This window comes from Flavobacterium sp. (genome assembly GCF_027531705.1).
Taxonomy (GTDB): domain Bacteria; phylum Bacteroidota; class Bacteroidia; order Flavobacteriales; family Flavobacteriaceae; genus Flavobacterium.
Genome location: NZ_JAPZSP010000034.1, coordinates 1 through 57,671 on the forward strand (window position 1 = coordinate 1; position 57,671 = coordinate 57,671).

Genomic DNA, 57,671 nt, shown 5'->3' on the forward strand with positions numbered 1-57,671 from the left:
TGGGAATTAATAACTCAGCATTTAACTATCCAACGGCATATAATATTGGAGGAGGAAATGATGTTTCCTTTGTTGGAAGCGGTCAAGATTTATATCTAGCAAATGCCAATAATACCAAATCAATAATATTTTCTACTGGTAGATCAACTACTCCTTTTTTTAATGAAAGGATGAGAATTACAAATGCTGGATTTGTCGGTATTGGCACAACAACACCTCTGACTAAACTTGATTTAATAGGTGTAAAGTCAACAGGAGCTGGAGCAGGAACAGGAGGAAATAATGATGCGCCTTCACAAGCAATAATTCCTGCTGGTAATAATGGTGCTTCAAGGTTAAATGATTGGCCAGCAGGTTGGAGTGGTGGAATCAGTACTTTTGATATAGTTGGAGCTTCAACTTTTATGAGTGGTTATGTAACAAGATCTGATTCAAGACTTAAAAATGATATTAAAAGTGTTGACAAATCAATAGTTTCTAATTTCATGAAAATAAGACCAGTAACTTACTTTATGAAAGAGCAAACTAAAGAAATGGAAGGTTTGCAATATGGTTTTATAGCACAAGAAATTAGAGATTTATTTCCAAGTATGGTGACCAAAACGGATGATCCAAATGGGGTAATTGGTATGAATTACCAAGCCTTGATTTCTCCAACAATTTATGTGGTTCAACAGCAGCAAGCAAAAATTGATGAACTTCAAAAGAAAGTTGATGAACTTTTGAAAATGGAAGAAGAATTAAGACAAATTAAGCAGTTGCTAAACAAATAAAATTTTAAACACAAAGATTTAAAATAAAATCGATAGTCTTAAAATGCTATAATAGAATAAAAAAAAGACCTGTAAAATTTCAATTTTTAAAGGTCTTTTTTATTTAAAACAATCCGTTTAATTCGGCATCTATTCTATTTATGATATTTCCTAAATGTTCTGGGTTGTTCACAAAATCGATATTATCAACATCAATAATCAATAATTTTCCTTTGTCGTATGTTTGAATCCAAGCTTCGTAACGCTCGTTTAGTCGGCTTAAATAATCTATTGATATCGAGTTTTCATACTCACGACCACGACTGTGAATTTGTTTTACCAAGTTAGGAATAGAACTACGAAGGTAAATCAGCATATCTGGTGGTGCAACCAAACTTTCCATCAACTCAAAAAGCGATTTGTAGTTTTCAAAATCACGATTGGTCATTAATCCCATAGCGTGCAAGTTGGGTGCAAAAATGTGTGCGTCTTCATAAATCGTTCTATCTTGAATGATTTTTTTTCCGCTTTCACGAATTTGCAACACCTGACGAAAACGACTGTTCAAGAAATAAATTTGAAGATTAAAACTCCAACGTTCCATTTGATGGTAAAAGTCGTCAAGATATGGGTTGTCAACTACGTCTTCAAAATGAGGTTCCCATTTGAAATGTTTTGCTAAAAATCGAGTTAAGGTTGTTTTTCCAGCGCCAATGTTTCCTGCTACAGCTATATGCATTATGGTAATGTAATTTTATAATTGGTAATTCCTTTGTTGGTAAAAATAGTTAAAATTTGTTCGTTGTAATAAAACTTTTTGAATGATTTCTCAACAATTTCTATTTTATAAAGTTGATTGGTATTTCTGTTTTTGAAAAACACTGAATTTTCTTTGGAGTAAAGTAAGTTGGTACTGTCCAAAAATTGAATGTGATCAAATGAATCTATTTTTTCCTTAAATGAAATTTCGCCAAAAATGGAGCATGAAAACCAGTTGTTTTGACTGTTAATCCATTGAAAAGTATTAAAGTCGGTTTGATAGTAAGTAAAGTTTTGTTGCAATGGAATTCCAAGATATTTTATTTTTTGAGTGCCAAAATCATACAACCCAATTTGTTGTTCATTGGCATTAAAAAGCCACATTTTATTTTGACCAGAAAGTCCCAAGGCTGTTGCCAATATCGATTTTCCATCTGCAATTTCAGGATTTGAAAAATCAACTTTTTGAATTTCGTTCAGCTGATTATCAAGAAGTATAGCAGTGTTGAAATTTTCATAAAAAACAACAACCTTCAACGGATTGATAATATCTACTTTTTTAATTTTTCCTAGCGAAACATTTTGATATTGGATAGTTAATGTTGGTGTTTTCTTATAAAGTACATTTTCATTTTCATAAAAGTAATTTCCATAACTATCAATGCCAATAAAATTTTGAGTCACAAATTCTATTGAGTCAATTTTAGTGGCAACTATTTTTTGATTTTGTCCAAAAAAAAGTGTGTTCCAACACAATAACAATAAGAAAAATAAGTTTTTCATGTGAGCTAATGTACAAAAATTTAGTTTAAAAAACGTTGATTAATTTTAAGGCAACGTTTATTAATTTAATACTATCAACTTATTTTTTGTTAGTATATTTGATGAACAATATTTTTTACTAAAACTCTTTTCACTATGAAAAATTATTTTGCTTCACTATTATTAATTTCATCTTTGGTTGGGTTTTCCCAAATCAAATCAGGTGTTTACAAATCAAGTTCCAAAAACGGAGACATTTTATTAAAAATCAACGAAGATAAAACCTATGAAATGTCTTTTTTTTATGGAGAGTATACTGTTTCAAAAGACACAATTCTGTTTAATAGCAATAAAATTAATTCAAGTGTATTTAGTGTAAAAAGTATTCCAAATGCAGCAAAATCTTCTACTTTGAAACTGAAATTTAGCGATTCACAAATTGCTTATTATTCAACTTCTATTTTTCTTGGTACTCAAGAAACAGAAACAAGTGAAATTCAATATAAAAGGTTGAGCGAATTTGTAGTGATGAATCCAACAACTTATGAATATCCAAAAGATTTTTCGGTTGAACTTGCTAAAGGAAAATACCTTTATCTAGTTGATTCCAAAAATGATGAGGCTTCTGTTAGCAAATTTGAAATTTCTCAAAACACAAATGAAGTTTCTGTAGAGTATGATGCTTACTCATACGCAAACTTGAAGTTGAAAGGTTTTATTGATGGCACAACAGGTCAACTAGCTATTTCAGATGGAAAAACGCCATTATTATTTTCTTTTGAAAAATACGATGAACCGAAAAAAGTGACCGATGAGATAAATCCAGTTCAAGTAACTGACGAAAAAAAATGGAAAAAAATTCATGGTTTTATTGATGAAGCAGAAGCAACTTATGTAGATAGCGCTTATCCTGAAAGTAATAAACCGCCTTATGTTTTTAAACATACTATCGATAAAAATTATAAGGATGCTCTGAAAACTATCGAGAAAACACCAACAAAATTGTTAGTAGTTGCTTTTGATTTGAAGAATAAAAATGCCAAAACCGAGTTTGATACTTTTGTAAAAACCAATGAAGAATCGTTAAGTAGTTATATGTATGATAATTATCTTCCTGAATATGATAAGTTCAACTATTATTTAGCAACAGAAAAAGACAAGTCGATTTTAGATAAATACAAAATCAAGTCAGATAAAGAGTTGTTATTTTTTAATAGTCAGGGCGATTTGTTATACCATACAGCGGCAACTTTGACAGATAAACAGTATGATTATTTTAGTCCATACAGTGCAATAAACACTGAACTTGAAAAAGTAAATCAATACGCGCAATTGGACAAGGCATTATCAAATAAAAACGCAAGTGCAAAAGAAATTACTGAAACTCTAAAGAAAACTTTAAAGCTGGAAGGAACCTATAATTACGCAACAGATGCAGTTGTTGCACCACCAGCACCAGCTGAAATGTATAAAGTTAGGGAAGTTCCTGCTAATGAAACAGAAAAAGAAGCTGTAAAAGTAGTTGAAGAGGCAGCACAAGCAGCAGCTGTGGCCGATACTGTAGAAGCAGTTTATGATAATTACGATTATAGTTTGATAAAAGACAAAGAAAATCTTTATTCATTAAAAGCAACAAATCAACAAGTTCAAGAAAAATGGTTAAAAGCAATCGATTATTTTTCAGCAAAAAATATATATGATAAGGATTTTGTAACAGTTGCAAAAGCTGAATTGAATAACATAGGTTTCTCAAACAAATTATTCAATAATCAAGATAAATTGCTAAAAAATTCAGATTTTAAACTGCTTGATTATATCTATAAAAATTACCAAAATATAATTATTCAAGACAGTATTACACAACTAAATTATGATTACACTTATTATGAAAGCCCGATAGGAACGGTTTTGTATGATGTGTTTTATAAAAATACTAATTTGTATGATAATCCAGAAAAAAAACAAATTAATAAAGTCATGGATTATTACGAACAATATTTGAAAGTATCTAATAAAGACTTCTCAGTTTTACAAAATTATTTGAATGTATTAAAGGAGAATTCGGATCAAGAAAGCATTAATAAAAAGTATGTTGATTATTACACTTCTTATTTTGATGATATAATTAAAAAAGACTCAAATATAATTGAAAATTTAGATGAAGCTTTCACCAACAGACCAACGTCAAGTTATGATAATTGGGAAAGTTTCAAAAGTTCATTTTCTAATCTTGCTAACGATGTTGCATGGCATGTTGTAGAAAAAAGTGCTGATAAAACAACTATTCAAAAAGCGATAGTTTGGAGTGAAACATCACTAAAAGTTTCTAAAAATGTTCATTATTATTTAGATACACTTGCACAATTGTATTATAAAAACGGAGAAAAAGCAAAAGCCATTGCTGCCGAAGAAAAAGCTTTAGAGTTAGGAAAAGATTCAGAATACGGTGAAGAATATAAAATTACTCTTGAGAAAATGAAAAACGGAAGTTATTGATTTTGGTAAGCATAAAAAAGCCTGTTAACTATTGCTAACAGGCTTTTTTTTATTTAAAATTATTTTATTAAATAGAGAAAGCAGCTTTAACTTTATCTACAAAATCTAATTTTTCCCATGTAAATAGTTCAACTGTAACTGTTTTTTCATTTCCACCTGGAGCAGAAAAAGTTTTGGTAACAGTTTCAGGAGTTCTTCCCATGTGCCCGTAAGCAGCTGTTTCACTATAAATTGGATTTCTCAATTTTAAACGTTGTTCAATAAAGTAAGGTCTCATATCAAAAATTGACTCGACAACTTTACTAATTTCTCCATCAGTCATATTCACTTTTGAAGTTCCATAAGTGTTAACGTTGATTGAAGTTGGTTTCGCAACACCAATTGCATAAGAAACTTGAACTAAAACTTCATCACATAATCCAGCAGCAACCAAGTTTTTAGCAATATGGCGCGTTGCATATGCAGCACTTCTATCTACTTTACTTGGGTCTTTTCCAGAAAATGCACCACCACCGTGAGCTCCTTTTCCACCGTAAGTGTCAACAATAATTTTTCTTCCAGTTAATCCAGTATCTCCATGAGGACCGCCAATTACAAATTTCCCTGTTGGGTTGATATGATAAGTGATTTGGTCATTAAAAAAGTGAGCATATTGAGGATATTTAGCTTTAATTCTTGGAATCAAAATGGAAACTAAATCGCTTTTAATTTTAGCTAACATTTCTGCTTCAGCTGCAAAATCATCATGTTGTGTTGAAATTACAATAGCATCAATACGTTGTGGTTTGTTATCATCAGAATATTCTAAAGTTACTTGCGACTTAGCATCTGGACGAAGGTATTTTATTTCGTTATTTTCTCTTCTTAAGTTTGCTAATTCAATCAACAAAGCATGAGATAAATCCAATGCTAATGGCATGTAGTTATCCGTTTCGTTTGTTGCATAACCAAACATCATTCCTTGGTCACCAGCACCTTGCTCTTCTTTACTAGCTCTATCAACACCTTGATTGATATCGGCAGATTGTTCGTGAATAGCAGAAAGAACACCGCATGAGTTAGCTTCAAACATATATTCACTTTTGGTATAACCAATTTTTTTGATTACATCTCTTGCAATTTGTTGAACATCAAGATAGGTGTCCGACTTAACTTCTCCAGCCAAAATTACTTGACCGGTTGTAACTAAAGTTTCACAAGCTACTTTAGATTCAGCATCAAAAGCCAAAAAATTATCAATTAGCGCATCCGAAATTTGATCAGCAACTTTGTCAGGATGTCCTTCACTTACTGACTCCGACGTAAATAAATAAGCCATAATATAATTTTATTAAAATTAATTTTAGGAGGAAAATATAATCGTAAAGGAAGTACTAAAGGAGAGTTTCTGCTTTAGCATTTTTTTACGAGGTTGCAATCAGTTCAAATTTTTCCTCTTTTTTCTGGTGCAAATGTATGAAATCAGTTTTAAATTAAAAAAAATAATTTTATATGAATAATTTTGTATGTTTGAAAACAAAAACAAAAAAAATAATTCATGAAAAAAAAATTACTTTCTCTATTATTACTTTTATTTATTAGTAATGTAAACGCACAAAATATTTATAGTTTTGGTTTTGATGGCACAACTTCTGAAATGATTAATACAGGTTGGTCAGTTATTAATCAAAGTAGTCCTATATATCCAACGGCGAATAAATGGAATATTCCAACTGCGGTTCCAACAAATTATTTCCCTACTGGGGGACAAGCTGGAGGAACTTTTTCTTTTGCAACTGTAAATTATCAAAGCACAGGGACATCTGCTACAGCTGGTTCAGGTTCAATAAGCAATTGGTTAATTTCTCCAGTAATCACATTAGAAAATGGCAATGTAATTTCATTTTATACTCGTACAGGTAAAGCAACACCAACAAAAGCAGATAGAATGCAATTGCGAATGAGTACAAATGGTATGTTTAGTACAGATCCTGCGCTTGGTTCAACAGATGTTGGTGATTATACTAATTTGTTAGTTGATGTTAATCCTTCATTAACATTAACTGGATATCCACAAAATTGGACACAATATAGTTATACAGTTGTTGGTTTGTCTGAGCCAACAACATGTAGAATTGCATTTAGATATTTTGTGACCAGTGGCGGACCAACAGGTTCAAGATCTGATCAAATTGGAATTGACACTTTTTCAATCGACACTACTTTAGCAACGGATAGTTTTTTTGCATCTAATTACAGTGTTGGACCAAATCCTGTTAATGATGTTATTAATATTAATTCTAAAACTAATGCTGTTATCAATTCAATTGAGATTACAGATGTAAATGGTAGAGTTGTTAAAAATATAAGTGATTCTGTTTCTCAAGTTAATGTATCTGGCTTAAGTTCAGGTGTTTATCTTCTAAAAATTAAAAATAAAAATGGTGTTGGTACATCAAAATTTGTTAAAGAATAATTAGGTATATAAATTTTATTATATATTTGCTGTATTAACTAAAAAAAAATTATGAAAAAACTATTACTTACTTTTATTGCATTTGCAGGAATAAATGCAAGTGCTCAAACTATTTTATTTGAAGACTCTTTTGAGTTTTATGATGACTTTGCTATTGAAAATGTCGGAGATTGGACATTAACAGATGTTGATGGAGCTACAACTTATGGGTTTCAAGGATTAACATTTCTTAATTCTGGTGTTGCAAAATCATTTCAGGTATTCAATGCAACTCAAACAACAGATGCTAACGGTGTAGTAACACCTCTAACAGCGTCTGCTGCTCAAGATTGGGGTGCTAGAACTGGTGACAAGCACATGGTTTGTTTCGCATCAGTGCCTACTGCGACTGTTACAGCAAATAACGATTGGTTGATATCACCGCAAATTACATTAGGAACATCAAATGTTTTAAAATTCTGGGCAAAAGCATGTAACGCTGAGTTTGGTGCGGAAAGATTTAATGTTTGGATTTCTACTACAGACACAAATCCTGCAAGTTTTACCAAAATCTCTTCAGGGGCATTCACTACAACTACAAGTATAAATTGGGTAGAGCGTACTTATAATTTAGCCGCTACATATAATAATTTACCTGTATACATTGGTATAAAATGTCAATCACCTGATATGTTCGGATTTGCAGTTGACGATTTTTCTGTTACTGGTACTGTTCTTGGTACCGATTCATTCTTCGCTTCTAACTATGCAGTAGGACCAAATCCAGCTACAGACGTTGTAAATATTAGTGCTAAAAACAACAATACAATCAACATAGTAGAAATTACAGATGTTAACGGTAGAGTTGTTAAAAATGTAACTGTTAATGCTACAACTTCTCAAATAAATGTAGCTGACTTAAATTCAGGAGTTTATTTCTTGAAAGCTTCTTCTGAAAATGGAGTTGGGACTTCTAAAATTGTGAAAAAATAATTTTTTTATACTAACTTAAACCCACTAATTTAGTGGGTTTTTTTATGTTTATTATTTTACGTAAATATTATTTTTTTAATTCAAATTTTGTTTCCACATTAGCCAAATCAAAATACAATAAAAAAGAATGAATTTTACAATGAACAATATGTCAATGATGATGTGGAGATTTTCCGCAGAGGACTCTATTGTTTAATTTTAAATTTTAAAATATATAACAATAACCTCTGCAATAGCAGGGGTTTTTTTATACCCATAACTCAAATGACAACTACAAAACACAACAAGAAAACAATGCAACTAGAAACCTTATTAGCGAACATTACACAAAATTCTAATCTCAAGGATTCGTATAGAGCAACACATTTGCCTAAATACAACACCGCAACTTTCGACTTAAAACGACAATCGTCAGAAGGACAAGTTTATGATTATTCAAGATCAGACAATCCAACAAGTAATGCGCTTGAAACTGTTTTTGCAAAAGCTGAAAGTGGTTTTGGATGTGTTTACACAAATACTGGAATATCTGCAATAGCATTATTGTTCGAAACAGTTCTGAAAAATGGCGAATAAGTTTTGATAGAAAAAGATTGTTATGGCGGTACCTATCGATTGCTGAATATTTTATTCGAAAAAAATAAAATCACGACACATTACGCCGATTTTACTAAGATAAATGAAGTTGAAAATATCTTACAATCCAACAAAATTGCATTAGTAGTTTGTGAGTCGCCAACCAATCCAAGTTTGAAAATTGTAGATATTGAAGCGATTTCCCAAGTAGCAAAAAAATACAGTGCATTGCTTGCAGTTGATAATAGTATGGCAACTTTTGCATCGCAAAAACCATTAGAATTAGGTGCTGATTTCTCAGTATTTTCAACAACCAAATTCATTTCTGGTCACGGAAGTGTAACTGCTTGAGCACTGGTTTCTAAAGATGAATTATGGGACGAAAAGTTTAAATATAGTGCGAATGCTCAAGGAAGAGCTCAAAGTCCGTTTGACGTTTTTTTAGCATCGTTAGGCTTGCCAACATTGACTTACAGAATGAAATCACAAGAAGCAAGTGTTTTAAAAATTGCTCAATTTCTAGAAAATCAACCAGAAGTTTTAGACGTTAAATTTCCTAGTTTGCCTTCGCATCCACAATATGAATTGGCTAAAAAGCAATTAAAAATCATTCCTTCGGTTTTAACTATCAAATTAAAATCGGCGGAAAAAGCTGAAGTTTTCATAAAAAAAACTACTTTATTTGGAGAAAAAGTATCGTTTGGATCAGCCGACTCCAGGCTTGAAATTCCGGACAGAATGAGTCACGCAACCAATACCGAAGAAGATTTGGCAGCCAAAGGATTGAGTTTTGCAACAGTCAGAATTGCTGTTGGTTTAGAAGATACGGATGATTTAATTTTAGATATTGTTCAAGCATTAAATTGTTAAAGATGAGTGATTATTTTCAACACATTCCGTTTGGCGATTCGTTGCCGTTGCAAAATCCACATGCGGTTTCGGTGAGTATGCCTTTTTTGCAAAATGTTATCGATTATGAAGAAGGAAATGAAGCGGCAATTGAAGTAATGAAATCGTGTTATCCAAGATTTTTCAATATAAATTTGTTGAAAAACTGGTGAATTACATCCGAAATAAGCATTACATTCTAGCCGATAAAATCATCTTGCCAATAACATCAATTCAGGCAAAATTAATTTTAGAATATCTCGTTGAAACCCAATTTACATTTATTGAAGAAGATGAAAATGTGTTTTTGATTTTAGAAAAAAATGCCGAATTTGTAAAAAAAAATGTTCCGATTATATCCGAAATATAGGATTACTGATAAGTTCTAGAAAAGCCGAAAGTTCATAATATAATTTAGATCAGATACCAACTATTTTTCAAGAAGATAAGATTATATTTTCTCCTGAAAAAATTATAAAATCGGTTTTATCTACAGCTTATTCTAATGTTTCTGAAGATGCAATTTTGCTAACAAATTCTGGAATGAACGAACTTTTTACAGCTTACGAAACCATTTTAAGTGCTCGAAAAAGCGAAGGAAGAACTATCGCAATTCAATTGGGTTGGCTTTATGTTGATACAATTGAAATCATTGAAAAACGTGCAAATTCGCATCTCCAAATCAATATTCATAACAAGTTGCAACTTGAAAACTGGCTGGAAAGCAATCATAAAATAATAACAGAAATAACTACAAATCCATTAATTCAATGTATCGATTTACCTTGGTTAAGTATTCTTTGTAAAAAGTTTGAAATTGTTCTAATTGTTGATGTCACTATCGCAACAACTTTTAATGTTGAAGTTTTGCCCTATTGTGATATTGCAGTAGAAAGTTTAACCAAATTTGCTAGTGGCAATGCCGATTTACTAATGGGAACATTTGTTTTAAACGAAAAAAGTAAAATAGTTCAGGCAAATAAAAAAGAGTTTCATAAATTTATAATTCCAGCATTTGAAGGAGAATTGCAAAGGCCGGCATGTCAGATTCAAAATTATGAAAGTCGTGTAAAGAAGGTTTCTGAAAATACTAAAACGATATACGATTATTTAAACAAGCAGTCGTTTGTAAAAGAAATTTATTCGGTTTTGCATCATGATTCGGTTGGTAATTTTAAGAAGATTAGAAAGTCAGAAGATTCATTTCCTGGAGTTTTGTCTGTGGTTTTTGATGAAGATTTAGAATTTTATTATGATAAATTGCAACTTACAAAAGGACCAAGTTTAGGAACCAATTCACAATTGCAATGCCTTATGTGTATCTTGCATATTATGAATTCCTTAAAACCGAAGCAGGAAAAATAAATTATTATCACTTGGGATAAATCCTAATTTACTGCGTTTATCAATTGGGATTGAGTCAGTTGAAGAAATAATTGATGCGTTTGAAAATCTAAAGAAATACATTTGAAATAGAATTTTTTGAATTTAGATTATAAAAAAAGCGCCTGATTTTTCAAGCGCTTTTTTAAATTATAATTTAGTTTCTCTCCTTAGTTTACTGCGTTTCTTTCCGTAAACAAAATAGATAACAAAGCCTATGGCCAACCAAACAAAAAGCCTTAACCAAGTGTCAAACGGTAACGAAACCATCATTACTACACAAGTGATAATTCCTAAAATTGGAACAACCGGAACAAATGGCGTTTTAAATGGACGTTCTAAATGCGGTTGTTTTTTGCGAAGAATTAAAATTCCTAAACACACCATTACAAATGCCAATAAAGTACCAATACTTGTCATTTCACCAACCACACTGATTGGAACTAATCCTGCAAAAAGGCTAATAAAAATACACAAAACAATATTCGATTTATAAGGTGTATTGAATTTAGGATGCAATTCTGAAAATACTTTTGGCAACAATCCATCTTTACTCATTGAATAAAAAACGCGTGATTGACCTAATAAATCTACTAAAATCACAGACGTATATCCAATTAAAATAGCTAAAATCACTGCGATTCCTAACCATTCGTATGGTGTATTTGCAATTGCAATAGCAACTGGTGCAGCACTATCTTTAAATTCAGTATAATTGGCTAAACCAGTCATTACATATCCAAAAAGAATGAAAAGAATGGTACAAACTATAAGTGATCCCAATATTCCAATAGGCATGTTGCGTTGCGGATTTTTAGTCTCTTGTGCCATAGTTGCAACAATATCAAATCCAATAAAGACAAAGAAAACGACACCAGCACCACGAAGAACTCCAGACCATCCAAATTCTCCAAAAGTTCCTGTGTTGGTAGGAATAAAAGGATGGTAATTGGCAGGGTCAATATATTTCCAACCCAAAGCTATAAAAACAATAACAACACCAACTTTTAAAGCAACAACTATTGCATTGAATAGTGCCGAGCTTTTTGTCCCTCGAATTATAATTGAAGTTATTAATCCGATTATTAAAATGGATGGCAAATTCACAAATCCGTGAACGATACTTCCATCGGCTAATGTGGCAGTTTCAAATGGCGATAACACCAATTGAGGTGGAATAAAAATATCAAATTTTTCTAGAAATTTCACTAAATATTGCGACCAACTAATACCAACTGTTGCAGCTCCAACAGAATATTCTAGAACTAAATCCCAACCAATTATCCATGCAAATAATTCTCCTAAAGTGGCATAAGCATACGTATATGCGCTACCCGAAACTGGGACCATCGAGGCAAATTCGGCATAACACAAAGCGCTGAACGCACAACCAACGGCTGCAATCACAAAAGACAATATTACCGCTGGACCAGAATTATTTGCGGCGGCAATTCCGGTTAACGAGAAAAGTCCTGCGCCAATAATTACACCAACACCAATTGCAACTAAATTAATAGCGCCTAAACTCCGTTTTAAGGAATTTTTTCCTGTATTTTCTGCTTCTAATTTTAAAGCTTCTATCGATTTTTTTAACATAATTAATAATGAGTTATATATTTGTAAGGGTTTGAAATTCGCTCTAATACGACGTTTATTTTTCTTAATTTAACTTGTGTTCTTTTACTTAATTTATAATTGGCTGCATTGGTTAATAAAACACCAAACAAAATCACGAATAGGCCAATTAATTGACTGGTTTCTATTTTTTCAGATGCAATAATCCATCCCACTAAAACAGCAACTATTGGGTTTATATAAGTGTGTGTACTCACTAAAACAGGATCTTTAACTTCCAATAACCAGATATAAGATAGATAGGCTACAATCGATCCAAAAAAGATTAAAAAAGAAAGTCCAAACCAAGAAGATAACGGAATCGTAGTGAGATGAAATGATGCCCATTCTCCTTTGAATGAAGCTATTACAATACTTGCAATTCCAGCACTAATTAATTGTTGCGCACTATTCATAAATGTCGATTGGTCAGCTGGATTATTTTTAGAATACAATGATCCTGCAACCCAAGAAATAGAACTCAATGCCAAAACAGCAAAAGCAATAATTCTTAAAGTGGAACTAGTATCGTGATTGGATGAAGAAATACTTCCTTTTAAGAATAGAATTAACCCGATGAATCCAATGATTAATCCAGATACAATTGGAACATTTGAGAAATAATTTTTCCAATTTTTCTTGTCTAATGCAATGAACCAAAACGGACCAGTTGCTATTGCTATAGCGGCTTCCGTTGAACTTACATATTGTTCACCCCAAGCTACAAGTCCAGTTCCACCAGTTAGAATTAAAATTCCAATTATGGCATTTTTTTTCCAATTGATTAATGAATTGGAGCTTTGTCCTTTGCTTTTTTGCCATAAAAAAAGTAGAAATCCTGCAATTAAAAATCGGAATCCTGACAAAATAAAAGGCGGAAAACCTTTTAAAGCTACCGCAATAGCAAAGAATGTTGATCCCCAAATAACATAGATGCTTGCAAATGCTATGAAGAGTTGAATGGTATATTTATTTTTGAAATTTGACATTTTATATGATTTTATGATTAAAAAAAAGACCCTTTTTCAGGATGTTGAAAAAGGGTCTGTAAAATTTTTATTTTACTTCAATACTTTTTAACAACAGCAGAGCCGCATTTTCATGCAACGACAAGACTTATGGCACATTTCATTATGATGTAAAGTTTTCATACTATTTAAATTTAAGATTAAAAAAAAAGAGCCATTCAAGGTAATGAACGGCTCTTTGTAATGTAAAATTGATTTTATTTTTTACGCCAGTTCATTCCATAAATAATGTTTGCAACACATCATGTTACGCATTTTATTCATGTTATTTTGGCGGTTGTTTTTCATAATCTGGTGCAAAGATAAAGTCTTATTTTTAATCTTTCCAAATTAAATTTGAATTATTTTTATTTATTTTGAAGAAATAGCAAAAATTATATTGTTTTAAGGCGTTTTGTTGTTTATTATTTAATGAATCTTGATTCTTTAGTGAAAAAGCCTGTCAATTCTGGGTTTTTGTTAAATATTTTCTATTTTATTTTTAAGATTTTGATAAAAATACACTTTTTAAATCATGCTCAATGTATTGATAATTAATTGTTTATGTTGCATTGAAAAAGTAATCAAATGTTAAATTTTTAAAAATAAATTAAAATTATTTTTTTTATTCAAATTTAGTTCAGAAGTTTGCTTCATCAAAAACAAAGAAAAAATGAATTTAATTATTTGCAATATGTGTTGTATGATGTGGAAACTTCCGCAGAGCACTTCTATTGCATAATTTTAAATTTTTAAAATATATTCAAATGAAACCTCTGCAAACCGCAGGGGTTTTTTTATTTAAAACAAATTTGTCACACTGAGCGCAGTCGAAGTGCTTTTAAAAAAATAAATAATTCAAAAATGAACGTAATAGCAAAAAATATGATGTCTTGTATTATGATGCACATGATGATGTGTTGCATCACTATTTGCTATTACCAAGAACTCAAGACGTAAAAGAAATATATATTTCTAGTGTAAAAGTCCTTTTGGTAAGCCGTCCAAAAGGACTTTTTTTTATTTAAATAATCTTAATACTTAATACTAATATCTTAATACTTTAAAATCATGAGCACACAAAAATTCGCGACAAACGCATTACACGCAGGACACGATGTTACTAAAAACGCAGGAACAAGAGCTGTCCCAATTTACCAAACATCGTCGTATGTTTTTAACAATTCCGATCATGCAGCCAATCTTTTTGGTCTAGCCGAAGCAGGATTCATTTACACACGATTAAACAATCCTACCAACGACATCTTAGAACAACGTTTAGCAAAGCTAGAAGGTGGAATAGGAGCAGTCGTAACCGCTTCGGGAACTTCAGCAATTGCAACAACTCTATTAGTTTTACTAAAAGCAGGCGATCATATTGTAGCATCCAATAGTCTTTATGGCGGAACTTACAATTTGCTTAAAGTAACTTTGCCAAGACTAGGAATCACAACAACATTCGTCGATCCATCTAATCCTGAAAATTTTACTAAAGCTTCACAAGAAAATACAAGAGCTTATTTTGTAGAAAGTCTAGGAAATCCAAAATTAGACGTTCTAGATTTAGAAGCAATTTCAAAAGAAGCGAAAGCCTACAAAGTGCCTTTTATTGTTGATAATACTGTTGCTACACCTTTTTTGCTTAACCCAATTCAATACGGAGCGGATATTGTAATTCACTCTTTAACCAAATACATAACTGGAAACGGAACTTCACTTGGCGGAGTAATCATCGACGCTGGAAACTTCGATTGGAGCAACGGAAAATTTCCTGAATTCACTGAACCATCAGCTGGATATCACGGACTAAAATACTACGAAGCACTTGGCGCAGCATCATTTATTGCCAAAGTACGAATTGAAGGATTGCGCGATTTTGGTGCTGCTTTAAGTCCATTTAACGCTTTTCAAACCATTCAAGGATTGGAAACTTTAGAAATCAGAATCAAAAAACATTCAGAAAACGCATTGGAATTAGCCAAATGGTTGCAATCTCAAGAAGAAGTTGCTTGGGTAAATTATCCAGGTTTAGTAACTTCAAAATACAAAGAACTTGCAGATAAATATTTGCCAGAAGGAAAAAGTGGTATAGTAACTTTTGGTTTAAAAGGCGGATTTGAAGCAGCAAAAAAAGTGGCTGATGAAACCAAATTATTTTCGTTGTTGGCAAATATTGGCGATACCAAATCACTAATTATTCATCCAGCAAGTACAACACACCAACAATTATCCGATGCTGAGCAAGAATCAACGGGTGTAACCAAAGATTTAATCCGTTTATCGGTTGGTTTAGAAGACATTGAAGATTTGAAAGCCGATTTAAAAGCTGTTTTTGCAACGCTTCCAATAGAAAAATTTGTTTAAATTTTGTTTTGTTTTTAACTGTCTCCGATTTCGCGGTTGGAGGCAGTTTTAAAAAAAAAAATCTAAAATTGTTAAGATTACAATAATCTGTGAAAATCATTTTAATCTGTGGCAAAACCAACAGTTTTAAAGTAAAAAAATAAAAAAATGTTAGAAAAAATAGCGTTACATAATTTCAATTTAGAAAACGGAAAACAAGTTTCATACTTGCCGTTATTCTATCAAACGTTTGGTCAACCCATTGGTTCTGCTCCAATTGTTGTAGTCAATCATGCTTTGACAGGAAATTCAAATGTAACAGGCAAAAACGGTTGGTGGAACGATTTAATTGGAGAAAATAAAACAATTGATACCAATCATTTCACAATAATTGCATTCAATATTCCCGGAAATGGTTTCGATAAAAATGCTGAAAATCTAATTTCAAATTACCAAGATTTTACCATTCGTGATATCGCTTCTATTTTTTGGGAAGGATTGTTTCTCTTGAATGTTCATCAAGTTTTTGCAACAATTGGAGGAAGTCTTGGCGGTGCAATTGCATGGGAAATGACAGTTTTGCAACCTAACAAAATTCAAAATTTAATTCCAATTGCAACCGATTGGAAGGCAACCGATTGGGTTATTGCCAATGTTTTAATTCAAAATCAAATTTTGAATAATTCTGAAAATCCAATTGCCGATGCTCGTTTGCATGCAATGCTTTTGTATCGAACGCCACAATCTGTCAACGAGCGATTCAAAAGAGAGCAATCTAATCAAGTATTTCATATCGAAAATTGGTTAATCAATCATGGTGAAAAACTAAAAAACCGATTTCAATTGCAATCTTATAAACTAATGAATCATTTGCTAAAAACGAATGATATTACTCGTAATAGAAAAGATTTTCTCTCAGTTGCCAATGAAATTCAATCTGCAATTCACATAATTTCTGTTGATTCTGATTATTTTTTTATTGCCAATGAAAACCGCGAAACCTATCAGCAATTGAAAACAGTAAAGCAAAATGTGTTTTACAACGAAATAAAATCCATTCACGGTCATGATGCTTTTTTGATAGAATTCAATCAACTAAATGAAATTTTAGAACCTATTTTTAACAAACAAAAACAACAAAATTATGTCAACGCTTAGAATAAATATTGTCCTTTTCGGAATTGGAAATGTCGGAAGCACACTAGTCAATCAAGTTATCGAAAGTCAAAAATTTTTCCTAGAAAAAAGGAATATCGATTTACGATTTCCCATAATAACCAATTCAACTCTAGCTTTTTTTGAAAAAGAGGGTTTGAAGAATCAATGGGAAGCCAATTTTGCTCAATCAGCCATTCCGTTTAGAGTCGAAGATATTATCGAATATGTTCAAGAGCAGCAACTCGAAAACCTAATTGCTGTCGATGCAACCGCAAGTTCAGAAATTATTAAAAGTTATATTCCGCTAATTCAAAACGGATTTAACATCGTGGCAGCCAACAAAAAAGCTAATACCTTGCACAATGAATTCTACCAAGAAGTAAGAAGAAATCTAAAAAAATTCGACAAAACCTTTCTATACGAAACCAACGTCGGCGCAGGTTTGCCAGTTGTTCAAACAATCAACGATTTGCATTTTTCAGGCGAAAAAATCACCAAAATAAGAGGTGTTTTTTCAGGTTCATTAAGCTATATTTTCAATAGATTTTCATCCGAAGAAACCTCATTTTCCAACATTTTAATCGATGCCGAGAAAATCGGATTAACCGAACCCGATTCACGCGAAGATTTATCAGGTAACGATGTAGCCAGAAAATTACTAATTCTAGCAAGAGAAATCGAACAACAATTTGAATTTGATGACATAAAAATCGAATCACTTTTGCTACCAGAATTAAATGAAAAAAATTCCAAAGCACAGTATGCAATCAATAAATCACTTTTCGATAAACCATTCAACATTGCCAAAATCACACAAGCTGATAATCACGTTCTGAGATACGTTGGAGAACTAGATATTTTTTCAAAAAAGCTCGAAGTTAAGCTAGTTTCTGTTCCAAAAAGTTCACCATTGGGACAACTAAAAGGAGCCGACAATCTAATCGAAATTTACACCAAATCCTATGACGAAATCCCAATTGTAATTCAAGGCGCAGGCGCAGGAAAAGAAGTTACAGCTCGCGGCGTTCTTACCGATATTCTAAAAATTGCAGAAAAAATTAAAATTCAAGAAGCCATATTTCAATAATTCACAACCAATCTAAACCACGAAAACCTACAGCACTCAAACGTTGTAGGTTTTTATTTTTCACAAACACTTGCAAAATAAGTTTCTATACCGTTACTTTGCACCGTTCATAAATTTATTGATTGTTATCACGAAAGCTGGAGAGATTAGACTCGATGAAAGCTTAGCAACCCTACAACTGTAGAAGGTGCTACATTCTATTCCGATTTATCGGAAACAGATAACCAAGAGAATTTTCTCTCAACTTTCACAATAACACAAAATAATTTAAAGAATTCCTAATTGTCATTTGCTACGCCAGTTCACTGCGTTCGTGTCGACATTTGGAGAAATCTGGAGCGAATGGCTTGCGCATTTTAGCAAACCATAATCCCGCTTTTCGCACTACATGGTAGTTGCTACAATCGGGGCTAATTAGTTATCCATTTTTGCAAAATCAAGTTTCCAAAAGAGCTTTTTTCTTAATGAACTTAACTAGCTTAATGGTTTTAAAAAGCAAATATAATTTCGTTTAAAAAAACGAAGTTTTTAAAATTAGTGCAATAATAAAAGTAAGAATTCGTGCAAATTCGTGCAATTCGTGTAAAAAAACTTATGTCAAAAATAACAGAAGCAATCAAAGAAAGAATCCTAGTTCTCGATGGAGCAATGGGAACCATGTTACAACGCAACAATTTCTCCGAAGAAGATTTTCGTGGCGAACGTTTCAAAGATTTTCCACATCCACTAAAAGGAAATAACGATTTACTTTCCATAACCCAACCCGAAGCCGTAAAACAAGTCCACCGTTTGTATTTTCAAGCAGGTGCTGATATTGTAGAAACCAACACATTTTCAGGTACGACAATCGGAATGGCCGACTACCACATGGAAGATTTGGTTTACGAATTAAACTACGAATCAGCCAAAATTGCAAGAGAAGTAGCAGACGAATTCACAGACCGACCAAGATTTGTAGCAGGTTCCATCGGACCAACAAATAGAACGGCATCTATGAGTCCAGATGTAAACGATCCAGGATTTCGTGCCGTAACCTTTGATGATTTAAAAATTGCCTATCGTCAACAAGTAGAAGCCCTAATAGATGGTGGTTGCGATGTTTTATTAGTAGAAACTATTTTTGACACGCTAAACGCCAAAGCAGCACTTTTCGCTATCGAAGAAGTGAAGGAAGAGCGAAATTTAGACATTCCAGTAATGGTTTCAGGAACAATTACAGATGCTTCAGGAAGAACACTTTCGGGTCAAACTGTCGAAGCATTTTTAATATCCATTTCACATATTCCGTTATTAAGTATTGGATTCAATTGTGCACTTGGAGCAGACCAATTAAAACCTTATTTGCAACGTTTGGCAATGAATACCCAATTAAATATTTCAGCACATCCAAACGCAGGTTTGCCCAATGCATTCGGGCAATACGACCAAACGCCATTAGAAATGCAAGCCTTAATTAGAGAATATCTAAAAGATAATTTAATAAATATAATAGGAGGTTGTTGCGGAACAACACCAGAACATATCAAAGCAATCGCAGAAGTCGCTGCACAATTTAAGCCAAGAAAAATAGATATGAATCAATTCGTGTAATATTGAAGTCACTTTTAATTCGTGAAAATTCGTGTAATTCGTGTTGAAAATAAAATAAAAATGTCAAGAACAAACAAAATAAATTTACAGCTTTCAGGTTTAGAACCGCTTTTTGTTGATGAAAATTCAATTTTCGTAAACGTAGGAGAACGAACCAATGTAACAGGTTCACGTAAATTTCTTCGATTAATAAAAGAAGAAAAATACGAAGAAGCACTTTCTGTAGCCAGAGAACAAGTAGAAGGTGGTGCTCAAATTATTGATGTCAACATGGATGAAGGAATGTTAGATGGTGTTTATGCTATGACCAAGTTCTTAAATCTAATTGCAGCCGAACCAGATATTGCAAGAGTTCCAGTAATGATTGATAGTTCCAAATGGGAAATCATCGAAGCTGGATTAAAAGTCATTCAAGGAAAAGGTGTTGTAAATTCAATTTCATTAAAAGAAGGAAAAGAAGTTTTTATTCATCATGCCAAATTGATAAAAAGATACGGAGCAGCAGTAATTGTTATGGCATTTGATGAAGAAGGTCAAGCTGATACCTATGAAAGACGTATCGAAATTTGCAAAAGAAGTTATGATATTCTGGTTAACGAAGTACATTTTCCAGCACAAGATATCATTTTTGATCCTAATATTTTTCCAGTTGCAACTGGAATGGACGAACATAAATTGAACGCTTTAGATTTTTTTAGAGCCACAAAATGGATTCGTGAAAATCTTCCTTATGCTAATATTTCTGGTGGTGTGAGTAATGTTTCGTTTTCGTTTCGTGGAAATGATAAAGTACGTGAAGCAATGCATTCTGCTTTTCTTTATCATGCTATCAAAAACGGAATGACAATGGGAATTGTAAATCCAGAAATCTTAGAGATTTACGATGAAATCGATCCAATTTTATTGGAGCATGTAGAAGATGTTTTATTGAATAGAAGAGATGATGCCACGGAAAGATTATTGGATTTAGCAGAAAGCTTCAAAGGCGATTTCAAAACCAATGAAAAAGCAATTCAAGAATGGCGAAATGGTTCTGTTCAAGAAAGATTGACACATTCTTTAGTAAAAGGAATTGATGAATTTATAGAAATTGATGTTGAAGAAGCACGATTAAATTCAGAAAAAGCTATTGATGTTATCGAAATCAATTTAATGGCAGGAATGAATGTGGTGGGTGATTTATTCGGAAGCGGAAAAATGTTTTTACCTCAAGTGGTTAAATCGGCACGTGTTATGAAGAAAGCGGTTGCTTATTTACTACCATTCATTGAAGCTCAGAAAGACGGAAAATCTTCATCAGCAGGAAAAGTCTTGATGGCAACTGTTAAAGGTGATGTTCATGATATTGGAAAAAATATTGTTGCGGTAGTTTTAGGTTGTAATAATTTTGAAATCATTGATTTAGGAGTGATGGTTCCGCCAGAAAAAATCATTCAAGCTGCCGTTGAACATAATGTAGATATTATCGGGTTAAGCGGATTGATTACGCCATCATTAGACGAAATGGTTTATTTGGCAAAAGAATTAGATAAATTAAATATCAAAATTCCAATAATGATTGGTGGTGCTACTACGTCTCGTGCACACACAGCTGTGAAAATTGCTCCAGAATATAAAGAAACCGTTGTTCATGTAAACGATGCTTCTCGTGCTGTAACTGTTGCAAGTAATTTGTTGCAAGCCGAAACGAAAGAAGGCTATGTGAAAGCTATTCGAGAAGAATATGATAAACTTCGTGAAGGTTATTTAAGCAGAAGTCGGGACAAAAATTATCTTTCCATTGAAGAAGCTCGCAAGAATAAATTGCAATTAAATTGGGATAATTTCAATCCATCAAAACCTAATTTTATTGGAACAAAAACCATAGAAGTAGAACTTTCTGAGTTAGTAGATTTTATCGATTGGACACCATTTTTTCAATCGTGGGAATTACACGGAAAATATCCAGCGATTTTGACAGATGAGGTTGTTGGCGAACAAGCCACTCATTTATTTGATGATGCTCAAAAAATGTTGCAACAAATAGTCTCAGAAAAATGGCTGACTGCTAAAGGAATTCTAGGAATTTTTCCAGTAAACACAATTAACGATGATGACATAGCAGTTTATACAGAACCCGAAACTCGTAACTCGCAACTCGCAACCTTTCTAACTTTAAGACAACAATCTCAAAAAACAGCAGGCGCACCAAACATTGCATTAGCCGATTTTATAGCTCCAAAAGATTCAGAAAAACAAGATTATATTGGGTGTTTTTGTGTAACAACAGGTTTTGGTGTAGATGAAAAAGCATCCGAATTCGAAAAACAATTAGACGATTATAATTCCATTTTGGTAAAAGCGCTTGGCGATAGATTAGCCGAAGCATTTGCAGAATATTTACATTTAAAAGTTAGAAAAGAAATTTGGGGTTATGCTTCAGATGAAAATTTGAGTAATCAAGATTTAATTGATGAAGAATACAAAGGCATTCGTCCAGCACCAGGTTATCCAGCTTGTCCAGACCATTTGGAAAAACCAACCATTTGGAAATTGTTAAACGTAGAACAAGAAATAGGAGTAACCTTAACCGAAAGTATGGCAATGTGGCCAGCAGCATCGGTTTCGGGATATTATTTTGCCAATCCAGAAAGTAAATATTTTGGTTTAGGAAAAATAAAAGAAGATCAAGTAATTGATTACGCAAAACGAAGAGGAATTTCAACAGAAGTAGCAAGTAAATGGCTTGCACCGAATATAGCAGATTAATAAAAGGTTTTAGGTGGTAGGTGATAGGTATTTGGTATTAGAAGTCCAGACCTACATCCTACAACCTACAACCTACAACCTAAAAAAAATGAAAGTAACCCAACACATAGAAAACGCCAAAGGAAAACCCTTATTCTCTTTCGAGATTCTTCCGCCATTGAAAGGACAAAATATTCAGTTTATTTATGACGGAATTGATCCTTTAATGGAATTCAAACCGCCATTTATTGATGTAACGTATCATCGTGAGGAATATGAATTTAAAGAATTACCAAGTGGTTTGTTGCAAAAGAAAATTGTAAAAAAACGTCCTGGAACAGTTGGTATTTGTGCCGGAATTCAGAATAAGTATTCAGTTGATGCTATTCCGCATATTTTGTGCGGTGGTTTTACTAAGGAAGATACTGAGAATCTGCTAATCGACTTAGATTTTCTTGGAATTGACAATGTAGTTGCACTTCGTGGTGATGCCTTGAAGAATGAAACCTACTTTAAACCAGAAAAAGAAGGAAATGAATACGCTTCTGAATTGGTTACACAAATTAGTAATTTAAATAATGGAATTTATTTAGATGAAGATTTGAAAAACTCAGCAAAAACTAATTTCTGTATTGGAGTTGCAGGTTATCCAGAAAAACACATGGAAGCACCAAGTCTAGATAGCGATATTCATTTTTTGAAAGAGAAAATAAGAAATGGCGCAGAATATATTATCACTCAAATGTTTTTTGACAACAAAAAGTTCTTCGATTTTGTTGATAAATGTAGAACGGCTGGAATTACAGTGCCAATTATTCCAGGTTTGAAACCTATTGCAACAAAGAAACAACTAAATTTAATTCCACATCGTTTTTCATTAGAATTGCCAGACGATTTGATTATGGCGGTTGTAAAAGCAAAAGATAATGACCATGTAAAACAAGTTGGAATAGAATGGTGTATTGCTCAAAGTAAAGAATTGGTTGCTGCTGGAATTCCAGTTTTGCACTATTATTCAATGGGGAAAGCTGAGAATATCAAAGCTATTGCTAAGGAGATTTTTTAAACTGATTTTGCAAAAGACATAACCTAACTAGCCCTGATGCAAGGGAAAAGCTCCCGCTTTTTTGCGGGACTTTGGAAAGGCAGCAGGAAATGCGAATCTCAAAATGCCCGAGCCATTCGCTCCTAAATAAAAAAAGAAAACCCGATAATCATTACAATTATCGGGTTTTTAATTAGTTGTAAAATTTTATTTCAACATTTTTAATGATTGAGTAGCGTAATCATTTGTTGCGTCCAAAGCAATTGTTTTGTTAAAATATTCTTTAGCTTTTGTTCTGTCAGTATTTGCATAAGCAGCACCAATTGCGTTATAAGATTCAATAACTTTGGTTTTATTTTTTGTAAATTCCTCAGTTCCTTTTTCGTTTACAACTCGAAGGTATTCTTCGTAAAACTTGATAGTTTCTGGATCATTTTCTAACAAACTGTTTGTTCTTGCTTTGAAAAGATAAGCATCTTGTGTTGTTGGAGAAGCTTCAATTACGTTAGCAAAAGCTACATCTGCTTTTTTCAATTCTTCAACATTTGGTTTTACTACATCTTTTTGTGTGTTGCTGAAATATAATGAGTTACCTAAGTAAAAGTTGTCTAATAAATAGTTTTTAGATTCTTTGTTTGTAACGGCAATTTCATAAATAGCAGCAGCTTGTCTGTACATTTTTTGAGAGTAAAAACCTTTTCCAATTTCGCTTAAATCATTAGTCATAGATGCTTCCATTTCTACAGATTTTTTCAAATCAGCAACTGCTTCTGTGAAAGCTGTTGGGTCAACTGCTTTTGTTTCAGCATTAGTTCCTTTTTTCAATTTAGCCAAACCAAGATACATATAATCTCTTGCAATTACTTTGTTTTTAGGATTTCCAACAAACTCGTTAAGTGATTTTATAGCAGTATCAACATTTCCGTTTTCGTAAGCAGAATATCCTAAATAACGTTTGATTCTTGGATTAACTTTGTCCAATTTTTGCATTTCGTTAGCTTCAACTTCAAGCGCTTTGTAATCTTTTGCAAGGATTAAAAAGTCAGCGTGACGCATACGAGATGTCAAAGAATAATCTGTTAAATTCATGTATTTTTCGTAAGCTGGTAAAGCTTTTTGAATATACTCGTTGTATTTTTTTGGTTCGTTATTTGCCCAGTAGTAATAAGTTTCAGCTAATTCTCTGTAAACAGGTCCGTATGTAGCATTGGTTTTTACTACTTCATCAAAAGCTTCAATTGCTTTTGTATAAGCTTTTGCACCTTTTAATAATACACCTAATTGCATTTTTGCTCTAATCAAACTTGCATCTGCTGCATAAGCGTTTCTGTATGCTGCATAAGCTTCATTTTGATTTTTATCTCCATAATAAGCGTCTCCAAGTGCTAACTGAACTTGAGCATCCATTGGACTAATCGCTTTAGCTTTGTTTAGATATTCAAGCGCTTTTTTATAGTCAGGAGTTGTTGCATTTGTGTAAGCTTTACCCACATATAGCAATTCTTCAAAATCTTTTTTCTTTAGATCTTTGGTAGCTTGAGCAAAATTAGCTTGAGCACTAGCAACATCTTTATTGTTAAGATCAATTTGACCTAAACCGATACTGTTTAATCTTCCGCCATCTTTGGCAGCTAAACCTTTTTGAAAATAAATTTTAGCAGAATCTTCTATGTTTTGTTTTAAATAGACTGTTCCTAACAAGAATGTAGCTTTGCCATTAGCTGGATTGGTTGCCACTAATCCTTTAAGCATTTTTTTTGCACCTTCGTATTTTTCGGCATCGATAGTCTTTTTTGCAGTTTCAAGATCTTGAGCTTTAACAACTGTTGTAGAAGTTAAAAAGGCAAAACTTACTATGGCTAATTTATTTTTCATCTCAATTTAATTTACTTATTATCTTTTTCTATTTTATTTCTAACAATAATATTTCTTCCTGGCATTTTGAATGGTAATAAACCAGACTTCAATATTATTCTTTGTCCTACTTCACCAGCAACGAATGAAGAAAACCCCATTCCTAATCCTGAATAACCTTGACAATTGATTATATACAAATCGCGTGCCAAAGGATAGGTTTTCTCAGCAAGGTTATTTTGCGAGGGGTAAATATACGAATTGCTTTTGGAATTTTTAACACTTAAAACTGTAATATTTTCTAGTGCAGCATTAGATTGTTCTATCCAGTTTAAACCAACAACGCCTATCATTCCGTTGTTTTCAGACACATATTTAATAACTTCTTCATTTGTTTTGAAAGAGTAAATATTTTTGTTTGTACTTGCTTTTATTCCAGCCAAATCATTCAAATATCTTACAGAACTTGAGTTTGGATTATCAAAAACAAGTCCTTTTATTTTTGTTGAGGTTGATCCATTTAAAAATGCGGTAATTTCCTCAATAGAAATTAATGTGTCTTTTGTTTTTTTATTTGAAATTAAAACAATTGCATCTGTAGCAAAATGAGTTTGCTTTGGAAAAATTTTTCTTGAGGCAAAAACTTTTTGTTCTTCATTTGTCAATTGTCTTGTAAGAACAGCAATTTTGGTAGTATCTTTTACTAAACCTTGAATAATTTCATTCTCAGATTTTGAAATCAATTGAATTTTTCCATCATAGCGACTTTCAAATATTTCTACTTGTTCGTCTATAATTGGGCGAAGACTTTCATCCACAAAAACGCTAGCGTTCCCTTTTAGAATTGTTTCTTGGTCGTTTTTTTTATTACAATTGATTGTAATGACAGAAAGTGCCAAGATGGTAGTGAAAACAAAATATTTTTTCATATGTGTAAATTTTATTTTTTAGCGGTCACATATGTTATCGCCTTTTTACTCATAGGTGTTTGCTTACGCAAACTTGTTGTTAGTGGCGATTTCATAATTACTCTTTATTTGATTCAACAAGGCGTACAAACCTGAAAAAGGAATACACAATTAATAAAACTCCAAAAGCGATTCTATATTGTGTTTCCATTTGCAAAGGAAGTTTTTTCCAGAAGATTATTAGTAAGCCTAATGTTAAATAAATCAAAAAAAACAGTATTCCTATAACGAGAAGAAATCGCTCTTTAAGCGATTTCTTCATGAATTTGTCAATTATTTTGTCAAGCATTATTCAGCAGATTGAATATTGATTGGCAAAGAATAAAGTACACGTACTTTTTTACCATTTTGTTCTCCTGGATTCCATTTTGGACAGTTTTTTAACACACGAATTGCTTCTTTTCCTGTTCCGTAACCTATATCTCTGATAACTTTGATATCAGTTAATGAACCATCTTTTTCAACAACGAATGAAACGAAAACTTTTCCTTTCAATCCTTCTTCTTCAGGGACTTGGTAGTTTTTACCAACATAACCGTAGAATTTTTCAATTCCACCCGGAAAATCTGGTTTTACCTCGATACCAGCAGTGTTATAGATATTGTTATCTACTTCTTCTACAACATCTTTTGGACCGTTTCCTACTGGTTCAACAGTAAGTTCAGCATCTGGATCTCCTTTGATGTTTTCTTTACCAAGATTTTTGTCTTTTATTTCTTCAATCTTCGGTGGTTCTTCTGTTACCTCATTTGTTTTTGCCACAACTGGTTTAACAAATTTTACCTGATCCACTTTAGGAGGTGGAGGTGGAGGTGGAGGAAGATTTTCTTTTGGTTTTTCTTCTTTTGGAGGTAATTTTACCGTAGTAATTTTAGTATCCAAAACCGCTTCGTCATTTGCTGTTGCGTTTCCAATAAATTCTGCAATTTTTGGAGTTGCAACTGCTATGGCAAATACAATTGCACCAATTATCAAAGCACGAGTTGTAGTTTTGGTGTTGTCCTTACGTAATTCGTAAGCACCATAACTTTTGTTACGTCCTTCAAAAACGATGTCTAACCATTGTTTTCCTAATAGGTCTAATTTCATATTTTTATCTTTTTAAATACCAATTAAATGATATTATTGATTCATTTTGTCGGCCAATGCTTTTTCTTCAGGAGTAAAGTCATTTACGATAGCATATGTTGGAACTGCGCATATTGCCATTTCATCTAAAATATCAACTAAATTTCTATAAGTTGATTTTTTTGTAGGCTTAATGATTACAATCATTCCTTTTTTCGGATCTCCAGTAACTTCAGGAATAGATTTTACTCTTTTTAAGATTTCTTTTCTAATTCCGTCTTTGCCATGAACAGCGTCTGCAGGAGCGCCACCAGCTTCTGGTGTTGCTTGTAAACCATGAAACCATTTGATTTTATCGTTTGCACCTAAGATAATGGTCATGGTTCTTCTTTGGTCAACTTTTATGTCAGCCTCTTTTTTGTTTGGATCATCTTCTTTATCTGGTAAACCTAAATTCATAGATTGAGGTTTTGATAATGAAGTAGTTAACATAAAGAAAGTGATCAATAAGAATGCCAAATCCACCATTGCTGTAAGGTCAACTTTGGAGTTTTGTTTTTTACTCCTAACCTTGCCACTGCCTTTTTTGCCACCGCCGTCGCCGGTATTTAATTCAGCCATTTTGTGTCTTTTTTAATTGTTATTTAGTTTCAGATGGTCTTGGTGCTGCACGCAAACCAGTTACTAAACTAAAACTATTTATTTTTTGATCCTGTAAAATATCCATAATTTGTTTAATTTTTGGATACTGTTGGTTTGCATCACCTTTTATAGCGAATTCAAGTTCTTTATCTGCCACGGCAATGTTAGCTTGACGTGCAGTATAAATCCAGTCTTTCAATTGATTATTTATTGAATCATGTGGAATTCCAGGCTGAACATTTGGTTTGTTTCTGTCTGCACCAGACATAGCAAGTATTTGTTTTAAAGCTTCGATTGGAACTCCAAATTCGTCAATAAGAGCAAATTGTTGTTTTTCTTGGTCTGTAAAAGTCATTTTGTACTGCTCAGCCATTAACTCTAACGTTTTAACACGAACATCTTTTCCTTTAACACCAAAGAATACTGCATCTTTACCATCTGATTTTCCTATTGTAAGGGTTGATAAATCAGTTTCAGGTAATTTTGTTTGCACAGTTGAACTTGGTGTATCAACAACAATTGGCTCAGGAAGCTTTGCAGTTGCGGTTAAAATGAAAAACGTAAGTAAAAGGAAAGCTACGTCACACATTGCTGTCATGTCGGTTGATGTAGACTTCTTAGACATTTTTATTTTTGCCATTTTTATCTTTATATATTACTAACTTAAACGTTAATAAATTATTATTATTTTAGAGTTCCTCTAAATCTTCTGTAAGTATTTACAATTGCTGTGCCAGCTTCGTCAATTGAATAAGTTAAAGTATCAATTTTTGATGTAAACAAGTTGTAAGAAATAATCGCTAAAGCTGATGTAGAAATTCCTGTAGCAGTATTAATAAGTGCCTCAGAAATACCATTTGCTAATGCAGATGAATCTGGTGCTCCAGCAGCAGATAATGCACTAAACGCTTTAATCATACCTGTTACTGTTCCTAATAATCCAGCAAGTGTTCCAAGAGAAACTAATGTAGAAAGAATAGTCATGTGTTTTTCTAACATTGGCATTTCTAATGAAGTAGCTTCTTCGATTTCTTTGTGAATCATTTCTGAAGCTTCTTCGCTTGTAAATCCTTCTTTTTTAACATCTTGGTATTTTACAAGAGCTGCTTTGATTGCATTTGCAACAGAACCTTTTTGTTTGTCACAAGCATCAACAGCTTCATCTATGTTACCTTGAGAGATGCTACTTTGTACTTTTCTCATGAAAGCATCAAGATTTCCTTTACCAGCTGCTTTAGAGATAACGAAATATCTTTCGAATGAGAAAACGATAACCATTAATAATAATCCCATCAAAACTGGTACAATAGGACCTCCTTTATAAACCATTGCTAGATAATTTCCTGGTAGTGGGTGACCTGTATTAACTCCACCTTCAAAGTTAGAACCAGCTCCCATTATGAAATTCCAGATTAACCATCCTACGAAAATACATAATACAATTACAATTCCAGAGAACATTCCTCCTCCATTTGAACCACTTTCTTTTTTTGCGTTTGCCATTTTTTTTAAATTTTAATAGTTTTAAATAATTTATTAGTTTTAGTTGTAAATAAACTTGAATAGGAGCAAATTTAATTTTTTAGTTTAAATAAAAAAACTTTTTTTGTTATTTATAACATTCTCTTAAAACTGATATTTTCACGAAATTAATTTTATTGAATAAGTGTTTTTTATGAAAAAAGTTCAAAAGTTTGTGTTAATAAGCGATTATGTTATTTTCTTGTTTTTTATTACAACGCAAATTTTAACGTTAATAGTATGCAAAACGACTAGTTTTTTTTTCTGAATCAAAAAAAACATCAAAATATATTGATTTTAGAACACTAAATAAATATTCAAAAATTGTTATCTTGCGCTAAAATAAAGGACTTCTAAATAATATAATCAATGACTCAAAAAGAAGCATTCGTAAAACAAATAAATGAAGGATATACTTCAAAAGGAGATAGTATTTTACTTGGTGCTGCCATGTTGGAGGGCGAAACTGTTGGAGAAACACAAGTAAAAATTCCATTAAAAACATTAAATCGTCACGGATTAATTGCTGGAGCGACTGGAACAGGGAAAACCAAAACCATTCAGGTTTTATCAGAACAATTGTCTTCTTTTGGAATTCCTGTTTTGATGATGGATATTAAAGGTGATTTTTCTGGAATTGCACAACCTGGTGAAGAAAAAGAATTTATAACAGAACGTCACGCAAAAATTAATATTCCCTATATAACTTCAGGATTTCCAGTTGAATTGATGACACTTTCGGCACAAGATGGTGTTAGATTAAGAGCCACAATTTCTGAATTTGGACCAGTTCTTTTTTCCAGAATTCTTGATTTGAATGATACACAAGCTGGTGTGATGGCTGTTGTTTTCAAATATTGTGATGATAACAAAATGCCTTTATTAGATTTAAAAGACATTAAAAAAGTCCTTAATTATATAACAGAAGAAGGGAAAGACGAGATTTCTGAAAACTACGGAAAAATTTCAACAGCTACTACTGGAACAATTTTGAGAAAAATTATAGAACTTGAACAACAAGGTGGCGATTTCTTTTTTGGAGAAAAATCATTTGAAATTGATGATTTAATGCGAATCGACGAAAACGGAAAAGGATACATTAATATATTACGACTAACCGATATTCAAGATAAACCGAAGTTGTTTTCAACTTTTATGTTGAGTTTATTGGCAGAAATTTACCAACAAATGCCCGAAAAAGGCGATGTAGAACAACCTGAATTAGTTTTGTTTATAGATGAAGCGCACCTTATTTTTAATGAAGCAAGTAAGGTTTTATTAGATCAAATTGAAACCATAGTAAAATTGATTCGTTCCAAAGGAATTGGCGTTTATTTTATTACTCAAAACCCAATGGATATTCCGAAAGGTGTTTTGGCGCAATTAGGATTAAAAATCCAACATGCTTTGAGGGCTTTTACCGCAAATGACCGACAAGCTATAAAACAAACGGCAGACAATTACCCAACTTCTGATTATTATCAAACTGATGAAATTTTGACTTCGCTCGGAATTGGAGAAGCTTTGGTAACAGCATTGAATGAAAAAGGAATTCCAACACCATTAGCTGCTACTATGCTTCGCGCACCACAAAGTAGAATGGATATTTTGGCGGATTCTGAAATAGAAGCAGTTAATTCAAAATCTAAGTTGGTTAAAAAATATGCCGAAGAAGTTGACCGAGAAAGTGCTTACGAAATTCTAAATAAAAAACTTGAAGAAGCCGTTCAAGCTGCTGAAGAAGTTGCCGAAGAAAAAGAAGAGGAAAAAGGACCAAGTACAGCTGAAGTTATTGGTAAATCGGTGACTAAAGTGGTTACAAGTGCTAGTTTTATTCGCGGAGCTTTTAGTGTTTTGATGAAGTTGTTGAAGAAATAATTTTAATTGTGTTTGATTTTATGAAAAAATACCTAATCCAAAAAATACCTTTTATTGTTCCGACAACTGATGGAAAATTGATTGAAGAACATCATGGCAAAGCAGCAACCAATAATAATGACATTTCAATTGCTCACATGATTGCTCCGCCAAAATGGAGTGAACCTTTTCAAACACCAGAATTTGAAGAATACACCTATATTATTTCGGGTAAAAAGCAATTTATTATTGAAGACGAAATTGTAATTTTAGAAGCAGGTCAATCTATTAGAATTGAAGCTAATACAAGAGTTCAATATTCAAACCCGTTCGACGAACCCTGCGAATATATTGCCATTTGCAAACCTGCATTTGATTTTACCAAAGTGCATCGTGAGTAAAACACCAATATTGAAATTCCAAATTCCAAGTTTTAAATAAATTGGGATTTGGGATTTTTTATTTGGAATTTAATAATTGAATAATCCTATTTTCAACTTCTTCCGAATTCCATTTTTCCTCAATGTTGTCTATTTTCAAAATTTCTTCCATGATTTCATTTTGTCTATCACCAATGGCTAATGCTTCTGAGTAAGGTTGTAAACTAAAAGTAACACGACTATAAAGTGGCATCCATTTTTCTGGATGTTTATCGGAAAACCATTTTTCGATTTTCTTTTGAAGTAGAAACTTTTCATCTGCGGTTTTGGCACTCATTTCCATAAAATTTCTTCTTGAAAGTTCAGCTATTGCATCGGCATTTGGTTTACGACTGTTTTCATATTCATTAAGTAGGTTTGCCCAATCATCGCCATACTTGTCTATCATTTGATTTAAAACTGTAATGTCTTCAAAACCTGCATTCATTCCGTGGCCATAGAACGGCACAATAGCATGGCAAGCATCGCCAATTAAGGCAACTTTATCTGAATATGTCCACGGAAAACACTTCATGGTTACCAAATAACTAGTTGGATTTTTGAAAAAATCTTCTACTAAATCAGGAATTACATCTTTGGTATCAGGAAAATATTGTTCGAAAAAGTTTTCTAATTGCTCTTTTGTTTTCAATGATTCAAACGAATTTTCGCCATCATGTGGCATAAAAAGTGTGCAAGTAAAACTTCCATCCAAATTAGCCAAAGCCATTAACATAAATTTTCCGCGTGGCCAAATGTGTAAAGAATTTTTATCTAATTTGTGCGTACCGTCTTCGTTGGCAGGAATGTGCAACTCTTTATAACCAATTTCTAAAAATTCTTGCGAATAATTAAACATACTTTGGCGTTGCATACGGTGACGAATTCTAGAAAATGCACCGTCTGAACCAAAAGTTAAATCATAATTTTCTGTAGTCCATTCACCTCGTTCTGTTTCTCCAATAGAAATCGTTGCAGTTGTTAAATCGACATCCCAAACTTTTTGTTCAAACTTAAAATTTACGCCAGCTTGTTCGGCTAAATCTATCATTTTTTTGTTCAAAACGCCTCGTGAAAGCGAATAAATACATTCGCCATCTTTTCCATAATTTTGATAAATTAACTCACCATCTTGCTTGTGAATGGCTCTTTTATCTACAGGAATTCCAATTTTTTCAATTTCCTCACGTAGTCCAATATCTTCTAATGTTTTCCAGCCACGATTTGACATAACAAGGTTTATAGATCGGCCTGAAAAATTTATCTTTCTAATGTCGGCACTTCTGTCAAAAACATCAACTTGATGTCCTCTTTTTTTGAGGTATATTGCCAATAAAGTTCCAACTAAACCTGAACCTACAACGGCTATTTTTTTGGGAGTTTGCATTTAATTCGTATAAAGCGGTTTTGCAAATTTATTCTTTTTTGTCGTTTTGTCGATTAAAGAATCTCAATTATTTTTTTGGAATAAAAACCAACTTTGTAGAAGTCGCAATAATTTCCTTTTTATTCATCTTCATTTTTCTGAATTTTCCTTGAGCAAACATTTCGGCTTGATCTTTATAATGTGGGCTTGTTGGAACTCCAGATTGACCTGTTGGCAAAATACTTACACTGTTTTCTACATCAGAAAAATCGATAATTCTTCTAGTTGATGGACCAGCCATTACTTTATAAATTCCATCTTCAGTCATTGGAAAAATTAAATTGTTGATTACTTCATTCGTGCCGTCAACTTCATAAGTTCCAACATTGAAATAACCTCTTAAGGCCTCGACTTTTCCTAACGGATGTTGGTGTTCGAGAGTGTGAACTTTATTCCATGTCCAAGCAGAAACATCAGTTCCTAATTGTTTTTCTAATGCGACAATTGCTTCTTTGAACGATTGGTTTAGAATTTCTTTTCGCGTTTCTTTTTTGTCTTTTGTCTCCAAATTATCCCACCAAGGCGAAGTTTCATTTTGACTTTGACTAGCAATAGTTTGTTTCATAATATGTGTTCCCAAGAGTGCATTGAAATTGTCTTTTCCTAATTCATCTTGAAAAGTATTTTTCAAATAACAGAAAAGCCATTTCGTATAAATAGTAGGTGCAATTTCGGTTTTATCATTGGAACCATTCCATTTTTTTAAGATTTCAAATGCGGTTTTTTCATTTGAATTTGTAGTTTTTTCATCAATTGTAGTTAACCAATTTGCAACCACACTTGGCGTTACTGACGAAGTGTTATCCAAAATCATTTTTTGAACATCAGTCGAAGTCCAATCATTTTTTGGAGCTAACAAACTTTCAATTCTTTTAGCTCTATCTTGGGGTAAATAATAACCTGGATACAAATAATTATCAATTGCTTCTGTTTGATTGTTAGAAGAATAAACGTAATTCCAAGTTGGATTTATTGCAGAAGGATTTTTTGAAAATGGCAAAAACTCTTTTTTATCATCAATCCCATTCGCACCATTCATGATGAAATTTGCATTTACAGATTTATCTAATTTGTATAATTTTCCTGAAGTTATCCAAGCAATATTATTTTGAGCATCACCATACATAACATTCAAACCCGGCGCATGAATAAGCGAAACACCATTATAAAAATCATTCACATTTTTAGAATGAGACAATGCATGAACTGCTTGTAAAATTTGATTTTTTTGTTGCGTGTAAATCCATGACATTGCAATAGGTTTTTGTGAAGATAAAGTTGTCAATAAACCATTCATAATTGGCCCATGAATTGATTCTTTTATGTTTAAAGTTACCGAAATACTATCTTTGACTTTGATGATTTTCTTGCGAATAGTATAATTTTTAAAACCATCAACTGTTTTATATTGATTGGTGTTTTCAGGATTTTCTTCTTCTTGAAAAAGATCTAAATCGTCGTTTTCAAACATGGTTAATCCATAAGCGTAATTTCGGTTATGACCTAAAAGCGGGAATGGTGTTCCTGCTAAATAATAGCCATATATTTCATAATCTGGTGTTATGATATGTGCTTCGTACCATGTACAAGGTTGCGAAAAACCAATGTGCGGATCATTGGCGAAAATCACTTTTCCGTTTTTGGTTTTTTGAGCACCAATTACCCAACTATTGCTTCCTATAAATGGCGGAATAGGTGAGTTGTCTAACAAACTAGCAACCGATTTAGAAATTTCGGTATAATCATTTGACTTTCCTTTGTAGCTTTTAAGTTGTGTTTTTCCGAGCGAACCATCAATTCCAAAATCTTTTAGATAATCAATTCCAAATTTATCGCGAATGTCAGTTAATAATGGATCGGTTTTTTGTGCCATAGCAAAACTGAATGACATATATCCAAAAATATTGTAAACGTCTTTTAAAGTATATTTCTCTTTTTCAACACCTACTAATTCAAATTCTAAAGGCGTCTTCCCGTTTTCTATAAATTGATTAATTCCGTCAAGATAGGCGTTGGCTAGTATGTATGTTTCTGAGCTTTTATCTAATTCCGCAATTGTTTTTTCTGAGTTTTCATCGATTCCAATTCCAGCGAAAAATGTATCATTTGGTAATGCTTTTGAACCAAAAAGTTCGGATAATCTTCCTGGAGCAATTCGGCGAATTAGTTCCATTTGCCATAATCTGTCTTGCGCGTGAACGTAACCTAGAACGGTCAAAGCATCTTTTTGAGTATCGGCATAAATATGGGGAACTCCAAAATCATCGAAGTAAACGGTTGTGTTTTTACTAATGTTTTTTATAGCAACTTCACCATCATAACTTGGCTTTTTGTATTTGGTGTAACCAAAAATGGAAACTGCAATTAATGCAAATAAGGAAATAATTATAAAACTGATTTTTTTAAGCTTTTTCATTGGAATGGATTTGAATTTCAAATATAAAAAAAGACGAACCAATTTGTTCGCCTTTTTAACTAAACTTTTTGTTTAAAATTATTTTCTTGGAAACTCTATTTTTGTTCCAACATTCAGACCATTATTTTTAGCAAGAACTCCACACATGTGAAATAACATTCTTGCTCCTACATTTCCATCCCAATCGTCGTTTTCGCCTGGAGCAACTTCTACTAAATCGAAACCTATAATTTCTTTACCACTTTCGGCTAATTTGTTGAATAAATAGGTTGCTTGTTCAAATGAAAATCCGCCTGGAACTGGTGTTCCTGTGTTTGGGCAATACCATGGATACATTCCGTCAATATCAAATGAAATGCAAACTTTTTGTGGTAATGAAGCGATAATTGCATCGCATTGTTGTTGCCAAGTTTTGCCTTCGAAAGTTTCTTTTTTCAAATCAGAATCAGTGTGAACTAAAACTCTTCCGTTTTGTGATTTTACAACGTCCACTTCTTGTTCGCAGAAATCGCGAATTCCGACTTGAACAATTTTAGAAATTTGTGGAATTTGTAACGCATTGTACATAATTGATGCATGCGAATAAGTAAAACCTTCGTAGGCAATACGCAAATCCATGTGCGCATCAAGATGTAAAATTCCGAAATTATCGTGTTTTGTTGCTAAAGCTTCGTAGTAACCAAGAGGTGTTGAATGGTCACCACCAAGAAGAACTACTTTTTTACCTTGATTCATCCAATGTAAAATAGTTTCTTTAACTTCGGTGTGCAAGTCGCGACAAACTGCATTTATTTTATCCAAATCAGATTGCAAAGCTGGAATTTCAGCCACATTTTGACCGTCTTCTAAAGCTTCAATAATGGGTTGAGCCAGTGCTTTGTATTTATCTGAATTAGTTTTCCATGAATCTGGAATTTCTGCATAATACATTCCGAGTTTCCACAATTCTGGAAAATCTTGATGATTCAAATCTACTTGAAAGGAAGCATCCAAAACAGCATCTGGACCTTCGGATGCTCCAGCTCCATAACTTACGGTTACTTCCCAAGGCACAGGAATTATGATGATTTCTGATTGTTCTGATGAAAATGGTAATCCGAAAATAGTTGCATCTGCTAATCCTGGTTGTGAAGGATCGAAAGTATTTATTATTTCTTGTTTTGTCATTTTGATAGTTTCAAAGTTTGAAAGCTACAAAGTTAGTGTTTAAAGTAATTTTCTTCAAATGAAATTGATAAATAAAGTTTACGCGAATTAGCACGAATTTACACGAATGAATTGTTTGCAATTTAGATTACACAAATTGTTATAGCCTTTGGCAAATTAGTGGAATTTATAAGAGTAGCATTTCGTGCTAATTTGGCTAATTCGTGTGGAAAATCTACAATAGCTTAATATGATAATTGTCATCTTTTTTACAAGCTAAAAAAGTCATCTTTGACGATTACAATTATTAATAATTATTTTTGGTATGAATAAAATAAATGCACATACTTTTCATATTCCAGTTATGGGATTGGCATACACTATTGATAGTCCAATTCGTGTGGCTCACTATGGAATTTCATCAGTTGTTTCTATAACTGACGATGAAGTTATTGAAAAAATGAGAGCTTTTTACAGCGAAAAATTTGAACAACCTTATCAAGAAATTACACAGAAGTTTCACGATTATAGAGCCGAAAGAATTACACACTATTTGAATTTGGTTGACACTATTGTTAAAGAAAAGTTTGAAAATTTCAAAAACGAATTGGCAGAAAGCAGAACTTCATTGGAGAAATATATTGCCATGTTACCAAACAAATCGGATTTGAAAAAAGGATTACAAAGTTTTATTGACGACGGAATTACCATAAAAGAAACTATCAAAAGTTATTTAGAACAACATCTTGCACCTGGTGATATTGATGTAAATATTATGACCAAAGTCGATAAAGATAATTTTGATAAAAACGATCAATTGCCAGTAGAATTCAATGATGCACACGCTGCACTTCGCGGATTTGCCAATAGTAATTTGACTTCATCTGTGGTTCTTTCTGCAGGAATGAATCCGAGATTGTACAGCTATTTTGAGAATTTTAAAGACTTTTTTCCAGATTTTAATGCTGATTTGAAAAAGAAAATCATTTTGAAAGTTAGCGATTTCCGTTCAGCAATGATTCAAGGGAATTTCTTGGCTAAAAAAGGACTTTGGGTTTCAGAATACAGAATCGAATCAGGTTTGAATTGCGGCGGACACGCTTTTGCAACTGATGGTTATTTGATGGGACCAATTTTGGAAGAATTCAAAGAAAAGAAAGATCAATTGGTTCAATCGGCTCATGATTTATTGGTGAAAGCTTTAGGACAAAAAGAAATGCCTATTCCAGAAAAACCATTAGCATTAAAAATCACAGCACAAGGTGGCGTTGGAACGGCTGAAGAACATGAATTTTTATTAGAAAATTATAATTTAGATTCGATAGGTTGGGGTTCACCGTTTTTATTGGTTCCAGAAGCAACTTCACTTGATAATGAAACTCGAGCTTTACTGGCAAATGCTAAAGAGGACGATTTTTATTTGAGTAATATTTCACCACTTGGTGTTCCGTTTAATTCGGTTAGAGGAACTTCAAATGAGTATTGGAAACAAAAAAGAATTGACGAAAATAATGCTGGAAGTTCTTGTCCGAAACGATTATTGGCATTAAGTAAAGAGCACGATGACAAAGGTTTGTGCGTGGCTTCAAAAAAATATCAAGATATTAAATTGGAAGAGTTAGAAGCAAAAAAAGACGAAATTTCATCATCTGAATTTGAAAAAATAAAAAATAAAATTACTGATAAATCTTGTCTTTGCGTTGGATTAGTAAACGCCGCTTACTTAGAAAATGATATTAAAATAAAAGGGCAACAACAAGGAATTGTGATTTGTCCTGGACCAAATTTGGCTTATTTTGACAGAGAAATTTCGTTGGCTGATATGGTAAAACATATTTATGGAAGTGCCAATGTAATGACCGATTCAAGCCGTCCAAATGTTTTTGTGAAAGAATTGAGAATGTATGTTGAGTATTTAAGAAACGAGATTTCTGATTACACTAATGAACTTTCGGCTGGTCAAATTAAAAAATGGAATTCGTTCAAGAATAATTTATTAGAAGGAATTAACTATTATCAAAACCTATTTGATACAACGGAATTCTTTAAAAATGAAAGAACTAAAATTCAGAATCAAATTGAACAATATCAATTGGAATTAAGAGAAATAGAAATTCCTAGTTTGGTTTTGGCTTAGTTTTTTTGCCACGGATTTCACAGATTTTCACAGATTTAAAAGAGGAATCTCGTTACAGTTGTGGCGAGATTCCTTTTTTTTTATTTGAAATAGTTACCTATTTTCTATAATCCCTTGTTTTAATATCTGTCCAAAGTTGTACATATCTTCATACGATGTATATAACGGAACTGGAGCAAGACGAATTACGTTTGGTTCGCGCCAATCGGTTATGACACCATTACTCATTAAATAGTCAAACAAACTTCGTCCTTCTCCATGAAGAAAAACAGATAATTGACAAGCTCTTTCTTCTTGATTTGATGGAGTAATTACTTCAAATGTACTGTCTACTTCTTTGTCTATTTCGTGAAGAATGAATTCTAAATAAGATGTGATTTGATTTCGTTTTGCGATTAGTTTATCCATTCCAACTTCGGCAAATAGTTCTACTGATGCTAAATATGGTGCTAAAGAAAGAATTGGTAAATTAGAAACTTGCCATCCATCAGCGCCATGAACTGGATCGAAAGTGGGTTCCATTTTGAAACGTCTTTCTTTGTTATGTCCCCACCAACCAGCGAATCTTGGTAAGTTGGAATGATGGTGTTTTTCGTGAACAAAACAACCCGAAGCATTTCCTGGTCCTGAATTCATATATTTATACGAACACCAAGCAGCAAAATCTATATTCCAATCGTGGAGTTCTAATTTTATATTTCCAGCTGCGTGAGCTAGGTCAAAACCAACGTTTGCACCAACTTTATGCCCAGCTTCGGTGATGGTTTTCATGTCAAAAACTTGTCCAGTGTAATAGTTTACACCTCCAAATAATACTAAAGCCAATTCATCGCCGACTTCTTCAATTTTGGCTAAAATATCTTCTAGTCTAATGTTGTGTTCGCCTTCACGTCTTTTGATTTCGACTATTGCTTCTTTTGGGTCAAATCCGTGATGATTGACTTGCGATTGAAACATATATTGATCTGACGGAAATGCTTTTTCTTCGCAAATGATTTTGTAACGCGTTTTGGTTGGACGATAAAACGAAACCATTAGCAAGTGTAAATTGATTGTTAATGTGTTCATTACGGCAACTTCTGAAGGTTTTGCCCCGACAATTTTGCTTAATGGTTCTGCAAAACGTTCTTGATAATCCCACCAAGGTTTATCGGCATAAAAGTGACCTTCGACCGCTAGATTTGCCCAATCGTTCATTACTTCATCAACGTAGGTTTTGGCAGATTTTGGTTGTAAACCAAGTGAATTTCCTGTGAAGTAGATTACATCTTTTCCGTTGTGTTGTGGGAAAATGAATTGTTGTCTATATTTTTTTAATTCGTCTTGTGTGTCAAGTTGTTTTGCGAATTCAAGTGTGTTTTGAAATGTCATTGTGTGATTTGTTTGAAATTACGATAGAGACAAGGCGGTGCCTTGTCTGTACTGAATATTTTGTAAATATAAAGAAAAAAAGATGTTTTGAAAAAATGATTTTGTGTAAGACGACAACTGTCTAGCCCTGATTGGAGCGGCACCATGTAGAGCGTAAAGCAGGAAAATGGTTTATAGAAATGCCTGAAACATTCGCTCAAAAAAAAATCTCACCATTTCTGATGAGATTCTTATAGTAATGAGCACTTCGACTGCGCTCAATGTGACAAAATTATAGTATCAACATTGCGTCTCCGTAAGAATAGAATTTGTATCCTTCTTTGATAGCTTCTTCGTATGCTTTTTTCATTAAATCGTGTCCACAGAAAGCAGAAATCATCATTAATAATGTTGATTTTGGTGTGTGAAAATTGGTTATCATACAATTAGCAATACTGAAATCGTGCGGAGGAAAAATAAATTTATTTGTCCAGCCATCGTAAGTATTAAGTGTTCTTGCAGAAGAAACAGAACTTTCAATAGCACGCATAGAGGTTGTACCAACAGCGCAAATTCTTTTCTTTTTGATTTTTGCTTCGTTTACAATATCGCAAGCTTCTTGTGTGATTTTTAGTTCTTCAGAATCCATTTTGTGTTTAGACAAATCTTCTACTTCAACTGGATTGAATGTTCCTAAACCTACGTGAAGAGTTACTTCGGCAAATTTTACACCTTTTATTTCTAATCTTTTTAGTAAATGTCTAGAAAAGTGTAAACCAGCAGTTGGAGCAGCAACAGCACCTTCTTCTTTGGCGTAGATTGTTTGGTAACGGTCGGCATCGTCTTCGTTTACCTCACGTGTTATATATTTTGGAATTGGAGTTTCACCAAGTTCTGTAAGTTTGTATCTGAATTCTTCATAAGAACCGTCGTATAAGAAGCGTAAAGTTCTACCGCGAGATGTGGTATTGTCGATTACTTCGGCTACTAATGAATCGTCATCGCCAAAATAAAGTTTGTTACCAATTCTGATTTTACGAGCTGGATCAACTAAAACATCCCATAAACGTTGTTCTGCGTTTAGTTCTCTTAACAAGAAGACTTCAATTCTTGCACCAGTTTTTTCTTTGTTACCATACATTCTTGCAGGGAAAACTTTGGTGTTGTTAAGAATAAGAACATCTTCGTTATCGAAATAATTGATTAAGTCTTTAAACAATTTGTGTTCGATGGTTTTCTTTTCACGGTTGATAACCATTAAACGAGATTCGTCTCTGTTTTCAGCTGGAAATTCGGCAAGAAGTTCTTTTGGTAAATTAAAATTGAAGTGCGATAATTTCATTAAAAAGAGTTTAAAGGTTTAAAGTTTAAAAGAAATTTCTAACTCTCAAACAAGTGTGCAAATATACGATTGTGAAATAGGCGTTGTCAAGTGTTTTGATGTTTATTTTGAAAAGTTTATGAGTTTAGAGGTTTAAGAGTTTAAAAGTTTACTGAAATAGTAAACAATTTATATATCTGAAATCTTAAATCCAACCTTTTTCAAATCTTCCCAAAAAGTTGGATACGATTTAGAAACTACTTCGGCATCTTCTATAATTAATGAAGTTTTAAGAGCTAATGGTGCAAATGCCATTGCCATTCGGTGATCTTGATAGGTTTTTATTGTTTTGTTTTCAAGAATTTTTGAAGATGATTCTAATGTTAAACTATCGTTTGTAACCGAAATATTTGCTCCAAGTTTGGAAAGTTCTGTTTTTAGGGCTTCTAAACGGTCGGTTTCTTTTATTTTCAATGTGTGTAAACCTGTTAAATGGCAAGCAATTCCTAATCCGGAACACGTAACTGCAATTGTTTGGGCTATGTCTGGACAGTTGTTTAGGTTGTAGGTTTTAGGTTTTAGGTTGTGGGTTGTAAATTTTGATATTGTAATTGAATTATCTTTATTGAAAATAGTTTCAACTCCGAAATCTTTATAAATTTCTGGCAAAATGGAATCGCCTTGTAAACTGTTTTGCTTATAGCTTGATAATGTGATTTCTGTTCCAATTTTGGATAAAGCAACTATTGAAAACCAATAAGATACTGATGACCAATCTGATTCTATAGTTAGGGTTGTAGGTTGTAGGTTATAGGTTGTAGATTGTACTGAAATTATGTTATTTGTAAAAGATGTTTCTACGCCAATTTCATTTAGTAATGCCAAAGTCATTTTGATGTAAGGAATAGAAGTTATTTCGCCGTCAAGCGTTAGTTCTAATCCATTTTCAAGTTTTGGAGCAATTAATAAAAGTGCTGAAATATATTGACTACTAACATTTGCTGGAAGTGAAACTTTGTTTTGCGTTAATTTCTTCCCTTTGATTTTTATAGGCGGAAAACCCTCTTTTTCTTCATAATTAATTTCGGCACCAAGTTGTTGTAATGCTTCCACCAAAATCTTAATTGGACGTTCTTTCATTCGAGATGAACCAGTTAGAACAACTTCTTTTCCTTCTTGAATGGCAAAAAAAGCGGTTAGAAAACGAATGGCTGTTCCTGCGTGGTGAACGTCTATTAGTTTCGGGTTGCGAGTTTCGGGTTGCGAGTTTTCTAGTGCTTTGGACATCACATCAGAATCATCTGAATTGGAGGTATTTCCTAGAATAATATTAGGATATAAAGCCTGCAACAATAACAATCGGTTGGTTTCTGACTTGGAACCTGTGATTGAAAGTTTCGAGTTTCGAGTTTCGAGTTTTGAAATATGTTTTAGAAGTAAATTCACTTTTTTTGATTTAGCTGAATACTGAGACTGAAAACCACTAACTATTTCAATTTCTCATTATTATGATGTCTATCATGATCACGATTTGTTTTCAAATCCATTTTTTTATCAAAAGCGGCTTGCAGGTCAATTCCTGTTTGGTTGGCTAGGCACAAAACTACAAAAACTACATCGGCCAATTCTTCGCCTAAATCTTTGTTTTTATCGCTTTGTTTTTCAGATTGTTCTCCGTAACGACGTGCAATGATTCTTGCCACTTCGCCAACTTCTTCTGTAAGTTGTGCCATATTAGTTAGTTCATTAAAATAACGAACACCGTGATTTTTTATCCAGTTGTCAACTTCTAGTTGAGAGTTTTTTAGGTTCATGTCTTTATTTGTAAATTATGAATAGAACAAATATAAATAAATGTGAATTGAGAAAGGTCAATCGTTTGGAATTTTTGTAAAAAGTGTAAAGCTTTGGGTTATTTGTAAAAAATAGAAAAGTATTGAAAACTGTTTTCTTTGGTTGTTCAATACTGTTCTAATTCATTAAAAAAGAGATGGGGAAAGCAACCTAAATTTATAATCTCTTTAAAACAATTTTTTCGTTTTGTTTTTCAATCATTTGTTTGTAGAAATCTTTTATTCCATCATAATAATCTTGGTGAATTAGGGCAGAATTAATTTCGGTTATTACAGAAAGTTGAATTTTATTTTCTGAATTATTTGATTTGTAAGTAAACATCATCTCGCCATTGGGAGTTTTGATTGTAATTGATTTTGGCAAAGATTCAATTGTATAGCCTTGCGGGATTTCCATACCAATAACAAATCTTTTTTGACTTGGATATCTGTAATAAATTGGTAGTTGTCTTTTTTCTTGTGTGAAAGGATTTTTGCCAATTTCAAAAAACAAAAGCGGATTGATATAAAGTTTATCGCTTATTTTTTCGATATGATTTTTGGATATAAAGCTATACGTTTCTACAATTGGTTTGGTCAAATCAGTTGCTTCATTTTCGATACTATAATCTGTTATTGAAATGTCGTTGTGATCGTTTTCAAGTTTTTCAATATAAGTTTGATTGTTTATTCCTTTGTAATTTTTTCTAAAATTGTAGGCTTCATAATCGGTTCTTTGAGTACGAACTTTGCCTGATAAATCTTCATTGCCATCAATAGTAACAATCATATTGGTGTTTTCTTTGGATAAAAATTCTGGAACAAGATTTATTTCTTCAGAAGAACCATCATTTCTTATTAATCTTCCAGTCCAATTTAGATCTCGGAAGGGTAAAATATTTAAAGTTGTATTTTTATCAGTTGCATCCATCAATGTTCTTTTATTATCAATATCGACAGCAACAATTAAATAATTAAATACGGTTCTATTTGGAAAAACGGGAATTCCGTGATCGACTGTGCTTAACAATACTGGAAAAGCTGTGATTCCAGCATAATTGAGCATTGATAGCAACAGTAAATTAATTTCGGCAACATTTCCTGTTTTTTCTATGTAGGCATTTGGGAGTTTTTTGTTGGTTAAATAGCCATATTTTTTATCCCAATTCATTTTGTTTTGAACAAACTTAAAGATTGTATTGGCTTTTTGAATTTGAGTTGTATCGTTTTTTATTATCAATCTCAAATCGCTGTCAAAGAATGATTTATCTTTTAGTTCGTCACCGAATTCTTTATTTTTATAAATGTCTTTGGCGACATCATCCCAAGTTTGAGAATACAGTTTTACGGGAACATCAGGGAAACGTGTTTTTTCTAATTCGTGATGCAAAGCACTTTTATAATTATCAATATTATCAACATATTCTTCTTCTAAAAGCGCAGGAATATCTTTTGCATTGTAAAGGCTATTAATTTGCTGATAGCTTACATTTACAGTTTGATTGTTTTCGTTGGTAAAATTTTGATAACCATTTCCAATTTTGGTGTCTGATTCAAATTTGAAGAAGCCTACAGATATTGGTCTGTAAATAAAAAATTCAGGAATTTCTGTTTTATATTCACAAAAATTCACGGGAATATCATATTGAAAATCAAACACAGGAAACTTTACTATATTTTCAGATTTCAAAATATATTTGAATTCAATGATAGAACCAACTTTTACATTGGGCATTGTTATACTTGCTTCGTTCCAGTATTCATTTACATTTTTTTTGAAGCTTCCTTCGTTATTCAGTTTAGTTTTAACAATTGCTCCATTTTCAATATTGTAGGTTACAGCATTTGAAAATTTTACTGTTTCATCTTCCAAATTTTCATAACCAACATAATAAGGAACTTGAAAATTTGCCCAATTTAAACCTTCTATTTTGTATATTTTTATTCTAAATTCAATTTCATGAATAGCACTAAATCCTTTTTTATTTTCATACCTGAAATGTGAATACCCTTTTTTGTATAAAATTGTAGCAACAGCAGTTGTGTCTTTCGGATGTTGCTTTTCTTTTAATTCTTCTAAAGTCACTTTTCCCAATTCATATTTTTGAGAAAAAACAGAAGTTGAAAGTAGTAAGAAAAGGGTTAGTAATGCTTTGTAAAGTTTCATTTATATTATAATTTCTTTAAAACAATTTTTTCGTTTTGTTTGTCAATCATTTTCTGGAAAAAATCTTTAAGAGTTGGATAAAATTCAGAAGAAACAATTGCTGCGTTTATTGAGTATGTAATTCTCAATTGAATTTTATTTCCTGAATCTTCAATTAAATATTTAAAAGCACCTATGTCTTCCTCTGTTATAAATTTGGATTGAAAAGGCAATGTTTCAACTTTGTAACCTTCTGGTATTTCAATATTTATATTATAAGATTTTTCAAATGGGAAGCCAAAGTCTACTGGATATTCTCTTTTTTCTTGCTTGAAAGGATTTTCATTAACAGATAGAAAGAACAATGGTGAAATATATAGTTTATCATTTATAACTTCAAAAGCGTTAGTGTCTTTAAACGAATAAGTTTCAACTAGTGGTTTAAACAAATCTAATTCATTATCTCTAATATAATCTGAAATTTCTAATGCATCATTTTTGTCTTCTAATTTTTCGAGATATGTCTCTTTATCTATATTTATGTTTTCTTGGCGAAAGTTCAAGGCATTGTGTCCATTAAATTGTGTTCTTATTTTTCCATTTATTCCGCCTTTGTCATCTAATGTTACTTGTAAATTATTTATTTCAGTTGAAAGGTTTGTAGGTGTTAAGTTGACTTCTGTTGAAGTTCCGTCTTTTCGTATTAATCGTCCAAACCAGTTTAGATCTCTTGTCGGCAAAATATTTGGTGTTGAATATGGTTCAGTTGCATCTAGCAAAATTAATCCATCTTCAATTTCAATAGCGGAAATTACATAATTAAAAGCAGTTCTGTTAGGAAAAAAAGCAATTCCGTTAGATCGAGTACTTAATAAAACAGGGTTGGCATCAACTCCAGCATAACGCAACATAGCGGTTAGCATCAGGTTTATTTCTGCAACATTTCCGATATTGTCTTTATAAGCTTTTTTTACACCATCATTGCAATAATAGCTTGTAAAATTATTCCATTTTACTTTAGATTTTACAAATGAAAAGATAGCAGCTATTTTTTCATCACGAGTAGTTATTCCTGAAATTAAAGTATTTATGTCTTCTTCAAAATAGCCAATTTTTTTTAATTCGCCTCCAAAATCATCATTTAGATATATTTTTTCAGTAACAGCTTCCCAGTTTGTTGTGTATTCTTTGTAAAATCTGCCAGGAATATTAATCATTGCCAATTCAAAAGAAACACTAGCTTTATAGTTATTTATATTATTAACAAAAGGCTCTTCATTCATTGCAGGAATATTTTTCAGGATATACTTTGTTAAAGTATCATCGTTATATTTACCTTCAGTTGAAATTTTTGGAAAATAATACCCTTTTATTTGTTTATTGAAAACCAACGCGTTGGGAATCAAAAAATTATACTCTGAATAATTTACTGGAATATTAGTTTGAAAATACCAATCTCTAGGTGTATTGTAACCTGGTGTTCTACTTTGATATTCATATTCAATTATTGATCCTTCTTTTATATTAGGCATTGCAATTTTTTTTCGAGATCTATATTTGTTGATCTTTTCATCAAATTCACCGTTACTTTTAAGTTTTGTTTTTTCAATTTTACCATCAACCAAGTTGTAAGTAAATGCATCTGAAAAGTAAACATTTTCTCCTAAAAAATAGGGGACCTCAGTATTTGCCCATTCGTAGCCTTCTTTTTTGTATATTTTAATTCGTGTAGTCACTTTTGTAATTGTTGTTGCGTCTTCAAAATAAGTTTTTCCGATTTCAAACAAAATTGCTGCTACAGCACTAGTATCGATTGGATGTTGTTTTTCTTGAAGTTCTGCAATAGAAACTTTTCCCAATTCATATTTTTGAGAAAAAACAGAAGTTGAAAGTAGTAAGAAAAGAGTAAGTGATACTTTGTAAAGTTTCATTTAAATTATAATTTCTTTAAAACAATTTTTTCGTTTTGTTTGTCAATCATTTTTTGGAAAAAATCTTTCAGTGTTGGGTAAAATTCAGAAGAAACTATTGCTGCATTTATTGTTGTAGTGATTTTCATTTGAATTTTATTTCCAGTATTAGAAATTAAATATTTGAAAATCGCCAAATTTTCGTCGGTTACAAATTTAGCTTGAGCAGGTAATGTTTCAATTGTATAACCTTCAGGAATTTCTATATTTACATTATAAGAATCTTCAAAAGGAAATCCAAAATCTACAGGATATTCACGTGTTTCTTGTTTGAATGGATTTTCATTAACAGATAAAAAGAACAAAGGTGAAACATAAATTTTGTCATTAATAATTTCAAAAGCATTAGTGTCTTTAAACGAATATGTTTCAATAATAGGTTTTGATATGTCTAAATCATTGTCTCTAACATAATCAGAGATTTCTATAGAGCCTTTGTCACTTTCTAGTTTTTCAAGATAAGTTTCTTTATTAATGTTTATTTTTTCTTGGCGAAAGCTCAAAGCATTATGTCCAGCATATTGTGTTCTTATTTTTCCACTAATCCCGCCTTTGTTGTCTAATGTTACTTGTAAATTGTTTATTTCAGTTGAAATATTTGTTGGCGTTAAATTCACTTGAGTTGAAGTTCCATCTTTACGGATTAATCTTCCAAACCAGTTTAAATCTCGAGTTGGTAAAACATTTGGCACCGAATATCTATCAGTTGCATCAAGTAAAATTAAGCCTTCTTCAATTTCAATAGCTGCGATAACATAATTGAAAGCAGTTCTGTTAGGAAACAAAGCAATTCCGTTATCTCGAGTACTTAATAAAACAGGGTTGGCATCAATTCCTGCATAACGCAACATAGCAGTTAGCATTAGGTTTATTTCGGCAACATTTCCAACATTGTCTTTGTACGCTTTTTTTACACCATCATTGCAGTAGTAACTTGTGTAGTCATTCCATTTTACTTTCGATTTTACAAATGAAAAGATAGTGGCTATTTTTTCATCTCGAGTAGTTAAACCTGAAATTATAGTGTTTATGTCTTCTTCAAAATAGCCAGTTTTGTTTAATTCACCGCCAAAATCGTCATCTTCGTATATCTTTTTGGTAACAGTTTCCCAGTCGGTAGAGTAAGTTTTATAGGGTTGATTTGGATAGCGAGTCATAGTTAACTCATGTGAAATACTAGACGTATAATTATCAATATTATTAACAAAAGCTTCATCTTTCATTGATGGAAGATTTTGAGAAATATATGTTGTTTGTGTTTCTTCATAATCAATTTTATCAGAGCTAAAAGTTGTTTTTAATCCAGCAAAACCATCACTAGATCTTTCTTTGCTGTTTATTGTTATTGAAGAAGTCTTTTTTTCAACTGTTGTTTTTGGAAAAACAAACCCTTTTTGATTAGGTTTATAAACATAATATTCAGGAATGTAGGTTTTGAACTCTGAGTAATTTACGGGAATTGAAGTTTGAAAACTCCAATCTTTCATCGTTACTATATTTGTATTTGGAGATTTGATAGTGTATTCATATTCAATAATAGAACCTTCTTTTACATTAGGCATTGAGATTTTTTTCTGTGACCAATATTTATTTATTTTTTCATCAAACTCACCATCACTTTTAAGTTTTGTTTTTTCAATTTTCCCTGCTACTAAATTATAAGTTATTGCATCATCAAAGCTTATAGTTTCTCTCATATTTGAAGGAATATAATATCTAACTACTTTATTAGCCCATTCGTATCCTTCTTTTTTGTAAATTTTTATTTTAGCTTGAACAGTTGTAATCATAACAAATCCTTCGTTCTGAGAATATTCAAAAGTTACTTTGCCTTTTTCAAATAGTATTGCAGCTGGAGCTTCAGGTTCTGTTGGATGCTGTTTTTCTTCAAGTTCAGCAATAGTTACTTTCCCTAATTCTAATTTTTGAGCATTTGAATTTGTTATGAATAAAATGCTAACAAGAAGAAATAATTGTTTTTTAAAGTTCATGATTATTATTTTTTGAGTAATACAATTTTTGCGTTATCGTTACGAGCAATTTGGTCCATAAAAAGACGATAATCCTCATATTCGGTTTTAGAATAAATTCCTTTTTTGATAAAAAGTGTTCTCTTATAGAGTAAATTAGTTTCGTTTTGTTTTACAATTTCAGTTTTATATTCGCCAAATTTACTTTTGAGTTCATAATTCTGTGGAATTGATTCTACTGTATATTCAGTAGGCAATGTGATAGTTGTCTCATCAGTGTCAGCAAATCCTCTTTGAATTTGAAAAGGTGTTTTTCTGTTTCTAATTCTTTTTAAATTTGATTGATATTGATTAAAAGCATTAACAACAAAAATTAAGTTATTGGCAGATGGCTTAGCATAATTTTCGGCTGATAGGTCAATTTTTTCGGTAAAAGAAATTTTTTCTTTATTGTTTGTAAATTCTGTTTTAATGAGCTTTAAATTGGCAATGTTATCCCAGTATTCTTTAAGTTTTGCTTCTTTTTCAGTTGGTAATAGAGTTTCAATTCTAACTTTTTCTGCATATTGTGTTCCGTATGTTTCAATAGCAACAGCACCAACAAGGCTTCCAGTATCTGATATAGCGTAATTTCCAATACTTTTTTGAATGTTTTTTTCATCTTCATAAATGGTCGTATGCACAATTTCGCCACCTTCAGGTTTTATAATCAAAACATCTCTATCGTCAGTAAAAATACCTTGGTAGCCAAAAGGATCAGTCTGACTTGTACATTCTAAAAACACATTTTTTTCTTTATCAGGAATGCATAAAATCATGTGATTTCCTTGCATAGAAACAAAGTCTGATTGAATATCTCGTTTGCTTCTGTCACCATATAAAATAGTGTTGTAAGAAGGAACATTCACAACATCAAGCAATGCTTTTGTGTAATTACTTAAGGCTTTACAATCTCCATAACCCAAACGATCAACATCTTTTGCATACATTGGTTTCCAGCCTCCAATTCCAACTTGAATACTGACATATCTTGATTTGTCTTGTACATATTGATAAATTATTTTTGCTTTTTTTATTGGGTCAGTTTCGTTTCCAACAAGTGCTTTTATTTTTATTTTTGTTTCTTCTGGAAGCTCAATAGTGCCCGATAGTATTTTCTCATAATACCACTTTCCAAATTGTTCCCAAGATTTTGCAGTTCCATCAACGCCTTCAAGATGGAATGATTCTAATCCTAAGAAAACTTTAGGAAACACTTCAGAAAAAATGGGACTATAATCTTCCTTTTTTTGCGCAACAACATTGCTTATAGAATAGGATAATTTGTTTGAACTTTGATTTTTTTCAATCGTTTTGAAATTTTCAAAGTTCATTTCTTTTGATTTAAAACCCAAATCATTCGGATAAGTTACATTCAAAATTGATTTTTCAATACCCAAATAATAGTCAGTAACAGGCATCCAGCTTGGAATAAATGCTGTGCTGGATGTTTCAATTTCACTTTCGTAAATAATCGTAAATGGATATTCGGTAGGAGTATAGTCTAGATAAATTACTCTATTGTCAGAAAAAAGAGTGATACCATCAAGTATGGCTTGTTCTCTAAAATCTTTTCTTTTTATTTTTTTAATTTCAATTCCAAATGAATTAAAAACAGTTGCGCCAATTTCGTTTACAGATAAATTTTTGCTATAATATTCAACAGCATCTATTGAAGAAAGTCCTGCTTTGTTAAAAACAGTTACAATATGTTGCTTATGGATATACATTTCTCTTTGCGATTTTATAGCAATATCAATTTGGTTGAGACGAACAACGGCGTCTGCATTTTGCTTTAAACTATCAGGTATTTTGGTAATTGAATAATCGAACTTTTGACCAAATAGTGAGCTTGAAAAGAAAAAAATTGAGAAAATATAAACGAGTGCTTTCATACAAAAAACTTATATTCAAAAATATAAAATTTTCTTACATGAACAATAAATTACTCTTTATTTTTTGTATCAATAATTATAGTAACTGGTCCTTCATTAATTAGTGAGACTTTCATGTCGGCTCCAAACTGTCCAGTTTGTACTTTTTTCCCGATTTCCAATTCCATTTGAGTGATGAAATTTTCGTAAAGTGGAATAGCAATATCAGGTTTTGCCGCTTTTATATAAGATGGTCGATTTCCTTTTTTGGTTAGCGCATGAAGAGTAAATTGACTCACAACAATAACATCACCATCAATATCTTTTAGTGATAAATTCATAACATCATTTTCATCACCAAAAATGCGAAGATTGGCTATTTTAGATGTTAACCAATCAATATCTTCTTGTGAATCTACTTCTTCTATTCCGATTAAAATTAGTATACCAGAATTAATAGTTGCAACGATGTTATTATTTATTTCAACAGATGCTTTTGATACACGTTGTATAACTGCTTTCATATTAATTGGTTTACAATGCGTTATTCTTTATGAGATTCCTACGGAATGACAAACTAGGCGAACTGAAAACTGCGACTGAAAACTGTTTACTTGTTCCTCGTTTCATCACTTGCAATTCTATCATCATTATAAATATCGGTGCGGTAATGTTCGTCATCGCCTTCTAGAATTTTTAGATAACTGTTGTAGCGTGTCCACGAAATTTCATCTTTTTCTAAAGCTTCTTTTATAGCGCATTTGGGTTCTTCTTTGTGAAGGCAATTATTGAATTTGCATTTATCTTTCAATTTGAAAAATTCAGGGAAATAACCGCTGATTTCTTCTTTTTCCATGTCAACAATTCCGAAACCTTTAATTCCTGGCGTGTCGATAATTTTTGCTCCAAAAGACAAATCATACATTTCGGCAAAAGTTGTGGTGTGTTGACCTTGCATACTTTGCTCTGAAATAGTTTTAGTTTTTAGATGCAAACTTGGTTCTAAAGCATTTACCAAAGTTGATTTTCCTACGCCCGAATGACCCGAAAACATCGTAGTTTTTCCAGTCATTATTTCTTTTAATTCTTCAATACCTTTGCTTTCTTTAGCAGAAACACGCAAGCATTTATATCCAATTTCTTGGTAAACATGTTGCATATACAATTGCTCATCTAATGTTGTTTCGTCTAAAGTATCAATTTTATTAAAAACCAAAATGGTTTCGATACCATAAGCTTCGGCGGTAACCAAAAACCTGTCAATAAAATTAAATGTCGTTGGCGGATTATTTACTGTAATTAAAAGAAAAACATAATCCAAATTGGAAGCAATAATGTGCATTTGATGCGACAAATTTACCGATTTTCTAACAATGTAGTTTTTTCTTTCGTGAATGTTGGTAATTGTTCCAGTAACAACATCTGAAGTTTCATCTAAATCATAATCAACAACATCGCCAACCGCAATTGGATTGGTGCTTTTTATTCCTTTAATTCGGAATTTTCCTTTGATACGACATTCCATAAAATCTCCTTGTTCAGATTTTACGGTGTACCAACTTCCAGTAGATTTATAAACTAGTCCTGTCATTAACGATTGAAGATTAACGAATTTTGAATTCAGATTTATGCAAAAGTAAACAAATCAAAAATCAAAAATCGTTAATCAGCATTCAAAAATCTTAAGAATTAAATATTTTCTCTTGATGATTGATACTTTCTTGATGAATGGCTTTAAAAAACTGAATGATGAATTCTTCACTCAATCCTTTTTGACAACCATCGGCAACCATTTTATCTAACACTTCATTCCAACGTTTGTTTTGCAAAACCGCTACATTTTTCTCTTTTTTTAATGCTCCGATATCTTCTGCAACTTGCATTCTTTTTCCAATTACATCCAATAATTTGGAATCAAATTCATCAATTTTTTCGCGAAGTTTGTTTAATCTCTGTTGATAATCATCGGCGTCATCGGTTTCTTTTCTTATGGTTAAATCAATGAATATTTGTTTTAAACGATCAGGTGTAATTTGCTGAGCTGCATCACTCCAAGCATTGTCTGGATCAATATGAGTTTCGATTATCATTCCGTCATAATTCAAATCCAAAGCTTCTTGGGTTACTTGAAAAATCATATCACGATTTCCCGTAATGTGCGAAGGATCAATAATCAATGGTAAATCCGGAAATTTATGTTGAAAATCAATAGCTATTTGCCATTCAGGATTATTTCTATATTTTGTTTTTTCATAAGTTGAAAATCCTCTATGAATAATGCCCAATTTTTTAATTCCTGCATTATACAAACGCTCAACACCGCCAATCCACAAAGCTAAATCAGGATTTACTGGATTTTTCACCAATACAATTTTCTCTGTATTTTGCAAAGCATCAGCAATTTCTTGCACTGCAAATGGATTTACAGTAGTTCGTGCACCAATCCACAAAACATCAATATCATGCTCTAATGCCAATTTTACGTGAGCAGCAGTAGCTACTTCAGTTGCCATCAATAATCCAGTTTCTGCTTTTGCCTTTTGCAACCATTTTAATCCAATTTCACCAACACCTTCAAATCCGCCTGGACGTGTTCGAGGTTTCCAAATTCCAGCTCTATAAATTGAAACATCAGAATTTTTTAATTCATGAGCAATTTTAAGTACTTGATCTTCTGTTTCTGCACTACAAGGTCCAGCAATTACTAGCGGATGATCTAATTTAAAATCATCTAACCACGTTCTCATTTCTTTTTTGTTTTCCATTTTTGATTGTATATTGTATAATGTATTGATGTATAATGTACTGATGTATAATGTATTGATGTATAATGTATTGATGTATAATATAACTACATAAAACGATATACAATATATATTTTAACTTTACAGTTTTACATTATACAGTATACAATTATACAGTATACATTTATTTTAATATTTCTTTAATTCTATTCGTGTTTTGCATTTCGTTGTAAACTTCTTCGTAGTTATCATTTTCTAATAATTTCTTGAAGTTTGATAAATTCTGAATGTATTCTTCTAACGATTTTATAACTTGTTTTTTATTTTGTTTAAAAATTGGTGTCCACATGGCTGGTGAACTTTTGGCTAAACGAACCGTACTTTCAAATCCGGAACCTGCCATATCAAAAATATCTTGTTCGTCTTTTTCTTTTTCAATAACAGTTTTTCCTAGCATGAACGAACTTATGTGCGACAAATGCGAAACATAAGCGATATGTTTATCATGCGATTTTGGATCCATATATCGAATACGCATTCCGAGTTTTTTGAACAAATCCATTGCTTTTTCTTGCAATTTGAAAGTCGTTTTTTCAACCTCACAAATGATGTTTGTTTTACCTTCATATAAACCTTTAATTGCTGCTTTTGGTCCTGAAAATTCTGTTCCTGCAATTGGATGACAAGCCATGAAATTTCTTCTTTTTGGATGATTTTCAATTGCTTCACAAATTGGATTTTTGGTTGAACCAACATCAAAAACCAAGGATTGTTCTCCAATTTTATTCAAAATCTCTGGCAAAATTACTAAAGCAACATCAACTGGCACAGCAACGATTACTAAATCTGCGTTAATTAAATCATTTTCGGTTGCTTTTTGGTCAATAATTTCGAGATTTAATGCTTCTTCAAGATGTTTTTCGTTGGCATCAATTCCGAAAATCGTGGCATCATCATAAATTGATTTGATGTCTAATGCCATTGAACCGCCGATTAATCCTGTTCCGATTATGTATATTTTCATAACTAAAATCTTTTTATCGCTTCAACGATATTTTCTTCTTTTACACACAATGAAAATCGAATATATCCTTCACCGTTACTACCAAAAATGGTTCCTGGTGTTAGAAAAATATGTTTTTCGTATAATAAATTATCTATGAATTCTTCCGATTGAATTCCGGCTGGTAATTTTGCCCAAACGAACATTCCGACTGCGTTTTTATCAAAGGCACAATTCATTTTTTCTGCTAATTCAAAAATCAAATTTCTTCTTTTGGTGTAAACTTCATTCTGAGTTTCGAACCAATCTTTTCCTAGTTTTAATGTGGCAATTGCTCCTTTTTGAATTCCGTAAAACATTCCCGAATCCATATTGCTTTTTACTTTTAAAATGGCATCAATTAAAGTTGCATTTCCTGAAACCATTCCGACACGCCAACCTGCCATATTAAATGTTTTGCTTAACGAATTCAATTCTAAAGCAATATCTTTTGAACCTTCTATTTGAAAAATGGACAACGGATTTTCGTTCAAAACAAAACTATACGGATTGTCATTTACTATTAAAATATTATGTTTTTTTCCAAAATTAATTAGTTTTTGATACAATTCTAAAGTGGCATTGGCGCCTGTTGGCATGTGTGGATACGAAACCCACATCAATTTCACTTTTGATAAATCGGTTTTTTCTAATGTTTCAAAATCAGGTTGCCAATTGTTTTCTTCTTTTAAATCGTAATAAACTGCTTTTGCCTGAACCAACTCAGTGACAGAAGCATAAGTTGGATAACCTGGATTTGGAATTAAAACTTCGTCGCCTTCATTCAAAAAAGCTAACGAAATATGCATAATCCCTTCTTTCGAACCCATTAATGGCAACACTTCATTATTTGAATTTAATTCTACATTGAAATTGTTTTTATAAAAATCAGCAAAACCTTGACGTAATTCTGGTAAACCTTGATAGCTTTGATACTCATGAGCTTTTTCATCAAACATTGCATTTTGAATTGCTTCAATTACAGAAGAATGTGGTGCCAAATCTGGACTTCCTATTCCCATATTGATGATTGGTTTTCCTTCTGACATGAGTTGTCTTACCTCTTTCAATTTTCTTGAGAAGTAGTACTCTTGAACGGTTTCTAGTCTTTTTGCTGTTGTAATCATATTTTTTCAATGTCAATATCAATTACAATGTCAATATCAACTTTTAAATTGATTTTTTATTGACATTGAATTTGATTTTTGTTATTGCTTTTTGTTCTTGTATTCTCCCAATACTTTGAATTGATTCGTCATTATTTCTAAAATTTTAACCGCTTTTTCATAGTGTTTGTACTTTTCAAAAACCACATCTACAAAAAATGAATATTGAAAAGGTGTATCAATAATGGGCATAGATTGAATTTTGGTTAGATTTAATTTGCAATTCGTCATTACATTTAACACCGTTGCCAAACTTCCTGGTGTGTCGTCCAACTCAAACTTTATGGATGCTTTATTAATTTCTTCTTTATTTACTTGACTTTTTTCTTTACTAATTATAAAAAAGCGTGTCATATTATTATTTACCGTTTGAATTTCTGGAGCGATTATGTTTAAATTATATAATTCTGCTGCGACTTTGCTTCCAATTGCGGCAATTCCATTTAGTTGATTTTGATGAATTCTTCTTGCAGTTTCAGCTGTATCTTTATCTTCTACTAATTTAATGTTTTGATGCTTTTTCAAGAAATCCATACACTGTAACAACGCTATTGGATGGGAATGTACTTCTTGAATTTCTTCTAATTTTTGTCCATTCAAAACCATTAAATTCTGAATAATATCCAAATAATATTCACCAATGATGTGAAAATTATTCTTATCAATCAAAGCATAATTTGGAATAATCGAACCTGCGATAGAATTTTCAATTGCCATTACAGCTAATTGTGATTGATTGTTTTTCAAACTATCGGCAAGTGCTTCAAATGACAAACATTCATCGATAGCAACATTTTCTTGAAAATACTCCAAAGCTACTTGATGGTGAAATGATCCTTTAATTCCTTGTATGGCTATTTTTTCTTTCATTTTAGTCAAAAAAAAATCCCGATTTGCATCGGGATTACTATTTATGTTTTCTATATAAATTACTTTTTTACATAACACAATAACAATCCCTGTTTCTTCCAAAAAAAGAAATAAGAAAAATTGTTATAATATGTTGCGAAAATTATACTCATTGTTGTTTTATGTTTTGCTAAAGTAGAAAATTAAAGTTTAGGTTTTACAAAAATTATTAAAAAAGTTACGGAAACGTTTTCGTGAAAATGTTTTAGACACAAATTTCACGAATTAGCACAAATTATC

General features: G+C 32.1%; 44 protein-coding genes, 1 pseudogene and 1 riboswitch. Of the genes and pseudogenes, 17 read left to right on the forward strand and 28 right to left on the reverse strand.

Annotated elements, in window-relative coordinates; all coding sequences use genetic code 11:
• Positions 1–773: tail fiber domain-containing protein (locus tag O9267_RS12375; RefSeq protein ID WP_298180030.1), on the forward strand; the 773-nt coding region annotated here is incomplete at its 5' end.
• Between the two features lie 103 nt (positions 774–876).
• On the opposite strand, the gene O9267_RS12380 is transcribed toward O9267_RS12375, so the two are convergent.
• Together O9267_RS12380 and O9267_RS12385 are read right to left on the reverse strand one after the other, a co-directional pair.
• Positions 877–1,491: a deoxynucleoside kinase gene (locus tag O9267_RS12380; RefSeq protein ID WP_298180032.1), complete on the reverse strand. Its 615-nt coding sequence runs from the start codon at positions 1,489–1,491 to the stop codon at positions 877–879.
• Positions 1,491–2,294, reverse strand: a complete 804-nt coding sequence (locus tag O9267_RS12385; RefSeq protein WP_298180034.1) for a hypothetical protein — start codon at positions 2,292–2,294, stop codon at positions 1,491–1,493. Before O9267_RS12385 ends, O9267_RS12380 begins: the two co-directional genes overlap by 1 nt.
• A gap of 135 nt (positions 2,295–2,429) precedes the next feature.
• On the opposite strand from O9267_RS12385, the gene O9267_RS12390 reads away from it, so the two are divergent.
• Positions 2,430–4,769, forward strand: coding sequence for a hypothetical protein (locus O9267_RS12390; RefSeq protein ID WP_298180037.1), 2,340 nt, complete (start codon positions 2,430–2,432; stop codon positions 4,767–4,769).
• A 67-nt stretch (positions 4,770–4,836) separates the two neighbouring features.
• Here O9267_RS12390 and metK read toward each other — a convergent pair whose 3' ends face one another.
• Positions 4,837–6,087 (reverse strand): methionine adenosyltransferase, encoded by a 1,251-nt coding sequence (metK, locus tag O9267_RS12395; RefSeq protein ID WP_298180039.1) that lies wholly within the window; start codon positions 6,085–6,087, stop codon positions 4,837–4,839.
• 219 nt (positions 6,088–6,306) lie between these two features.
• Here metK and O9267_RS12400 point away from each other — a divergent pair, with 219 nt between their 5' ends.
• From O9267_RS12400 to O9267_RS12425, 6 genes and pseudogenes are all read left to right on the forward strand, one after another.
• Positions 6,307–7,224, forward strand: a complete 918-nt coding sequence (locus tag O9267_RS12400) for a choice-of-anchor J domain-containing protein (protein WP_298180041.1) — start codon at positions 6,307–6,309, stop codon at positions 7,222–7,224.
• A gap of 51 nt (positions 7,225–7,275) precedes the next feature.
• Positions 7,276–8,196, forward strand: coding sequence for a choice-of-anchor J domain-containing protein (locus O9267_RS12405; RefSeq protein ID WP_298180043.1), 921 nt, complete (start codon positions 7,276–7,278; stop codon positions 8,194–8,196).
• Between the two features lie 294 nt (positions 8,197–8,490).
• Positions 8,491–9,642, forward strand: a pseudogene (locus O9267_RS12410) (PLP-dependent transferase).
• Between the two features lie 2 nt (positions 9,643–9,644).
• Positions 9,645–9,833: a hypothetical protein gene (locus O9267_RS12415; protein ID WP_298180045.1), complete on the forward strand. Its 189-nt coding sequence runs from the start codon at positions 9,645–9,647 to the stop codon at positions 9,831–9,833.
• Positions 9,830–10,030: a hypothetical protein gene (locus O9267_RS12420; RefSeq protein ID WP_298180047.1), complete on the forward strand. Its 201-nt coding sequence runs from the start codon at positions 9,830–9,832 to the stop codon at positions 10,028–10,030. The genes O9267_RS12415 and O9267_RS12420 overlap by 4 nt, the downstream gene beginning before the upstream one ends.
• 155 nt (positions 10,031–10,185) lie before the next feature.
• A complete protein-coding gene (locus O9267_RS12425) occupies positions 10,186–11,025 on the forward strand; it encodes a PLP-dependent transferase (RefSeq protein WP_298180049.1) in 840 nt (279 codons plus the stop codon).
• Between the two features lie 168 nt (positions 11,026–11,193).
• Here O9267_RS12425 and O9267_RS12430 read toward each other — a convergent pair whose 3' ends face one another.
• Both O9267_RS12430 and O9267_RS12435 read right to left on the reverse strand, forming a co-directional pair.
• A complete protein-coding gene (locus tag O9267_RS12430) occupies positions 11,194–12,639 on the reverse strand; it encodes an amino acid permease (protein ID WP_298180051.1) in 1,446 nt (481 codons plus the stop codon).
• 2 nt (positions 12,640–12,641) lie between these two features.
• Positions 12,642–13,646, reverse strand: a complete 1,005-nt coding sequence (locus tag O9267_RS12435; protein WP_298180052.1) for an EamA family transporter — start codon at positions 13,644–13,646, stop codon at positions 12,642–12,644.
• A 1,089-nt stretch (positions 13,647–14,735) separates the two neighbouring features.
• On the opposite strand from O9267_RS12435, the gene O9267_RS12440 reads away from it, so the two are divergent.
• The 6 genes from O9267_RS12440 (at position 14,736) to metF (ending at position 23,635) form a co-directional block, all read left to right on the forward strand.
• Positions 14,736–16,028 carry a PLP-dependent transferase gene (locus tag O9267_RS12440; RefSeq protein ID WP_298180054.1) on the forward strand — a complete coding sequence of 431 codons (1,293 nt, stop codon included), beginning with the start codon at positions 14,736–14,738 and terminating at the stop codon, positions 16,026–16,028.
• Between the two features lie 147 nt (positions 16,029–16,175).
• Positions 16,176–17,165 carry an alpha/beta fold hydrolase gene (locus O9267_RS12445; protein ID WP_298180058.1) on the forward strand — a complete coding sequence of 330 codons (990 nt, stop codon included), beginning with the start codon at positions 16,176–16,178 and terminating at the stop codon, positions 17,163–17,165.
• Complete coding sequence (locus tag O9267_RS12450; protein ID WP_298180060.1) at positions 17,152–18,252, forward strand: aspartate kinase; 1,101 nt, start codon at positions 17,152–17,154, stop codon at positions 18,250–18,252. Before O9267_RS12445 ends, O9267_RS12450 begins: the two co-directional genes overlap by 14 nt.
• A gap of 122 nt (positions 18,253–18,374) precedes the next feature.
• Positions 18,375–18,479, forward strand: a riboswitch (SAM riboswitch).
• Positions 18,480–18,846: 367 nt separating this feature from the next.
• Positions 18,847–19,842 carry a homocysteine S-methyltransferase family protein gene (locus O9267_RS12455; RefSeq protein WP_298180062.1) on the forward strand — a complete coding sequence of 332 codons (996 nt, stop codon included), beginning with the start codon at positions 18,847–18,849 and terminating at the stop codon, positions 19,840–19,842.
• Between the two features lie 60 nt (positions 19,843–19,902).
• Positions 19,903–22,590 (forward strand): methionine synthase, encoded by a 2,688-nt coding sequence (gene metH, locus O9267_RS12460; RefSeq protein ID WP_298180064.1) that lies wholly within the window; start codon positions 19,903–19,905, stop codon positions 22,588–22,590.
• A gap of 88 nt (positions 22,591–22,678) precedes the next feature.
• Complete coding sequence (gene metF / locus O9267_RS12465; RefSeq protein ID WP_298180065.1) at positions 22,679–23,635, forward strand: methylenetetrahydrofolate reductase [NAD(P)H]; 957 nt, start codon at positions 22,679–22,681, stop codon at positions 23,633–23,635.
• A gap of 186 nt (positions 23,636–23,821) precedes the next feature.
• Here the strand turns inward: metF and O9267_RS12470 are convergent, their stop codons facing one another.
• From O9267_RS12470 to O9267_RS12500, 6 genes are all read right to left on the reverse strand, one after another.
• Positions 23,822–25,489, reverse strand: a complete 1,668-nt coding sequence (locus tag O9267_RS12470) for a tetratricopeptide repeat protein (protein WP_298180067.1) — start codon at positions 25,487–25,489, stop codon at positions 23,822–23,824.
• Between the two features lie 11 nt (positions 25,490–25,500).
• The gene (locus O9267_RS12475; RefSeq protein WP_298180070.1) at positions 25,501–26,397 is read right to left on the reverse strand and encodes a substrate-binding domain-containing protein; all 897 of its coding nucleotides are present in this window, start codon (positions 26,395–26,397) and stop codon (positions 25,501–25,503) included.
• Positions 26,398–26,724: 327 nt separating this feature from the next.
• Positions 26,725–27,525, reverse strand: a complete 801-nt coding sequence (locus O9267_RS12485) for an energy transducer TonB (RefSeq protein ID WP_298180074.1) — start codon at positions 27,523–27,525, stop codon at positions 26,725–26,727.
• A 33-nt stretch (positions 27,526–27,558) separates the two neighbouring features.
• Entirely contained in the window at positions 27,559–28,125 is a 567-nt protein-coding gene (locus O9267_RS12490; RefSeq protein WP_298180076.1) for a biopolymer transporter ExbD, read from the reverse strand.
• Between the two features lie 19 nt (positions 28,126–28,144).
• Positions 28,145–28,786, reverse strand: a complete 642-nt coding sequence (locus O9267_RS12495; RefSeq protein ID WP_298180078.1) for a biopolymer transporter ExbD — start codon at positions 28,784–28,786, stop codon at positions 28,145–28,147.
• 44 nt (positions 28,787–28,830) lie between these two features.
• Entirely contained in the window at positions 28,831–29,649 is an 819-nt protein-coding gene (locus tag O9267_RS12500) for a MotA/TolQ/ExbB proton channel family protein (protein ID WP_298180080.1), read from the reverse strand.
• Positions 29,650–30,036: 387 nt separating this feature from the next.
• Here O9267_RS12500 and O9267_RS12505 point away from each other — a divergent pair, with 387 nt between their 5' ends.
• Positions 30,037–31,545 (forward strand): helicase HerA-like domain-containing protein, encoded by a 1,509-nt coding sequence (locus O9267_RS12505; RefSeq protein WP_298180083.1) that lies wholly within the window; start codon positions 30,037–30,039, stop codon positions 31,543–31,545.
• Between the two features lie 20 nt (positions 31,546–31,565).
• Entirely contained in the window at positions 31,566–31,925 is a 360-nt protein-coding gene (locus O9267_RS12510) for a cupin domain-containing protein (RefSeq protein ID WP_298180085.1), read from the forward strand.
• Between the two features lie 58 nt (positions 31,926–31,983).
• Here O9267_RS12510 and O9267_RS12515 read toward each other — a convergent pair whose 3' ends face one another.
• From O9267_RS12515 to O9267_RS12525, 3 genes are all read right to left on the reverse strand, one after another.
• Positions 31,984–33,330, reverse strand: a complete 1,347-nt coding sequence (locus tag O9267_RS12515) for an NAD(P)/FAD-dependent oxidoreductase (protein ID WP_298180086.1) — start codon at positions 33,328–33,330, stop codon at positions 31,984–31,986.
• Between the two features lie 67 nt (positions 33,331–33,397).
• A complete protein-coding gene (locus O9267_RS12520) occupies positions 33,398–35,785 on the reverse strand; it encodes a penicillin acylase family protein (protein WP_298180088.1) in 2,388 nt (795 codons plus the stop codon).
• Positions 35,786–35,863: 78 nt separating this feature from the next.
• Positions 35,864–36,952, reverse strand: coding sequence for an agmatinase family protein (locus O9267_RS12525; protein ID WP_298180090.1), 1,089 nt, complete (start codon positions 36,950–36,952; stop codon positions 35,864–35,866).
• 304 nt (positions 36,953–37,256) lie between these two features.
• Here O9267_RS12525 and O9267_RS12530 point away from each other — a divergent pair, with 304 nt between their 5' ends.
• Positions 37,257–39,068, forward strand: a complete 1,812-nt coding sequence (locus O9267_RS12530; protein ID WP_298180093.1) for a hypothetical protein — start codon at positions 37,257–37,259, stop codon at positions 39,066–39,068.
• Positions 39,069–39,161: 93 nt separating this feature from the next.
• Here O9267_RS12530 and kynU read toward each other — a convergent pair whose 3' ends face one another.
• The 14 genes from kynU to O9267_RS12600 form a co-directional block, all read right to left on the reverse strand.
• Complete coding sequence (gene kynU, locus O9267_RS12535; RefSeq protein WP_298180095.1) at positions 39,162–40,439, reverse strand: kynureninase; 1,278 nt, start codon at positions 40,437–40,439, stop codon at positions 39,162–39,164.
• Positions 40,440–40,710: 271 nt separating this feature from the next.
• Positions 40,711–41,760: a tRNA preQ1(34) S-adenosylmethionine ribosyltransferase-isomerase QueA gene (gene queA, locus O9267_RS12540; protein WP_298180097.1), complete on the reverse strand. Its 1,050-nt coding sequence runs from the start codon at positions 41,758–41,760 to the stop codon at positions 40,711–40,713.
• Positions 41,761–41,928: 168 nt separating this feature from the next.
• Positions 41,929–43,185: a 3-phosphoshikimate 1-carboxyvinyltransferase gene (gene aroA, locus O9267_RS12545; protein WP_298180099.1), complete on the reverse strand. Its 1,257-nt coding sequence runs from the start codon at positions 43,183–43,185 to the stop codon at positions 41,929–41,931.
• 41 nt (positions 43,186–43,226) lie between these two features.
• Positions 43,227–43,553 carry a nucleotide pyrophosphohydrolase gene (locus O9267_RS12550; RefSeq protein ID WP_298180101.1) on the reverse strand — a complete coding sequence of 109 codons (327 nt, stop codon included), beginning with the start codon at positions 43,551–43,553 and terminating at the stop codon, positions 43,227–43,229.
• A 196-nt stretch (positions 43,554–43,749) separates the two neighbouring features.
• Positions 43,750–45,738 carry a DUF3857 domain-containing protein gene (locus tag O9267_RS12555; RefSeq protein ID WP_298180103.1) on the reverse strand — a complete coding sequence of 663 codons (1,989 nt, stop codon included), beginning with the start codon at positions 45,736–45,738 and terminating at the stop codon, positions 43,750–43,752.
• Between the two features lie 5 nt (positions 45,739–45,743).
• Positions 45,744–47,648 (reverse strand): DUF3857 domain-containing protein, encoded by a 1,905-nt coding sequence (locus tag O9267_RS12560; protein ID WP_298180105.1) that lies wholly within the window; start codon positions 47,646–47,648, stop codon positions 45,744–45,746.
• Positions 47,649–47,653: 5 nt separating this feature from the next.
• Entirely contained in the window at positions 47,654–49,678 is a 2,025-nt protein-coding gene (locus tag O9267_RS12565; protein ID WP_298180108.1) for a DUF3857 domain-containing protein, read from the reverse strand.
• 5 nt (positions 49,679–49,683) lie between these two features.
• On the reverse strand, positions 49,684–51,591 hold the full coding sequence (locus O9267_RS12570; protein ID WP_298180110.1) for a DUF3857 domain-containing protein: 1,908 nt from the start codon (positions 51,589–51,591) through the stop codon (positions 49,684–49,686).
• A 50-nt stretch (positions 51,592–51,641) separates the two neighbouring features.
• Complete coding sequence (gene dtd, locus O9267_RS12575; RefSeq protein ID WP_298180111.1) at positions 51,642–52,094, reverse strand: D-aminoacyl-tRNA deacylase; 453 nt, start codon at positions 52,092–52,094, stop codon at positions 51,642–51,644.
• A gap of 86 nt (positions 52,095–52,180) precedes the next feature.
• Positions 52,181–53,161 carry a ribosome small subunit-dependent GTPase A gene (gene rsgA / locus O9267_RS12580; protein ID WP_298180113.1) on the reverse strand — a complete coding sequence of 327 codons (981 nt, stop codon included), beginning with the start codon at positions 53,159–53,161 and terminating at the stop codon, positions 52,181–52,183.
• 91 nt (positions 53,162–53,252) lie between these two features.
• Positions 53,253–54,335: a bifunctional 3-deoxy-7-phosphoheptulonate synthase/chorismate mutase type II gene (locus O9267_RS12585; RefSeq protein ID WP_298180115.1), complete on the reverse strand. Its 1,083-nt coding sequence runs from the start codon at positions 54,333–54,335 to the stop codon at positions 53,253–53,255.
• Positions 54,336–54,498: 163 nt separating this feature from the next.
• Positions 54,499–55,338 carry a prephenate dehydrogenase gene (locus O9267_RS12590; RefSeq protein WP_298180117.1) on the reverse strand — a complete coding sequence of 280 codons (840 nt, stop codon included), beginning with the start codon at positions 55,336–55,338 and terminating at the stop codon, positions 54,499–54,501.
• Positions 55,339–55,340: 2 nt separating this feature from the next.
• The gene (locus O9267_RS12595) at positions 55,341–56,483 is read right to left on the reverse strand and encodes an aminotransferase class I/II-fold pyridoxal phosphate-dependent enzyme (protein WP_298180118.1); all 1,143 of its coding nucleotides are present in this window, start codon (positions 56,481–56,483) and stop codon (positions 55,341–55,343) included.
• An 81-nt stretch (positions 56,484–56,564) separates the two neighbouring features.
• Complete coding sequence (locus tag O9267_RS12600) at positions 56,565–57,392, reverse strand: prephenate dehydratase (RefSeq protein ID WP_298180120.1); 828 nt, start codon at positions 57,390–57,392, stop codon at positions 56,565–56,567.
• Positions 57,393–57,671 lie beyond the last annotated feature (279 nt).

Bases quoted from the DNA above. Each gene is read 5' to 3' on its own strand.
- O9267_RS12600 (WP_298180120.1), bottom strand. From the start codon at position 57,392: ATGAAAGAAAAAATAGCCATACAAGGAATTAAAGGATCATTTCACCAT.
- O9267_RS12515 (WP_298180086.1), bottom strand. From the start codon at position 33,330: ATGCAAACTCCCAAAAAAATAGCCGTTGTAGGTTCAGGTTTAGTTGGA.
- O9267_RS12520 (WP_298180088.1), bottom strand. From the start codon at position 35,785: ATGAAAAAGCTTAAAAAAATCAGTTTTATAATTATTTCCTTATTTGCA.
- O9267_RS12595 (WP_298180118.1), bottom strand. From the start codon at position 56,483: ATGATTACAACAGCAAAAAGACTAGAAACCGTTCAAGAGTACTACTTC.
- metH (WP_298180064.1), top strand. From the start codon at position 19,903: ATGTCAAGAACAAACAAAATAAATTTACAGCTTTCAGGTTTAGAACCG.
- O9267_RS12570 (WP_298180110.1), bottom strand. From the start codon at position 51,591: ATGAAAGCACTCGTTTATATTTTCTCAATTTTTTTCTTTTCAAGCTCA.
- O9267_RS12560 (WP_298180105.1), bottom strand. From the start codon at position 47,648: ATGAAACTTTACAAAGTATCACTTACTCTTTTCTTACTACTTTCAACT.
- O9267_RS12445 (WP_298180058.1), top strand. From the start codon at position 16,176: ATGTTAGAAAAAATAGCGTTACATAATTTCAATTTAGAAAACGGAAAA.
- O9267_RS12470 (WP_298180067.1), bottom strand. From the start codon at position 25,489: ATGAAAAATAAATTAGCCATAGTAAGTTTTGCCTTTTTAACTTCTACA.
- O9267_RS12380 (WP_298180032.1), bottom strand. From the start codon at position 1,491: ATGCATATAGCTGTAGCAGGAAACATTGGCGCTGGAAAAACAACCTTA.
- O9267_RS12475 (WP_298180070.1), bottom strand. From the start codon at position 26,397: ATGAAAAAATATTTTGTTTTCACTACCATCTTGGCACTTTCTGTCATT.
- O9267_RS12525 (WP_298180090.1), bottom strand. From the start codon at position 36,952: ATGACAAAACAAGAAATAATAAATACTTTCGATCCTTCACAACCAGGA.
- O9267_RS12455 (WP_298180062.1), top strand. From the start codon at position 18,847: ATGTCAAAAATAACAGAAGCAATCAAAGAAAGAATCCTAGTTCTCGAT.
- O9267_RS12500 (WP_298180080.1), bottom strand. From the start codon at position 29,649: ATGGCAAACGCAAAAAAAGAAAGTGGTTCAAATGGAGGAGGAATGTTC.
- rsgA (WP_298180113.1), bottom strand. From the start codon at position 53,161: ATGACAGGACTAGTTTATAAATCTACTGGAAGTTGGTACACCGTAAAA.
- O9267_RS12510 (WP_298180085.1), top strand. From the start codon at position 31,566: ATGAAAAAATACCTAATCCAAAAAATACCTTTTATTGTTCCGACAACT.
- O9267_RS12505 (WP_298180083.1), top strand. From the start codon at position 30,037: ATGACTCAAAAAGAAGCATTCGTAAAACAAATAAATGAAGGATATACT.
- O9267_RS12405 (WP_298180043.1), top strand. From the start codon at position 7,276: ATGAAAAAACTATTACTTACTTTTATTGCATTTGCAGGAATAAATGCA.
- O9267_RS12435 (WP_298180052.1), bottom strand. From the start codon at position 13,646: ATGTCAAATTTCAAAAATAAATATACCATTCAACTCTTCATAGCATTT.
- O9267_RS12485 (WP_298180074.1), bottom strand. From the start codon at position 27,525: ATGAAATTAGACCTATTAGGAAAACAATGGTTAGACATCGTTTTTGAA.
- queA (WP_298180097.1), bottom strand. From the start codon at position 41,760: ATGAAATTATCGCACTTCAATTTTAATTTACCAAAAGAACTTCTTGCC.
- O9267_RS12530 (WP_298180093.1), top strand. From the start codon at position 37,257: ATGAATAAAATAAATGCACATACTTTTCATATTCCAGTTATGGGATTG.
- O9267_RS12400 (WP_298180041.1), top strand. From the start codon at position 6,307: ATGAAAAAAAAATTACTTTCTCTATTATTACTTTTATTTATTAGTAAT.
- O9267_RS12585 (WP_298180115.1), bottom strand. From the start codon at position 54,335: ATGGAAAACAAAAAAGAAATGAGAACGTGGTTAGATGATTTTAAATTA.
- O9267_RS12565 (WP_298180108.1), bottom strand. From the start codon at position 49,678: ATGAACTTTAAAAAACAATTATTTCTTCTTGTTAGCATTTTATTCATA.
- O9267_RS12385 (WP_298180034.1), bottom strand. From the start codon at position 2,294: ATGAAAAACTTATTTTTCTTATTGTTATTGTGTTGGAACACACTTTTT.
- O9267_RS12450 (WP_298180060.1), top strand. From the start codon at position 17,152: ATGTCAACGCTTAGAATAAATATTGTCCTTTTCGGAATTGGAAATGTC.
- O9267_RS12440 (WP_298180054.1), top strand. From the start codon at position 14,736: ATGAGCACACAAAAATTCGCGACAAACGCATTACACGCAGGACACGAT.
- kynU (WP_298180095.1), bottom strand. From the start codon at position 40,439: ATGACATTTCAAAACACACTTGAATTCGCAAAACAACTTGACACACAA.
- metK (WP_298180039.1), bottom strand. From the start codon at position 6,087: ATGGCTTATTTATTTACGTCGGAGTCAGTAAGTGAAGGACATCCTGAC.
- metF (WP_298180065.1), top strand. From the start codon at position 22,679: ATGAAAGTAACCCAACACATAGAAAACGCCAAAGGAAAACCCTTATTC.
- O9267_RS12590 (WP_298180117.1), bottom strand. From the start codon at position 55,338: ATGAAAATATACATAATCGGAACAGGATTAATCGGCGGTTCAATGGCA.
- dtd (WP_298180111.1), bottom strand. From the start codon at position 52,094: ATGAAAGCAGTTATACAACGTGTATCAAAAGCATCTGTTGAAATAAAT.
- O9267_RS12390 (WP_298180037.1), top strand. From the start codon at position 2,430: ATGAAAAATTATTTTGCTTCACTATTATTAATTTCATCTTTGGTTGGG.
- O9267_RS12495 (WP_298180078.1), bottom strand. From the start codon at position 28,786: ATGGCAAAAATAAAAATGTCTAAGAAGTCTACATCAACCGACATGACA.
- O9267_RS12415 (WP_298180045.1), top strand. From the start codon at position 9,645: ATGAGTGATTATTTTCAACACATTCCGTTTGGCGATTCGTTGCCGTTG.
- O9267_RS12430 (WP_298180051.1), bottom strand. From the start codon at position 12,639: ATGTTAAAAAAATCGATAGAAGCTTTAAAATTAGAAGCAGAAAATACA.
- O9267_RS12550 (WP_298180101.1), bottom strand. From the start codon at position 43,553: ATGAACCTAAAAAACTCTCAACTAGAAGTTGACAACTGGATAAAAAAT.
- O9267_RS12490 (WP_298180076.1), bottom strand. From the start codon at position 28,125: ATGGCTGAATTAAATACCGGCGACGGCGGTGGCAAAAAAGGCAGTGGC.
- O9267_RS12555 (WP_298180103.1), bottom strand. From the start codon at position 45,738: ATGAAACTTTACAAAGCATTACTAACCCTTTTCTTACTACTTTCAACT.